This window comes from Streptomyces sp. NPDC001381 (assembly GCF_042895685.1).
Lineage (GTDB): Bacteria > Actinomycetota > Actinomycetes > Streptomycetales > Streptomycetaceae > Streptomyces.
In genome coordinates, this window is the sequence record NZ_JBIAWO010000006.1 from 195,934 (window position 1) to 252,021 (window position 56,088).

At 72.2% G+C, this 56,088-nt stretch carries 48 protein-coding genes and 7 pseudogenes (1 of these 55 only partly in view); 24 read left to right on the forward strand and 31 right to left on the reverse strand.

Annotated elements, in window-relative coordinates; all coding sequences use genetic code 11:
* Window positions 1-262: 262 nt before the first annotated feature.
* The 4 genes from ACFY2L_RS26790 to ACFY2L_RS26805 all read right to left on the reverse strand — a co-directional run bounded on the left by ACFY2L_RS26790 (window position 263) and on the right by ACFY2L_RS26805 (window position 4,462).
* A complete protein-coding gene (locus ACFY2L_RS26790) occupies window positions 263-1,198 on the reverse strand; it encodes an alpha/beta hydrolase family protein (RefSeq protein ID WP_390823640.1) in 936 nt (311 codons plus the stop codon).
* A gap of 293 nt (window positions 1,199-1,491) precedes the next feature.
* Complete coding sequence (locus ACFY2L_RS26795; RefSeq protein ID WP_390823641.1) at window positions 1,492-2,103, reverse strand: acetoacetate decarboxylase family protein; 612 nt, start codon at window positions 2,101-2,103, stop codon at window positions 1,492-1,494.
* A complete protein-coding gene (locus tag ACFY2L_RS26800) occupies window positions 2,100-3,812 on the reverse strand; it encodes a GMC oxidoreductase (protein WP_390823642.1) in 1,713 nt (570 codons plus the stop codon). Before ACFY2L_RS26800 ends, ACFY2L_RS26795 begins: the two co-directional genes overlap by 4 nt.
* Window positions 3,809-4,462 (reverse strand): TetR/AcrR family transcriptional regulator, encoded by a 654-nt coding sequence (locus tag ACFY2L_RS26805; protein ID WP_390823643.1) that lies wholly within the window; start codon window positions 4,460-4,462, stop codon window positions 3,809-3,811. Before ACFY2L_RS26805 ends, ACFY2L_RS26800 begins: the two co-directional genes overlap by 4 nt.
* A gap of 191 nt (window positions 4,463-4,653) precedes the next feature.
* Between ACFY2L_RS26805 and ACFY2L_RS26810 the strand changes: the two genes are divergently transcribed.
* Together ACFY2L_RS26810 and ACFY2L_RS26815 are read left to right on the forward strand one after the other, a co-directional pair.
* On the forward strand, window positions 4,654-6,012 hold the full coding sequence (locus tag ACFY2L_RS26810; protein ID WP_390662659.1) for an NAD(P)-binding domain-containing protein: 1,359 nt from the start codon (window positions 4,654-4,656) through the stop codon (window positions 6,010-6,012).
* Window positions 6,013-6,389: 377 nt separating this feature from the next.
* Window positions 6,390-7,013 carry a hypothetical protein gene (locus ACFY2L_RS26815; protein WP_390823644.1) on the forward strand — a complete coding sequence of 208 codons (624 nt, stop codon included), beginning with the start codon at window positions 6,390-6,392 and terminating at the stop codon, window positions 7,011-7,013.
* 27 nt (window positions 7,014-7,040) lie between these two features.
* Here the strand turns inward: ACFY2L_RS26815 and ACFY2L_RS26820 are convergent, their stop codons facing one another.
* From ACFY2L_RS26820 to ACFY2L_RS26830, 3 genes are all read right to left on the reverse strand, one after another.
* Window positions 7,041-7,250, reverse strand: a complete 210-nt coding sequence (locus tag ACFY2L_RS26820; RefSeq protein WP_390823645.1) for a hypothetical protein — start codon at window positions 7,248-7,250, stop codon at window positions 7,041-7,043.
* Between the two features lie 190 nt (window positions 7,251-7,440).
* A complete protein-coding gene (locus ACFY2L_RS26825; RefSeq protein ID WP_390823646.1) occupies window positions 7,441-8,418 on the reverse strand; it encodes a polysaccharide deacetylase family protein in 978 nt (325 codons plus the stop codon).
* 26 nt (window positions 8,419-8,444) lie between these two features.
* Entirely contained in the window at window positions 8,445-9,425 is a 981-nt protein-coding gene (locus tag ACFY2L_RS26830; protein WP_390661630.1) for a glycoside hydrolase family 11 protein, read from the reverse strand.
* Between the two features lie 457 nt (window positions 9,426-9,882).
* Between ACFY2L_RS26830 and ACFY2L_RS26835 the strand changes: the two genes are divergently transcribed.
* The 3 genes from ACFY2L_RS26835 to ACFY2L_RS26845 all read left to right on the forward strand — a co-directional run bounded on the left by ACFY2L_RS26835 (window position 9,883) and on the right by ACFY2L_RS26845 (window position 13,469).
* Window positions 9,883-10,431 carry a DUF1062 domain-containing protein gene (locus ACFY2L_RS26835; protein WP_390823647.1) on the forward strand — a complete coding sequence of 183 codons (549 nt, stop codon included), beginning with the start codon at window positions 9,883-9,885 and terminating at the stop codon, window positions 10,429-10,431.
* A 132-nt stretch (window positions 10,432-10,563) separates the two neighbouring features.
* Entirely contained in the window at window positions 10,564-10,983 is a 420-nt protein-coding gene (locus ACFY2L_RS26840) for a pyridoxamine 5'-phosphate oxidase family protein (RefSeq protein ID WP_390823750.1), read from the forward strand.
* A gap of 323 nt (window positions 10,984-11,306) precedes the next feature.
* Entirely contained in the window at window positions 11,307-13,469 is a 2,163-nt protein-coding gene (locus ACFY2L_RS26845; RefSeq protein WP_390823648.1) for a SpoIIE family protein phosphatase, read from the forward strand.
* A 201-nt stretch (window positions 13,470-13,670) separates the two neighbouring features.
* Here the strand turns inward: ACFY2L_RS26845 and ACFY2L_RS26850 are convergent, their stop codons facing one another.
* The 4 genes from ACFY2L_RS26850 to ACFY2L_RS26865 form a co-directional block, all read right to left on the reverse strand.
* Complete coding sequence (locus tag ACFY2L_RS26850; RefSeq protein WP_390661626.1) at window positions 13,671-14,855, reverse strand: type III polyketide synthase; 1,185 nt, start codon at window positions 14,853-14,855, stop codon at window positions 13,671-13,673.
* Window positions 14,856-15,366: 511 nt separating this feature from the next.
* Window positions 15,367-15,759, reverse strand: coding sequence for a GntR family transcriptional regulator (locus ACFY2L_RS26855; protein WP_390661625.1), 393 nt, complete (start codon window positions 15,757-15,759; stop codon window positions 15,367-15,369).
* A 2-nt stretch (window positions 15,760-15,761) separates the two neighbouring features.
* On the reverse strand, window positions 15,762-16,709 hold the full coding sequence (locus ACFY2L_RS26860) for a DUF1648 domain-containing protein (RefSeq protein ID WP_390823649.1): 948 nt from the start codon (window positions 16,707-16,709) through the stop codon (window positions 15,762-15,764).
* 47 nt (window positions 16,710-16,756) lie between these two features.
* Complete coding sequence (locus ACFY2L_RS26865; protein WP_390823650.1) at window positions 16,757-17,089, reverse strand: hypothetical protein; 333 nt, start codon at window positions 17,087-17,089, stop codon at window positions 16,757-16,759.
* 319 nt (window positions 17,090-17,408) lie between these two features.
* Between ACFY2L_RS26865 and ACFY2L_RS26870 the strand changes: the two genes are divergently transcribed.
* The 4 genes and pseudogenes from ACFY2L_RS26870 (at window position 17,409) to ACFY2L_RS26885 (ending at window position 20,012) form a co-directional block, all read left to right on the forward strand.
* Window positions 17,409-18,590, forward strand: coding sequence for a serine hydrolase domain-containing protein (locus tag ACFY2L_RS26870; protein WP_390823651.1), 1,182 nt, complete (start codon window positions 17,409-17,411; stop codon window positions 18,588-18,590).
* Window positions 18,591-18,683: 93 nt separating this feature from the next.
* Entirely contained in the window at window positions 18,684-19,253 is a 570-nt protein-coding gene (locus ACFY2L_RS26875) for a GNAT family N-acetyltransferase (protein ID WP_390823652.1), read from the forward strand.
* Window positions 19,254-19,311: 58 nt separating this feature from the next.
* Window positions 19,312-19,650 (forward strand): annotated as a pseudogene (locus ACFY2L_RS26880) (transcriptional regulator); the annotation flags it as partial.
* 203 nt (window positions 19,651-19,853) lie between these two features.
* A complete protein-coding gene (locus ACFY2L_RS26885) occupies window positions 19,854-20,012 on the forward strand; it encodes a hypothetical protein (RefSeq protein ID WP_390823758.1) in 159 nt (52 codons plus the stop codon).
* On the opposite strand, the pseudogene ACFY2L_RS26890 reads toward ACFY2L_RS26885, so the two are convergent.
* Both ACFY2L_RS26890 and ACFY2L_RS26895 read right to left on the reverse strand, forming a co-directional pair.
* Window positions 19,981-20,756 (reverse strand): annotated as a pseudogene (locus ACFY2L_RS26890) (aldehyde dehydrogenase family protein). The gene ACFY2L_RS26885 and the pseudogene ACFY2L_RS26890 sit on opposite strands and share 32 nt — an antisense overlap.
* A 38-nt stretch (window positions 20,757-20,794) precedes the next feature.
* Entirely contained in the window at window positions 20,795-22,444 is a 1,650-nt protein-coding gene (locus tag ACFY2L_RS26895) for an MFS transporter (protein ID WP_390823653.1), read from the reverse strand.
* Window positions 22,445-22,661: 217 nt separating this feature from the next.
* Here ACFY2L_RS26895 and ACFY2L_RS26900 point away from each other — a divergent pair, with 217 nt between their 5' ends.
* From ACFY2L_RS26900 to ACFY2L_RS26930, 7 genes and pseudogenes are all read left to right on the forward strand, one after another.
* Window positions 22,662-23,156: a VOC family protein gene (locus ACFY2L_RS26900; protein ID WP_390661620.1), complete on the forward strand. Its 495-nt coding sequence runs from the start codon at window positions 22,662-22,664 to the stop codon at window positions 23,154-23,156.
* 26 nt (window positions 23,157-23,182) lie between these two features.
* A pseudogene (locus tag ACFY2L_RS26905) lies at window positions 23,183-23,404 on the forward strand (FAD-dependent monooxygenase); the annotation flags it as partial.
* An 82-nt stretch (window positions 23,405-23,486) separates the two neighbouring features.
* Window positions 23,487-23,989 (forward strand): annotated as a pseudogene (locus ACFY2L_RS26910) (FAD-dependent monooxygenase); the annotation flags it as partial.
* Window positions 23,990-24,185: 196 nt separating this feature from the next.
* Window positions 24,186-24,695, forward strand: a complete 510-nt coding sequence (locus ACFY2L_RS26915; protein ID WP_390823759.1) for a hypothetical protein — start codon at window positions 24,186-24,188, stop codon at window positions 24,693-24,695.
* Window positions 24,692-25,000, forward strand: a complete 309-nt coding sequence (locus ACFY2L_RS26920) for a hypothetical protein (RefSeq protein ID WP_390823760.1) — start codon at window positions 24,692-24,694, stop codon at window positions 24,998-25,000. The genes ACFY2L_RS26915 and ACFY2L_RS26920 overlap by 4 nt, the downstream gene beginning before the upstream one ends.
* Window positions 25,000-25,533, forward strand: a complete 534-nt coding sequence (locus ACFY2L_RS26925; protein ID WP_390823751.1) for a fumarylacetoacetate hydrolase family protein — start codon at window positions 25,000-25,002, stop codon at window positions 25,531-25,533. The genes ACFY2L_RS26920 and ACFY2L_RS26925 overlap by 1 nt, the downstream gene beginning before the upstream one ends.
* 55 nt (window positions 25,534-25,588) lie before the next feature.
* The gene (locus ACFY2L_RS26930; RefSeq protein WP_390823654.1) at window positions 25,589-26,377 is read left to right on the forward strand and encodes an IclR family transcriptional regulator; all 789 of its coding nucleotides are present in this window, start codon (window positions 25,589-25,591) and stop codon (window positions 26,375-26,377) included.
* Window positions 26,378-26,459: 82 nt separating this feature from the next.
* On the opposite strand, the gene ACFY2L_RS26935 is transcribed toward ACFY2L_RS26930, so the two are convergent.
* From ACFY2L_RS26935 to ACFY2L_RS26950, 4 genes are read right to left on the reverse strand one after another with little or no spacing between them, the layout of a single operon-like run.
* Window positions 26,460-27,962: a sensor histidine kinase gene (locus tag ACFY2L_RS26935; RefSeq protein ID WP_390823655.1), complete on the reverse strand. Its 1,503-nt coding sequence runs from the start codon at window positions 27,960-27,962 to the stop codon at window positions 26,460-26,462.
* Entirely contained in the window at window positions 27,959-28,699 is a 741-nt protein-coding gene (locus ACFY2L_RS26940; RefSeq protein WP_390823656.1) for a response regulator transcription factor, read from the reverse strand. Before ACFY2L_RS26940 ends, ACFY2L_RS26935 begins: the two co-directional genes overlap by 4 nt.
* Before the next feature lie 45 nt (window positions 28,700-28,744).
* Window positions 28,745-30,991, reverse strand: a complete 2,247-nt coding sequence (locus ACFY2L_RS26945) for a glycosyltransferase family 39 protein (protein ID WP_390823657.1) — start codon at window positions 30,989-30,991, stop codon at window positions 28,745-28,747.
* Between the two features lie 29 nt (window positions 30,992-31,020).
* On the reverse strand, window positions 31,021-31,152 hold the full coding sequence (locus tag ACFY2L_RS26950; RefSeq protein ID WP_390661615.1) for a hypothetical protein: 132 nt from the start codon (window positions 31,150-31,152) through the stop codon (window positions 31,021-31,023).
* A 987-nt stretch (window positions 31,153-32,139) separates the two neighbouring features.
* Here ACFY2L_RS26950 and ACFY2L_RS26955 point away from each other — a divergent pair.
* Window positions 32,140-32,821: pseudogene (locus ACFY2L_RS26955) on the forward strand (MFS transporter); the annotation flags it as partial.
* 286 nt (window positions 32,822-33,107) lie between these two features.
* Window positions 33,108-33,164: pseudogene (locus ACFY2L_RS26960) on the forward strand (hypothetical protein); the annotation flags it as partial.
* 69 nt (window positions 33,165-33,233) lie between these two features.
* Here ACFY2L_RS26960 and ACFY2L_RS26965 read toward each other — a convergent pair.
* From ACFY2L_RS26965 to ACFY2L_RS26980, 4 genes are all read right to left on the reverse strand, one after another.
* Window positions 33,234-33,887, reverse strand: coding sequence for a DUF6338 family protein (locus ACFY2L_RS26965; protein ID WP_390823658.1), 654 nt, complete (start codon window positions 33,885-33,887; stop codon window positions 33,234-33,236).
* Between the two features lie 6 nt (window positions 33,888-33,893).
* Entirely contained in the window at window positions 33,894-34,103 is a 210-nt protein-coding gene (locus ACFY2L_RS26970; RefSeq protein ID WP_390661613.1) for a hypothetical protein, read from the reverse strand.
* A gap of 55 nt (window positions 34,104-34,158) precedes the next feature.
* Window positions 34,159-36,873: a CHAT domain-containing protein gene (locus tag ACFY2L_RS26975; protein ID WP_390823659.1), complete on the reverse strand. Its 2,715-nt coding sequence runs from the start codon at window positions 36,871-36,873 to the stop codon at window positions 34,159-34,161.
* 330 nt (window positions 36,874-37,203) lie between these two features.
* Window positions 37,204-38,595: a pyridoxal phosphate-dependent decarboxylase family protein gene (locus ACFY2L_RS26980; RefSeq protein ID WP_390823660.1), complete on the reverse strand. Its 1,392-nt coding sequence runs from the start codon at window positions 38,593-38,595 to the stop codon at window positions 37,204-37,206.
* Between the two features lie 101 nt (window positions 38,596-38,696).
* Here ACFY2L_RS26980 and ACFY2L_RS26985 point away from each other — a divergent pair, with 101 nt between their 5' ends.
* Complete coding sequence (locus ACFY2L_RS26985; RefSeq protein WP_390823661.1) at window positions 38,697-39,167, forward strand: Lrp/AsnC family transcriptional regulator; 471 nt, start codon at window positions 38,697-38,699, stop codon at window positions 39,165-39,167.
* 55 nt (window positions 39,168-39,222) lie between these two features.
* Here the strand turns inward: ACFY2L_RS26985 and ACFY2L_RS26990 are convergent, their stop codons facing one another.
* The 4 genes from ACFY2L_RS26990 to ACFY2L_RS27005 all read right to left on the reverse strand — a co-directional run bounded on the left by ACFY2L_RS26990 (window position 39,223) and on the right by ACFY2L_RS27005 (window position 44,007).
* On the reverse strand, window positions 39,223-39,399 hold the full coding sequence (locus ACFY2L_RS26990) for a hypothetical protein (protein ID WP_390661609.1): 177 nt from the start codon (window positions 39,397-39,399) through the stop codon (window positions 39,223-39,225).
* A gap of 124 nt (window positions 39,400-39,523) precedes the next feature.
* The gene (locus ACFY2L_RS26995) at window positions 39,524-40,777 is read right to left on the reverse strand and encodes a family 1 glycosylhydrolase (RefSeq protein ID WP_390823662.1); all 1,254 of its coding nucleotides are present in this window, start codon (window positions 40,775-40,777) and stop codon (window positions 39,524-39,526) included.
* Between the two features lie 76 nt (window positions 40,778-40,853).
* Window positions 40,854-43,151: a family 78 glycoside hydrolase catalytic domain gene (locus tag ACFY2L_RS27000; protein ID WP_390823663.1), complete on the reverse strand. Its 2,298-nt coding sequence runs from the start codon at window positions 43,149-43,151 to the stop codon at window positions 40,854-40,856.
* 232 nt (window positions 43,152-43,383) lie between these two features.
* Complete coding sequence (locus ACFY2L_RS27005) at window positions 43,384-44,007, reverse strand: TetR/AcrR family transcriptional regulator (RefSeq protein ID WP_390661606.1); 624 nt, start codon at window positions 44,005-44,007, stop codon at window positions 43,384-43,386.
* Window positions 44,008-44,252: 245 nt separating this feature from the next.
* Between ACFY2L_RS27005 and ACFY2L_RS27010 the strand changes: the two genes are divergently transcribed.
* The 3 genes from ACFY2L_RS27010 (at window position 44,253) to ACFY2L_RS27020 (ending at window position 47,009) form a co-directional block, all read left to right on the forward strand.
* Entirely contained in the window at window positions 44,253-45,734 is a 1,482-nt protein-coding gene (locus tag ACFY2L_RS27010) for an MFS transporter (protein WP_390823664.1), read from the forward strand.
* A gap of 233 nt (window positions 45,735-45,967) precedes the next feature.
* Window positions 45,968-46,303, forward strand: coding sequence for a hypothetical protein (locus tag ACFY2L_RS27015; protein WP_390823665.1), 336 nt, complete (start codon window positions 45,968-45,970; stop codon window positions 46,301-46,303).
* 343 nt (window positions 46,304-46,646) lie between these two features.
* On the forward strand, window positions 46,647-47,009 hold the full coding sequence (locus ACFY2L_RS27020) for a MazG-like family protein (RefSeq protein WP_390661603.1): 363 nt from the start codon (window positions 46,647-46,649) through the stop codon (window positions 47,007-47,009).
* A gap of 125 nt (window positions 47,010-47,134) precedes the next feature.
* Here ACFY2L_RS27020 and ACFY2L_RS27025 read toward each other — a convergent pair whose 3' ends face one another.
* The 6 genes from ACFY2L_RS27025 to ACFY2L_RS27050 all read right to left on the reverse strand — a co-directional run bounded on the left by ACFY2L_RS27025 (window position 47,135) and on the right by ACFY2L_RS27050 (window position 55,132).
* Window positions 47,135-48,277 carry an FAD-dependent oxidoreductase gene (locus ACFY2L_RS27025; protein WP_390823666.1) on the reverse strand — a complete coding sequence of 381 codons (1,143 nt, stop codon included), beginning with the start codon at window positions 48,275-48,277 and terminating at the stop codon, window positions 47,135-47,137.
* Between the two features lie 141 nt (window positions 48,278-48,418).
* Window positions 48,419-49,237: a class I SAM-dependent methyltransferase gene (locus ACFY2L_RS27030; RefSeq protein WP_390823667.1), complete on the reverse strand. Its 819-nt coding sequence runs from the start codon at window positions 49,235-49,237 to the stop codon at window positions 48,419-48,421.
* A 320-nt stretch (window positions 49,238-49,557) separates the two neighbouring features.
* Entirely contained in the window at window positions 49,558-50,019 is a 462-nt protein-coding gene (locus tag ACFY2L_RS27035) for an SsgA family sporulation/cell division regulator (protein ID WP_390661600.1), read from the reverse strand.
* A 235-nt stretch (window positions 50,020-50,254) separates the two neighbouring features.
* Window positions 50,255-53,227, reverse strand: a complete 2,973-nt coding sequence (locus ACFY2L_RS27040; RefSeq protein ID WP_390823668.1) for a carbohydrate binding domain-containing protein — start codon at window positions 53,225-53,227, stop codon at window positions 50,255-50,257.
* A gap of 392 nt (window positions 53,228-53,619) precedes the next feature.
* A complete protein-coding gene (locus tag ACFY2L_RS27045; protein ID WP_390823669.1) occupies window positions 53,620-54,321 on the reverse strand; it encodes a YqjF family protein in 702 nt (233 codons plus the stop codon).
* A gap of 109 nt (window positions 54,322-54,430) precedes the next feature.
* Window positions 54,431-55,132 carry an SDR family NAD(P)-dependent oxidoreductase gene (locus ACFY2L_RS27050; protein ID WP_390661597.1) on the reverse strand — a complete coding sequence of 234 codons (702 nt, stop codon included), beginning with the start codon at window positions 55,130-55,132 and terminating at the stop codon, window positions 54,431-54,433.
* Window positions 55,133-55,418: 286 nt separating this feature from the next.
* Here ACFY2L_RS27050 and ACFY2L_RS27055 point away from each other — a divergent pair.
* Together ACFY2L_RS27055 and ACFY2L_RS27060 are read left to right on the forward strand one after the other, a co-directional pair.
* Window positions 55,419-55,733: pseudogene (locus ACFY2L_RS27055) on the forward strand (SRPBCC family protein); the annotation flags it as partial.
* Window positions 55,734-55,937: 204 nt separating this feature from the next.
* Window positions 55,938-56,088, forward strand: the 5' end (the start) of a protein-coding gene (locus ACFY2L_RS27060) for a MerR family transcriptional regulator (protein WP_390823752.1). The gene runs 950 nt beyond the window's last position; the window shows 151 of its 1,101 coding nt (coding positions 1-151); it begins with the start codon at window positions 55,938-55,940; the stop codon falls past the right edge of the window.

Genomic DNA, 56,088 nt, shown 5'->3' on the forward strand with positions numbered 1-56,088 from the left:
GTGGGGGGGGGGGGGGGGGGGGGGGCCCCCCCGGGGGGGGGGGGGGGGGGGGGGGGGCGCGCCCCGCCCCCCGCGCCCCCCCCCCCCCCCCCCCCCCCCCCAAGACCGGTGACCGGGCGGGCGGCCGCGAGGCTTTCCACGGCCGCCCGCCCGGCGAAGACCACTTCGTCCTCAGACCGCCGGTGCGGTCGGAGCAGCCACAGCCTCCCTCCTCCGAGCGGGCGCGGTCATCGCCGGCCCGCCGCCGGCCCGCGTCGGGTGCTCAGGGCTTGGCGGAGTACACGACACCGGCCAGGTTCTGGGCCGCGGAGCCCCACACCTGGTCGTACAGGGAGGTGTCGACACCGAGCGTGTACAGCAGCCAGGCGGTCGTGACGCCGTAGGTGAGTTTGAGCTGGGCGGCGCGGGTGATGGTTCCGCTGTCGCAGCCGAAGCCGGAGCTGTCCTCGAATCCGCAGTGGAACCCGCCGGTGATGACCCGCAGTTGCGTTGCGGAGGGCTTGGCGTCGTACATCTTCTGCTGGTTGTCGGCGACTCCGGCGATGCTGTCGGCGCTGCCGCCGACGTACTGGACGGGGATGCTCAGCGAGCCGGAGGCGCTGACGGCCGAGGGGTTGGTCTCCGCCGCCGCGAGGGTGGTGACGGACTTGACGGCCGGGTTCCGGCCGGCGGCGACCAGAGCCGCGCCACCGCCCATGGAGTGCCCCGAGACGGCGAGCCGGCTGGTGCTGACGGCACCGGCGAACCGTGAACCGGCGGTGCTGTTCTGGGTGGTGAGCCAGGTGAGAGCCGCGTTCAGGTCGTCGGCGAACGCCGAGTGGCTGGGGAAGAGACCGCCCTGGGACTTGGGCGCGACGGTGATGACGCCCCAGGAGGCGTAGTGCTTGAGCAGGCTCTCGTACTGGGTGATGGCCTGGAAGAAGCCGTGCCCGAAGGCGAGACCGGGGTGGGTGCCGGCGGCGACCGGCGCGTTCGCCCCGGCCGTCGTACCGGGGTACCAGACACGTGCGCTGTACGAACGCCCGGAGGCCGAGACCGTGAGATCGGTGTAGGCGACGGGGAACGACCCCGTGGTGGAGGGGTCCACCGCCCGGACCGAGGGCGCCGCCTCCGACGCCTGGGCGGATGGTGCGAGGGCCAGAGCGGCTGCCGCGCTCAGCAGCAGCGCGGTCAGGGACCGCAGGAGTGTACGGAACACGAGATCACCTTTTCTCGGGGATGAAACAGTGATGTCCGGTGGTACGTCTCCGTGTTGTCCGGGTGTTTCTCCGACTGAGGTGTCGGAGGTCCACGCCGCCGCGGGCACACCCGTGGGCCCAGGCGGTGTACCAGGGAGAGTTCGCTGGGCCGGAGGGCGCCGAACCGGACCGGACGCGAACCCGGGTGTGCGCACCCGGCGCCTGGTGCGCGGAGCGGCAGAAGGTCAGGAGCCGGTGCAGCGAGGGAACTCGGCGGGGTCCCGCGACCGGCGGCAACCGGTCGCGGGGACGCTCATCCGCCGAAGCGCAGGGTGAAGTCGCGCAGTATCAGGCTGACCAGGGGGGCACGGTCGCCGAGCGCGCCGAGCCGGCTGTCGGCCGGCACCGTCCACTCGGCATGCGCCGACCGCAGGGCGACGCGGCTGCGGACCGCGCTGGTCTTGATCCGGCCGTTCAGCGTCTGAACCAGCTTGTAGGCCAGGGGCCAGCGGCCCGGCAGGCGCCTCCGCTCCGTGTACCGGGCGGCCGCGAGCGCCCCCCGGTCGGTCTTCGCGGCGAACGACGTGGCGTCCGTGCGCCGGACCTCGAAGGTCGCCATCTCCTTGGGGATGCCCCACAGGGCGCGACCGCCGGCCATGGAGACCTCGCTGTCGACCCAGATGTCGGTGATGCAGACACGGGGCCGCGCTCCGTCCCGCACCGCGACCGCCCGCAGCAGTTCGTTGTAGTGCAGGACGCTGTCGTTCTCGTAGACGACCCAGGCCGCGCCGACCAGGCCGCGGCCGGCGACGGTGAGGGGCCGGGTGCCGGGCACGAGGGCCGGGAGCTCTGCGCGCGGCACGAGCCACAGGGACAGGTACATCTGTCCGGCCAGGTGCCATGGTTCATCGGGGTAGGGAGTCATTCCGCGTCCATCCCGTGGGGAGACTTCAGGCGCCATGCGCCCGGGGCGGTGGCCGGAACGGTCGGCCGACGTGGTGGGACGGGTGTGACGGGGCGGTACGGCAGACCGGGCGCGGGCCGGGGGTCGGTCTCGCCCTTGTTGGGCCACAGGGCGGTCGCCCGCTCGGCGAGGGCCGTGATGGTGAGCGAGGGGTTGACCCCGAGGTTGGCGGAGATGGTGGAGCCGTCGATGACGTGCAGTCCGGGATGGCCGTGGAGACGGTGGTACGGGTCGACCACGCCGGTGTCCCGGCTCTCCCCCATGGTGCATCCGCCGATGAGATGGCCGGTGGCCGGTATGTCGAAGAGGTCTGCCCAGGTGCCGCAGGGCTGGCCGCCGATCCGGTCGGCGGCCGCGCGAGCGACGCGGTGTCCGGCGGGGATCCAGGTCGGGTTGGGCGCGCCCTCGCCCGGCCGGCTGCTGAGACGGCGCCGTCCTGTCCGGGTCCGCCGCAGGTAGGTGGTCACCGAGTTGTCGACCGTCTGCATGACCAGCAGCACCACGGACTGCTGCGACCAGCGCCGGGGGTTGTGCAGCGCGGGGAGTCCGCGGGCGTTGCGTGCCATGGCGGCGAGTCCGACCCGGAGGCGGGAGCGTCCCGGCACGGGGTCGACGAGCATCGCGCCCAGCAGTGCCAGCAGATTGCTGCCGCGGCCGTAGCGCACCGGCTCGACGTGGGTGGTCGCGTCGAGGTGGACGGACGAGGTGATGGCGACGCCGCGGGTGTAGTCCGCGTCGCGTTCCCGGGCGCGGACGCCGAGGATGGCCTCGGAGTTGGTGCGGGTCAGCCGTCCCAGCCGCGGCGAGATGTCCTTGAGCGAGCCGTTGTCCCTCAGGGCGTGCAGCAGTCGCTGGGTGCCCAACGCGCCTGCCGCGAAGACCACGTGCCGTGCCGTGAGGGTCAGCCCTCGCCGCCATGGGACGGCACCCGTGCGGACCGAGGTGACGGCCCACCGGTCGCCGGTCCGCCGGACGTCCGTCACCGTGCGGCGCTCCAGCACACGCGCGCCGGCCCGCTCGGCCAGGCCGAGATAGTTCTTGGGCAGGGTGTTCTTCGCGTTGTGCCGGCAACCGGTCATGCAGGCACCGCAGTTGAGGCAGGCGTTGCGGGCCGGTCCCGCCCCGCCGAAGTACGGGTCGGGTACCGCGGCGCCGGGGTCGGTGCCGGCCGGCCCGAAGTGGACTCCGACGGGGGTGGGCCGGAAGGTGTCGGCGCAGCCGAGCTGGCTCGCGGTGTCCTTCAGCAGGAGGTCCGCCTCGGTGAACAGCGGGTTGGGCGTGACACCGAGCATCCGGCGAGCCTGCGAGAAGTAGGGGGCCAGCTCGCGGCGCCAGTCGGTGAGGGCGGCCCAGTGCGAGCCTTCGTAGAAGGCGTCCGGGGGCTCGTACAGCGTGTTGGCGTAGCCGAGGGATCCGCCGCCGACGCCCGCGCCGCTCAGCACCAGGATGTCGCCGAGCAGGGACGCACGGAGGATGCCCATGCATCCGAGGCGGGGCGCGAACAGGTAGGTGCGCAGGTTCCAGGACGTGCGCGGGAAGTCGGCGTCGGTGAAGCGCCGGCCGGCTTCCAGGACGGCCACGCGGTAGCCCTTCTCGGTGAGGCGCAGTGCGCTGACGCTGCCGCCGAAGCCGGAGCCGATGACGACGACGTCGTAGTCGGGTTCCCTCATCGGTCGTCTCGCGTTCTGAAGTCGGCCAGCAGCGGCATGACGAGACGTTCGAGGTTCTCGCGCCTGACCTGGGGGTGGACCCCGGTGAGCGGCACGGGACTGTTCGGTCCGGAAAGGTGCGAGACGAGCGCGAGGTGGGGCAGGAGCACCAGGAGGAGCGACAGCAGCGCGTCCAGGTCGGCGTCCTTGCGCAGGTCCCCGGCGTCGGCGGCCCGTTCCAGGAGGGGGCGCAGGCCGGCCAGGTAGATGGCGTTCACGGGCTCGCTGACCGCCTCTCGGACCGCCGGGTCCATCTCCAGGTTGGTGGCGGCGGTCACCCCGCGCTCCAGCGCGTGCCCGGCGAAGTACTCGAGCCAGGCCTCCAGCGCGTCGACGAGGTGGGTGGCGAAGTCGCTCGTCCCGTCGTAGCCGTCGAGCCACGGCTGCATACGGGTGTAGATGCGCAGCGAGGTCTGCTCGGCGACGTAGGCGAAGAGGTCCAGCTTGCCCGAGAAGTACTGGAACAGTGAGCCCTTGGCTACGCCGGCTTCGCGGGCGATGACGTTCAGGCTGCCCGTGGAGTAGCCGTGGGCGCCGAACTCGTCCATCGCGGCGACCAGGACCCGCTCGCGGCGGGCCGGGGACAGCCGGGTCCAGGTGGGAGTGGGCATGGACACTCCTTCGTATGACCGGACGGTCATGTGACCGCCCGGTCATGGTGAGGGTGTCCCCCGTCGGAAGTCAACGCCTCTGACACACATGGCTGTTGGGTGAAGGCGGAGCGGCCCATTGACAGGCGGTGGCGGACCCTCCAGCCTGTGATCGGCCAGTGATATGACCACCTGGTCACAAGGAGGTCGCCATGCAGAAGGTGTGTGTGATCGGGGCCGGTTCGTCCGGGATAGCCGCCTGCCAGGTGCTCGCGGAACGGGACATCGCCTACGACTGCTTCGAACTGGGATCGGACGTCGGCGGCAACTGGCGCTACATGAACGACAACGGGCAGTCGTCGGCCTATCGTTCGCTCCACATCAACACCTCCCGTCAGATCATGGAGTACGCGTGTTTTCCCATGTCGGACGAGTATCCGGTGTACCCGGGCCACGCCCAGATAGCGCGCTACTTCGACGCGTTCGTCGACCACTTCGGGCTGCGCCCGTCGATCAGATTCCGCACCGAGGTGACCGAGGTCGTCCCGGCCGGCGGCAAGTGGGCGGTGACCTGGCGGCACCGCGATACGAACGAACGCGCCACTGAGACGTACGACGCCGTACTCGTCGCCAACGGCCACCACTGGAAACCGCGTTGGCCGCAGCCCGGCATCCCCGGGGCGCAGGAGTTCCAGGGTGCCCAGATCCACTCGCACGACTACCGTCGGCCCGAGCCCTTCACCGACCGCAGGGTCCTCGTGCTGGGCCTCGGCAACTCGGCGTGCGACATCGCCGTGGAGACCTCGCGCGTCTCCCGGCGGACGGTTCTCGCCATGCGCCGGGGCGCGCACATTCTGCCGAAGCACCTGTTCGGCACGCCCACCGACCATCTGACCCACTCGTGGCTGGCGCGGGCGCCCTTCGCCGTTCAGGACCGCGGCCTGCAACTCCTGCTGCGCCTGAGCCGCGGCCGTCTGGCGGACTACGGGCTGCCCACCCCCACGCACCGCGTCCTGGCCGCCCATCCGACCATCTCGGACGACCTGCTGTCCCGCCTCAGCCACGGCGACATCACCGTCAGACCCGTGCCGCGGAAGGCCGACGCCGGCCATGTCTTCTTCGAGGACGGAAGCGTCGAGGAGATCGACACGATCATCTACTGCACGGGGTACGACATCGCGTTCCCCTTCCTGTCGGACGGGTTGATCGACTCGGACGACAACGATCCGCGGCTGTATCACCGGGTGGCAGCGCCGGACCACCCCGGCCTGTACTTCATCGGTCTGGTGCAGCCGCTCGGCGCCATCATGCCGTTGGCGGAGGCCCAGTCGCACTGGGTCGCCGACCTGCTGCAGAACAGGTGCACCCTGCCCGGTCGAGAGGAGATGCACGAGGAGATCCGTACCTACCGCGCCCGGATCGCCCGGCGGTACGTCGCCTCGACCCGGCACACCATTCAGGTGGACGCGCAGGCGTATCTGCGGGAACTGGCCAAGGAGCGCAAGCGGAGGGCCGTGCGGCGGCGGGACGGCCGCAGGGGGTTGCGGCGTCCGGGTGACGGGGTGGCGTGAGGGGGTGCGATGACGGCGCTCGATCGGTCAGGGCAGCGACCGGCGCCGGGCGCTCATGACACTCCCCCGTCGCCGACCGGGCGGGTGGCCCATCCCGGCCGGTGACACCTGTGAACCCCGCGTTGCGCCGGCCGCCGCGGATCCGCGCACGGCCCGCACCCCGACTCGCCACCCTGCCGGGACTCCGTCATCGACTGTCAGCCATACGGCAGAGGAACAACACGGCTGTCTTCCGTACTATCGCTACTCAACAGATGTGCGCCAGTTAACTGCCGCTGCTCCCAAGGCAGCAGGCAGGACAGCATGAACCTTCGACTTCGCGTACGCCATGGGCCCGCCGCTCATGCGCTGCGACACACAGGAAGGGTGTGAGCATCGTGTCCGAAACCGCTGCCCGGACAACCGAGTTGACCTCCCAGTACAGCGCCCAGGTGGCAGGCGACCTGGAGCGCAACCTCAAGGAGCAGAAGCGCCTCAGCGGTGAGATCGAAGCCCTGCAGGAGCAACTCGCCGCCGTACGGCACGATCACACCGTCCTGCTGAACCTCCAGCAGGCCCTCGGCATCCCGGCGGCGCCCGACGTGCCCGCGGCCGAGCCTGTCACGGCGGTGCCCGCTCCCCGCAAGAAGACCGCGGCAGCATCCGGTGCGGACCCGCAGGCGAAGGCCAAGAGGCCCGCCCCGGCGAAGAAGCGAACCAGCAAGAAGCCCGCCGCCGCGGCATCGACCCCGCAGCCCGCTGCGCCCACGCTGGTGGAACTGGTGCGCGAACACCTGGCCGGCCAGGACGAGCCCCGTTCGGCTGCCGAGATCGCCACCGCGCTGGGGCAGCAGCATCCCGGGCGCGCGGTCAAGACAACCGTGGTGCGTACGACGCTGGAAGGGCTCGTGGCCAAGAACCAGGCCCAGCGCACCAAGCAGGGCACATCCGTCTTCTACACCACCCCCGACACGGCCGAGCGGGCAGCGGCCGGCGATCAGGCCGGGCAGCAGTCCGCCTGATGCCCCGAGCTCACCCGGCCGACCGCCTCATGCGCGGCCGCAGCGGCCCAGCATGATCCGGTGTCCCCCGCGCGAGCTACACGCGATTGTCCACGGCAGCCAGAGGAGGAGCACGGCCAGGACGCCCGGCACGTCGTACGGACGCTTCGTCAGATCGCCGAATTCCGCGCCGAGAGGGGCCGTGACGGGCGCGAACGCCACCGGCGCCAGCGCGACCGTGAACACCCCGTCCCGCACCAGCACACCCTGCGCGTTCCAGCGCGCCCTGACACCTCGAACACCCTTCGGTAACCCTGGCGTCGTCGCTCCGAACACCCGCAGAGCCCAGCCTGAGGACGACGTGGACGAGTGGGGCGGGAAGTCCGGCTCGATGGGCGATGGTGCTCACGGTGCGGCGCGGCGGCTGTGGGCCGCCGCGCCGTCCGGGTCAGCTCGCGGTGCAGGAGACGGTCGGCCAGGTCCAGTTGCCGTTGTGCTGGATGGTGACGCCCCAATTGTTGCCGCTGCCGTTGGGTTTGGCGGTCAGTACCTGGGCGCTGGGATAGGTGGCGTTGACGTTCCAGGTCGACAGGACCTTGGCGGGCGACGGCACGTTCATGGTCACGGTCCAGTTGCTGGAGCCGGTGACCGCCACGTTCAGGTTGTACCGGTCGCTCCACTGCTGACCGGCGGACAGGGCCGCAGTGCAGCTGCCCCCGCCCCCGCCGCCACCGCCACCGCCACCGCTGTCGTCCGGGGCCACCGCGCGCCCGGTCTGCGGGGAGATCTTGCCCGCGCACAGTCCGCGGGCCGAGAGTCCCTGCGCGATGCGCGGAATCGCGGCGAGCGTGTTGGCGGGCCAGTCGTGCATGAGAATCACCTGGCCGTTGGTGAGCCGGCCGGCGGCGGCGACGATCGCGTCGGTGCTGGCGTTGTTCCAGTCCTGCGAGTCGACGTCCCAAATGATCTCGGTCAGGCCGTACTTGGCCTCCACGGCCTTCAGTGTCGCGTTCGTCTCGCCGTACGGCGGCCGGAACAGCGCCGGAGTGCCGCCGCCCGCGTTGGCGATGGCTTGCTGGGTGCGGGAGATCTCCGAGTCGATCGTCGTCTGGCTCTGCTGGGTCAGATGGGGGTGCGTGTAGCTGTGGTTGCCGACCCACATCCCGGCGTTCACCTGGGCCCGTACGAGGGCGGGGTTGGCGGCGGCGTACTGGCCCTGGTTGAACATGGTGGCCCGCAGCCCGTTCTGTGTGAGGGCGTTGAGCAGGGCCGTGGTGGTGCCGCCCGGGCCGTCGTCGAAGGTGAGCCCGACGTACCCGTTGCAGGCGGCGGCCTGAGCCGGGGCGGGGGTGGTGAGGGTCAGAGTGCCCGCGGCGGCTGTGGCGAGAGCGGCGGCCAGGATCGTGAGGCGTGGTCTGGATGTCATGGGGGGCTCCAGCCTGGGGGGTGGGGTCAGCTCGCGGTGCAGGAGACGGTCGGCCAGGTCCAGTTGCCGTTGTGCTGGATGGTGACGCCCCAACTGTTGCCGCTGCCGTTGGGTTTGGCGGTCAGTACCTGGGCGCTGGGATAGGTGGCGTTGACGTTCCAGGTCGACAGGACCTTGGCGGGCGACGGCACGTTCATGGTCACGGTCCAGTTGCTGGACCCGGTGACCGCAACGTTCAGGTTGTACCGGTCGCTCCACTGCTGACCGGCGGACAGCGTCGCGGTGCAGCTGCCCCCGCCGCCACCGCCACCGCCACCGCCCGAACCGGTGCCGTCGACCGTGATGTTGGAGCTTCCGCTGCTCTGGTATCCCTCGGTGGCGAGGATCATGTAGTAGCTGAAGCTGCCCAGGTTCAGCCCGGCGCGGGCCCAGGCGTCGAAGTGGTTGCCGGTGGTGATGGTGCCGCCCGTGCGCTTCGACTGCCGCACGCTCCAGTACTGGTCGAAGGTCTTGGTGCCCTCGACGGACGGCGCGTTGTACCGCGTCGTCTTGTAGATGTCGTACGTGCCGCCGTCGCTGGTGACGGTGCCCATGAACGTACCCGTGGGCCGGAAGGTGCCCCAGTTGTCGACGATGTAGTACTCGACGAGCGGGTTGGACGTCCAGCCGTAGAGCGCCAGGTAGGCGTTGCCGGAGGGGTTGAAGCTGCCCGAGTAGGTCACGGTCCGGCGGGCACCGGTGCTCCAGCCCTTGCCGGCCACGAAGTTGCCCGTGTTGCTCCACGAGGTGCTGTAGTTGCCTCCGGAGCCCAGGTTCATGCTCACCGTGCCCTGACTGTCCGTCCAGAACGAGTAGTAGTAGCCGTTGTCGGTGCCGGTCTGGTTCGTGGTGACGACGGTGTCGGCACGCGCGGTGCCGGGCAGGGTCAGTGCGGCCACGGCGACCAGCAGCATGGTGCAGAGGCCGCTGATGAGCAGCCTGAGCCGGTGTGCGGGTGCGTCGGTCATGTGCGTGTTGCCTCCTTCCTCGTGGGCCGATTTCCGGCGACAGTGTTGGGCGGGGCGCTACGACTGTCAATAGTTTCGATATCGACTCCGAAACATTCGAAACCCCCTCAGAGGCATTGCCACTGTTCAAAAGTGTTTACGCATAAGAAAATCAGAGTGAATACGGAGCGCGTCAGATTCTAGATCGTTTACCCGGCTGGAAAATCTCGAATGTTTCGAAGCTCCGTCCGGTAGGCGCGCGCCGGCCGGCCGGCCGGCACCTGACGATGGGGCGCTCGGAAAATCAGTGGTACGGCGCCGCTGTGCGCCCCTACCGTGCTGCCGGACCAAGTCGCCCAGTCAAGGACCCGCCGTTGTACACCCTGTGAGACCTCCCGAGCGCTGATTCGTCGCGCGTCGCACATGTGCGCCGCGCTGCTTCTTGCTGCGGACTTCTCACTGAAACCGGTGTACTTCTGTGCTCAACAACTGGGTGGTCACGCCCACCTGCCTGCCGATCGTTCTCCGCCGTTGCCACGCGTGCGCGTCCGAACGCTTCCGGGCGAGCGGCAGGTTTCGCGTCAACGCCAACCACAAGGTCATCGACGCCTGGCTCCTCGTCCTCTGCACCGCTTGCGGGGAAACCGCCAAACTCACGGTCCTGGAGCGGATGAACGTGCGCTCCGTACGGCCTGAGCTGCTGGACCGGCTGCATGACAACGACCCCGGCCTGACAGCTCAGCTGCTCCAGGATCCGGCCCTGCGCCGCCGTAACCGCATAGCCCTCGACTGGGACAACGCCTGGCGCCTCGACACCGGCGGATCGGATCACCTCGACCGAGAGGTGATCGACGTCGCGGTCCGCTTCGCGGCGCGGATCCCTGTGCGGCCGGTACGCCTGATCGCTGAAGAGTGCGGTCTCTCGCGGGCCGAGGTCGAGCGACTGATCGCCGAGGGGAATCTCGTTTCGGCAGTCCGGCTGAGCGGCAGGCTCTCCGGCGACTTCACCTTCACGCTCAAACGCTGAGCCGTCCTCGGAACCAGGGGCCTGTCCGGCAGGAACCGCCGGACAGGCCCCGTGGATCTCCAGCAGCGCTTGCTGGCTGGGGTCGGTCGTCATGAACCCACGGAAATCGTTCGCCGCCAGACGGCGGAGCGTATGCGCGACACTCTGGAGCGGCTCGATACCGAGCGGGATGTATGGGTGTCGACGGCTCACCCCGATCACGGGCCGCACCAGGTGCCACTGTGGTTCTTGTGGGATGGGCGAGCACTGTGGATGTGCACCAGCGCCACTTCCGTGACTGCGCGCAACGTCCGCAAAGAGCCGCGCGTGCGCTTGGCGCTACCGGACACCTTCGACGTGGTGCTCCTCCATGGTGAGGCGGAGTGCTTCCCGGACCGAGAGGTGCCCGCAGACGCAGCGGAAGCCTTCGCCGACAAGTTCGGATGGGATCCACGCGGGGAAGAGGGTTCCTTTCTGTATGTACGAGTGGTCCCGAGGACCGTGCGCGCCTGGCGCGGCGAGCCGGAACTACGCGGGAGAGTCATCATGCGCGACGGGACGTGGCTGGAATAGCGGCCTTCGGTCAGTCCAGCAATCCGCCCCCTGCTTCTTCGAGTGGATCGAGGGCCGGCACCACGTGCGCCGACCGCACAGCTGTCCCTGCGGCCGCCTTCCCGCCGACTGCAAAGAGTCGCGCCGTACTCGGCCGAGGCGTCGTGACCGACCGTCGCGGGCCCTCACCTTCCGTGTTCGCTGCGCGGTCCGCTGGTGTGGGCGAAGCTGCCCCGGGTGGTATTGAATGAGGTGTGCGGTCAGGAATCTCGGGACCCCGCAGGAAGGGTTCCGGTACTGCCCCGGCGCTGTGCCGGGGTTGGCGAGCGAGCTGAGAGAGCCGCATGGACGCCACATCCTCCCCTTCGTCTTCGTCGCCGTTCGACATGGTCAGCAGCGCGTTGGGGCAGTACATCCCGCGCGGCGGAGCGGCTGCGCCCGCCGGTTCCGCCGACTCTCAGGACGACCGCACCGCCCGCCAGCGCGTACCCGCCGACCCGGCATCCCGCCCTCAGGAGCAGATCCTCGGCGCGGTCAACCTCGACCGGGATCTGCGGATCACCCGCTGCAATCTGGACGCCCCCGTTTTCGCCGGGCTGGACGTCGTGACCGGGAGCCCTTTCGTCGACCTTCTGCCTTCCGGGGACGTACCGACGGTCACACGGCGGCTGCGCCAGGTCCTCGAGACCGGGGAGCCGCACGTCGCTCGGGTCCAGCGCCTGCGGCGCAGCGACGGGTCGGAGCTGGTGGTCTCGATGAGCATCCTGGCCGCCGCGGCGCCTCAGGAGGGTCTGACCGTCACGCTGATCGCCATGGCCAGGAGGCTGCACCTGTACGCCGCCGAGACCGCGATCGGCACCTCGCTGGACATCGGCGAGACCGCGCAGTCACTGGCGGAGTCCCTGCTGGCCTGGGGAGACGTCGCCGCCATCGACCTCGACTTCGCCGTGTGGACGGGCGAGGGCGTCACCGAGCAGCCGCAGGTGCGCATCCGGCTGCGGCGGGCGGCCCTGGTGCCGGACCGGGCCTGGCCCGACGGCTACGTGACTCCGGGCGACGATCTTCCCAGCGATGCGAGCCGCTTGCTGTCGCAAGCGATACAGCGTGACGACGCCGCGCAGGCCATCGTCATACCCGACCGGGAGGCGATCGAGCGGACACTCGGCAGTCCGCAGCTGGTACGTGCCCTGGTCCCCGGTGACCGGGCGGCCGCCGTGGCGTGCATCCCGCTGGTGCTCGACGGCACGCCGCCCGTCGTTCTGGGCGTGGCGGAGGTGTGGCGCCGTGCGGACCGCCCCTTCGACGACAACGAGCTGCTCGACCTGCAGGAACTGGTGGCCAGGACCTCTCATCACGTCGACCTGGCCCGTCAGCACCAGCGCGAGCACATGCAGGTGCTGGCGTTGCAGCGCCGGCTGCTGCCACGGACCGGCGGCGACACCATCGAGACCGCCAGTGTCTACCAGCCCGCCACGCCCGACAGCGCGGGCGTCGGCGGTGACTGGGTGAACAGCTTTCCGCTGCCGGACGGCCGTACGGCTCTGGTGGTCGGCGACGTCGTCGGGCACGGCCTGGGAGCCGCGGCCACCATGGGACAGCTGAGCATGGAGGCCCGTGCGCTACTGTCCGCGGGACTGGCGCCCGACGAGGTGCTGGAGCACCTGGACGAGACCGTGGCGCTGCTGGACGACGCGGAGTCCGGGCTGACGGCCGGCTACAGCGCCCTCGGGTCGACCTGCTGCATCGCCGTGTACGACCCGGTCAGCCACCAGGTGACGCTGTCCAGCGCCGGCCACCTCCCGCCGGTCCTGGTCACACCGGACGGGCCCGCCGGTCCGCTCGAAGTCCGCCCGCACCCCAGCCTGGGCGCCGAGTTCGCGCTACGGGAACCGTTCGACGTGCACGCGTTCGCCGCGCCCCCGGGCTCGCTGCTCGCCCTGTACACCGACGGTCTGGTGGAGGATCCCGCCGTATCGATCGACGAGGGCATCGGCAGGCTGACGGACGCCGTGTCCACGGTGCACCCCTGGGACGCCCTGCAGCAGGCCGCGCGGCGCGTGGTGGCCGTGGTGGCGCCTGGGCACCCGCGCGACGACGTGACCCTGCTGCTCGCGCGCATGATCGGCTACCGCAAGGGGGACACCGTGACCTGGCGCCTGGCCGCCCGCGACGACGCGGCCGCCCGGGCCCGCACGCTGGTCTCCGCGATGCTGGAGCAATGGCGCATCAGGGAGGACACCCGGGACAGCGTGCTGCTGGTGGCCAGCGAGCTGGTCGCCAATGCGGCCCGCTTCGCCCGTGGACCCATCACGGTACGGCTGATCAGGGCCGGTCACGGTCTGCTGTGCGAGGTCGGTGACACCGGCAACGGCAGGCCGCGGCTGAGCCGCAACGCGCTCCTCGACGACGGCGGTCGTGGTTTGCACGTCGTGCACAGACTCACCACGCGGTGGGGGGTGCGGTGGACGGACACCGGCAAGGTGGTCTGGGCGGCCGTCGCGCGGTAGCGCGGCTGCGGGGGGGGGAGAGAGGAGGCGGCGGCGGGCGCCGTGCGCTGCGCTCGTCAGGCGGTGCCACCGGCGGTGCGGGCGGCTCGGCCGGTCGTGGGGCGGCCTGCCCGCAGGTACGGGGCGCCCGTCCGCCAATACCCGGCGCCTGTCCGCACGTACGCGTCGCCCGTCCGCCGGTACGGGTGGCGCGAGTTGGCGCTACAGCCACTGCCCTTCCAAGGCGGTGGCCGTGAGGCCCGGGGCCGCCGCGTACAGGACGGCGCGGCTGCCCGGTTCCTGCCCGGCGTCGTGTGCCCTCCGCATGATGTCGAACACGGCGGCGCCTCCGCGGTTGCCGCTGGTGTAGCTGTCCCGGCTGTGGTCCAGCAGCCCCGACGGCCACCCGTCGGGCATCGTCTGCTCCATGTACTCCAGCACCCGGGTCCCGCCGGGGTGCGCGAGCAGGACGTCGGGGTGCCAGGAGTCGGGGTGGTCCTGGTAACGGGCCCGCAACCACTCCCACATCGCGGTGACCGTCTCCTGCACGGCGCGCGGCCCGCGCCGGTCCATCACGAAGTGGGTGCCGTCCGCCCGTGTCTCCAGGCGGTGCAGGTCCTGGGTGCCGGGCAGCGTGTGGTGCCAGGCGGCGTCCAGCCGCAGTACCGACTCGGGCCTGGGGCGGCCCGTGACCACCGCGGCGACCGCGGTGTCCGCGAACAGCAACCGGACGATCAACGACTCCAGCGTGTCGTCCGCGGGCTGGTAGGTCGTGCTCAGGGCCTCCGCGATCACGACCAGGACCACCCGGTCGGGGTCCGCGGCCACGAGATCCGCCGCCAGCGCCAGGGACCGGGTCCCGGCGATGCAGGCCCACTGCGTGGCCGGCAGCAGCATCACGTCGTCGCGGAGCGGGAGCCTGTTGCTCAGGGCGAGGTCCAGCCCGGGCAGCGCCGGGGTGGTGGAGTGACTGGTGATCAAGCAGTCGACGTCGGCGGCGTCCAGCCCGGCGATCTGCAGTGCTCCGCGCGCCGCACGCTCCCCGTAGGACTGTACGGCCGCCCAGGCCGGCGCGGTGCGCTCCTGGACGGTCTGCGGCGCGGGTATCGCCTCGAGGGCGGCGATCGCGCGATCCACGTCCTGCTCGGCGAACCCGTCTCTGGCCAGGGCCTCCCGGGCCGGCCCGGTGCCCGCGGCCGGCAGTCCGCCCCCCTTGCCGGGCGCGACGACGGTCTCCAGCGGCAGCATCCACCCACGGGTTTCGATGCCCGTGCTGGCCGCGATGCCGTCGATCCGCGGCGCCCACGCCGCGTGCGGGTGCCGGCCGCGCACTTCCTCGACGATCTGGCTGGTCTTTACGGTGTGCTCGCCGTGTATCACGGCAGGAGGGCACAGGTAAGCGGCCATGAGGTGCACCTTTCCAAGGAACATGGGGTGGGGGAACGTCACGAGTGATGTGCCGTGGATCACTTCGGCACCACGCATCCAAGTCGGCGCCACCGCGCTCCACTTCGGGCGGTGACGTCCGGTTCGAGCATGGACGCCAAAGGGACATTTCCGCTGTGACCTAGGCAACTTGGGCAGCATGTGGAGCACGTGACACGGCACACACTGCTGGGGGGAGCTGCCGGCCCAGCGCCGCGTTCCTGCCTGACATGCCGTCAGCGGAGGTCCCCCCCCCACCGCGCGGGCCGGCACGCGCGTGTGGACGGTGGTGCGCGCCATGCGACCCAGGGCCTCTGAGCAGGGGCTCATCCGGGTGTGTGCCCGTACGCGAGGCAGGTGGAGGGGTGCCTGAGCTCTCTGATTCCGGGACTGCGCTCCCCTGCTGGACCGTGCTGGACCATGCCGGGACGCGGCGGACGGGGCCTCACCCGCGCGAGCGCCGTCGGGTGACGGAAACCCGCGCCCGTGACCTTCAGCGTCCGGGAGCGGGTGGCGTGGCGACGGGTGCGTCGGCCAGGCTGTCGTGCACCATGGCCAGCAACTCCTGGTCTGTCAGACCGAGCTCGCGCGCCTGGCTGACGAGGCGGTGCACGGCCTCGTTGAGGCGGGCCTGGTCCGCGACGCCGGGCGCCGCGGTGACCACCGCGCCCCGGCCACGGCGCAGCTCGATCAGGCCTTCGTCACGCAGTCTCTGGTAACCGCGCAGAACTGTGTGCACGTTGACGCCCAGCGACTCGGCGACCTGGCGGGCAGGCGGCAGCCGTTCACCGGGGGCCGCCGTGCCGTCGGCGATCGCCCCGCGTACACAGGCGGCGATCTGCTCACCCAGCGGTACCGGAGAGCCGGGATGCACCCGAAACAGCATCCCTACGCTCGCTCCCCCGCGTGACGGTTCACCAGGCCGTTGAGCAGCGCGGCCGCGGTGGTCGAGTCGTCGACGGTGACCACGTACTCACGTCCTCCCACCGTACGGACCGAGAGGGACTCCCCCGAACGCAGCACCACGCCCCGCCGCTTGGGGCGGATCCGGTATCCCCAGCCGCCGAAGTCCCCCATGGCGTCGACCTGGACGCCGGCGGCACTGACGATGCTGCCGAGCGGCAGGGCCAGCCGGGGTCTGGGGAGGACCGTGGAGGCGACCGTGAGTCCGCGCCGGTCGACGGTCACCCGCACGCAGGCGAACGGTGCGCACGCCAGGCCGAGGACGAGCGGCGGCAGTCCCGCCTGCCAGGGGCCGAACGCCACGGCGAACAGCCCGCCGAGCGTAACGGCGCCGGCCGGGAACAGCAGTGCGTGGGAGACGACGGTGCGGCTCCAGGCCGCGACCTCGCCGTCGGCCAGCGCCAGCGAAGGGGCCGGCGGCGTGGGCGCCGGGCGCGGCCCGGCACTCATCAGCCACCAGGCAACCGCTCCGGTGGCCGCTCCCGCGAGCAGCAGCACTGCCACATGCCATATCGGCAGGTGCGCCTCAGCGGGGTCGTGGGCCTCCGTGTTGACAAGGACGGTGAAGACCAGCGGATATCCGAGCGTGACAGCCGTGCCGGCGCCGACCGCGGTGGTCAGCCTCGACCCCGGGCTCTCCTTGGACACCAGGGTCAGGACGGTGAACAGCAGCCCGAGCCCGACGAGCAGGCCACCGCCGAACCACAGCGCGGCGGGCCGGCTCATGAAGCCGTCAGCCCTGCCGTCGCCCGAGAAGTGGGTGGCGATCCGCCCGGGCAGCCGGTCGTAGCTCGCCAGGAAGACACCGACGTACGCGGCGGTGGCGATGCCGAACGGAACGGCCGTCAGGACCCATCTGCGGACGACGGTCATCTGTCCCCCTCACCTCATTGTTCTCATTGAAGTAGAACAATGACACCCTACGTCAGGACCGCCCGCCCGCACGACCCTCGTGAGCGTCCCGACGACGGCGGCCTCGGGACCAGAGCCCCCATGCCGTACGGTCGTTGCGCCCACATCCGCCTGCTTGTCGTGGGGGCCGGCAGGTCGCAGCGCCGGTACGCCGCGAGCCACAGGCCCAGAGCGGTCGTCAGGACCGTTGCGGCGGCGCCGCGGGAGCCCACATCGCCGGAGGACAGGCCGACCACCACGGCGATCATCGTGATCGTCGCGCAGATGCGCTCCTTGAGGCGGGCTGCCAGCACACCGGCCGTCGTGCCGGGCGGCACATCCGCCCGTCGGTCGTCCGCCACCTGACCCCCCTCGTCTGTCACGGGACGCAGGTCGCACGTCCCCGCCCGGCCATCGCGGCACGCGCGGTGTGCGGTACCCCGGTCACGGACACCAGCATGCCTCGGGCCGTGGCCCCAACCCGGCAACCACGAGCGCGCGGTCGGAGCTGTTTCGGGCGCGGGCCGTCCGGGCTGGGAGCGGCCGTGTCCGGCATGGACGGCCACAGCACCCCTCCACCTCTTGGCGGCACCGGTGACAGGCCGCGCCGGGGGATATCCCCCTTCCGGTCCTGGGGCGCACCCGATCGCGCCCCGGCGGCGGCGAAAATAGCGTTCGGCCATGACTTCGACTCTGCGAAAGCACCTCGCGACGGCGCTCGGCGTCGCCACGCTGCTCGCCGCCGATGTGGGTGCCGCTGTCGCCCAGCCCGCTGGTCCGTCCCCTGTGGAGCAGTTACGCCAGGACACCGCGGCGATCCACGCCCTCGGCATCAGCGGTGTGCAGGCCCGCGTGATCGCGCCCGACGGTCGGCAGTCGGTCGCCACCAGCGGCACCGCCGACCTGACCACCGGCCGCCCGGTCCCCTCCGACGGCTACTTCCGCATGGCCAGCACGTCCAAGACGCTGGTCGCCACCGTGGTCCTCCAACTGGAGGCCGAGAGCAGGCTGTCCCTGGACGACACGGTCGACCACTGGCTGCCCGGAGTGGTGCGGGACAACGGCAACGACGGCAGCCGCATCACCGTGCGCCAACTCCTCCAGCACACCAGCGGCATCCACGACGACCTGCCCGGATACACCACGCCGGAGGAGTACTACCAACAGCGCCACGACGTCTACGACCCCGGGCAACTGGTCGCCCGCGCCATGGCCCACGCGCCCGACTTCCCGCCGGGCGAGGGCTGGACGTACTCCAACACCGGTTACGTCCTGCTCGGCATGATCATCCAGAAGGCCACCGGGCACCCCGCCCACCAGGAGATCGAAGACCGCATCCTGCGCCCGCTCGGCCTGGACCACACCCGGTGGGCCGGCACCTCGCCCGCCCTCCCCCGGCCGCATGCCCAGGCCTATCAACTCTTCGGCCCAGGCTCCCGGGTGGACGTCACCGAGCAGATACCGGTGGACTACGAGAACCTGTCGTTCGTGACGACCACGCGGGACGAGAACGGCTTCCTCCGCGCGCTGCTCGCGGGCCGCCTGCTGCCTGCGCGTCAGCTGGCCGAGATGAAGCGGACCGTCCCCGTGAGCGCGGAGGTCCAACAGCTCTGGCCCGGTGGCCGGTACGGGCTCGGCCTGGTCGAACGACCCCTGAGCTGCGCGGGAACCTACTGGAGCCACGAGGGCGGTGACGGCGGCTACATCACCCTCAACGGCGTCACCGACGACGGCCGGCGAAGCGCCGTGGTCTCCATGTCCGAGGCGCGCGGCGACACCCTGGAGCACATCGTGGACCAGGAGAACGCGGCCAGCGCCCTGATTGATCACGCCCTGTGCGCCCCGGGGCTCCAGCACCGGTGAGCTCACCGCGACACTCGCACCGCTCAGGAGCGTAAGCGCCTGACGGGGCCCATGAATGGCTCGGCCCGACACTCCGGAGATCACCGCGCGAAGGTGGCGGCGCTGTACTGGGAGGCGTTCGGCCGCAAGTTGGCCCCGGCTCTCGACCCACCCGACGTGGGGCGCGCGTTCATCGCGGCCCATCTGCACCACGACCGCGGTGTCACCGCCGTCCTCGCCGGCCGGGTGGTCGGTGTGGCCGGCCACCGGCTCGGCGGCCGCGCGCTGACCGGCGGGAACGTGAAGGACGTGCTGTCCGCCTACGGCCTGTTCCGGGGCCTGCCCAGACTGGCGGTCCTCGCTCTCTTCGAACGCACCCCCGCCGCAGGTGAACTCGTGATGGACGGCATCGCCGTCGAGGCAGCGCACCGGGGCCCCGGCATCGGCAGCCTTCTCCTGCGGGAGATCACAGCCGTCGCCGCCGACCACGGCTGCCACCGGATCCGCCTGGACGTCATCGACGTCAACCCCCGCGCCAGGGCGCTGTACGAACGGCACGGCTTCACCGCCCACCGCACCGAGCAAACCCCTTACCTGCGCCGCCTGATGGGTTTCGGCGCGGTCACCACCATGCACCGCCCGGTCACCGCGGCGGAGACGACGAGCGAGCGGAAGGCGCCATGAACAACACCACCCCCGCCCCCGCCGAGGGACGGACAGGGGGCCGGACATCCCCACCCGGCTGCTCGTGCACGCCCTGGTCCGCGAGGACGGCACCGTCGACGCCGGCGAGCTCTACACCATCGCCCACCTCCTCGGCATGACCGACCAGCAGATCAGGCTGTGCGTCAAACACCTCGTCGCCGAAGGCCGGTTCACCCAGGAAGGCCGTGGCCGCAAGGCCACCCTCCGCGCCGTGGCCGACGTCACCGGATCCCTGGCACCCGACGCCGCCCACGTCCGCCACGCCTACCGGCAGGACGCAGGCCTCGCGTCCCGGGACGGCACCTGGCACCTCTTCGCCTTCGCCATCCCCAAATCCCGCCGCACCGCCCGCGACTCCCTGCGCGAGCAGCTCCTTCCTCGGAGGCCGGCGACGACCCCGCAGACCGTCTGCCGATCCGGGTGTTCGACTGGGGTCGTCCGCTGGACCGCGCCGAGCCCTTCATCGCCGCTCTGGGGCCGGATCCCGCCGCTGTCCGGTGGGATCCGGACGCATGGCCCGCGGTTCCCGGAGCGGGACTGGACGCGATCTCGCAGAAGTACGCGTACCTCACGCTGACCGTGAATTCCCGGGACCTCTACCAGGACGAGCGCTCGCAGGACCACACCGTCCACGTGCACGTCCGGGACCGGGACGGCGACCAGTCGGCCCGCGTCCACCGGCTCGCCGATCAAGTGGGGGGCCGGTTCACGGGCAGAGTGGAGCCGGCGCCTCTGTAGCCCCTCGGCTGATGCCTACGCCGGCCGCGGCGAGGGCATCAGCGAGTCGCTTACGGCAGCAGGAGTCTTCCGAAAGGAACAGGCGTCCGGCGACTTCGGCCACGTCCCGTGGATCAGCTCGAGCCGGGGGCAGACCCGCCTCCTCGAAGACGCGGGCGAAGACCACGCCTGCGCTGACCGCGGTGCGGGGGTCCGGCTTGAGGACGACCGCGTTGCCGAGCGCGAGCGCCGGGGCGACCGCCCGCACGGCCAGGACGATCGGCACGTTGAACGGGGCGATGACACCGACCACCCGACGGGAACGCGGCGGGCGAACGACAGCCGCTGCTGCCCGGAACGCAGCAGCTCACCGTAGGGCGCCCCGGCCAGGGCGGCGGCCTCGTGACACTCCTCCGCGCCACCGCTGCCGACCTGCATGGCCGCGAACGGCCGGATCGCACCGGACTCCCGTACCAGCCAGGTCTCGATCTCCTGCTGGTGTTCCTCGAACAGGCGCGCGGCGCGGCGCAGGACCGCGGCGCGGTCGGAGTAGGGGCGGGCGGCCCACTCCCGCTGGGCGCGTACCGCTCGCTTCACCGCGTCGTCCACGTCGGCCGGTGTGGCGGTGCCGACGCTGCCGAGGGTCTTGCCGGTGGCGGGCTCGACGGCGTCGTACGCCTCGCCCGAGCCGTTGATCCACTCACCGGAGAAGATCCGGCCTTCCCAGGTGCTGTTGTCCAGAAGAGTCATGGTGTCCCGTTCCATGTCGGAAGGTGGTGCGGCGAGGTCCTCGGGGCCGGCGCTCAGGCGCTGGAGAGCGGCTTGACGGAGGACGAGGTACTGGTGGTGGGGGTGGCGGGGGCCGCCTCCGGGGCGGACGTGCCGAGGGCCATGGCGTCGGAGGCCGCGGTGTGCCGCAGGGCGAGCGCGGCGATCACCGCGCCTGCCAGCGCGGCGCCGGCGCAGAGGTACATACCGAGGTCCAGACCCGATTCGAGGGCCTCGCGGGCGAGCGGGGCGACCGTGCGTGACAGGCTGCCCAGGTCGGCGTTGGCGGCGGCGAGTGCGCCTCCTTCGGAGTTGACGGCCTGGGCGGCGCCCAGGGCCTGTGGGGGGAGGCCGGAGGAGTCGAGCTTGTCGGCCAGGGCGCCGCTCGCCATGCCGAGTGCGACGGCGCCGGTGACCGCGGGGCCGAGGGCCTGCCCGGTCTCGCGGACGAGGCTGGTGACGGCGCTGGCCATGCCGGCGTACCGGATGTCGACCGTGCCGACGGCGACGGCCGTCAGCGAGGAGAACATCGTGATGAAGCCGACTCCCATCAGCAGGATCGGTCCGGTCATCGACGCGAGGCTCGTCGCGTCGCCCGGCAGCAGCGCCATCCAGAGCTCTCCGGCGGCGAGCGAGAGCAGTCCGCCGACCAGCAGGGTGCGGGGGTGCACGCGCTGGAGCAGCTTCGGCAGGACGGGGGTGAGCAGCAGCGGGACGGCCTGGATGAGAGCGAGGGGCAGGGCGGCCCGCAGCGGGGAGACGTGGTGGACGTTCTCCAGCTTGATGCTGAGCGCGTAGGCGGTGCCGATGAAGCCGAACAGGGCGAGCAGTCCGATGGCGGCGGCCGCGGCGAAGGCCGGCGTCCGGAACAGGTCCAGGCGCAGCATCGGCGCCCGTGACCTGCGCTCCACCACGAGGAACGCCGTGAAGGAGGCGGCGGCGAGGACGAAGGCGAGCACGATGCGGGGCTCGGAGTAGCCGTCGCCCGCGCCCTCGATGACGGCGTAGAGCAGGGCCAGCAGGGACACGGCGATGGTGATCTGGCCGGGCCGGTCGAGGCCGCGGTCGGCGGTGGCCTGGCGGGAGTCGACGATGTGGCGACCGCTGACGGCCGAGGTGACCAGGCCGAGCACCGCGAGCGGGACGAAGGCCCAGCCCCAGTGGGCGTGTTCGGCGATGAAGCCGCTGATCAGCGGGGCGATCATGGCGCCGAAGGCGAGGCTGAGCGCCCAGTACGACAGGGACCTGGCGCGGGCGGCGGGCTCCCGGGTGCCCGTGACGATCACCGCCAGCGAGGAGGGGAAGATCGCCGCGGCGCCCAGGCCGGCGACCGCCTGGCCGGCGATCAGCTGGGTCATCGAGCCCGCGGTGGCGACGACCAGGCAGCCGGCCGTGATGAACAGCCCGCCGAGGACGAGCAGGCGCTTGCGTCCGAACAGGTCGCCGAGGACGCCGAAGTTCAGCTCCAGGATGGCCGTCGGGAGGATGAACGCGGCCGGGATCCAGGCCAGGGCGGCGGCCGACGCCCCGAGGTCCCGCTGGATCTCACCGATGAGCGGGGAGGCCAGGGGGATGCCGATCTGAGCCACGCAGATGGCGAGGCAGGCCGCCATCAGCGTGCCGCGGCTCAGCGGAGCGGGGGTGTTCTGGGAGTGCGTGCGGCTCTCGGCACCGGGATCGGTCATGAGGGATGCCTCCTGTGGTGCTCGGTGGACGCCGTCGGCTGAGCGACGCCCGGACTCATGTCCCGCATAGTCGGACGATGAGTTCACTGAGCAGGACCGTGCACCGCACACTTCCCCCGAGTCAAGAGGCTTGACGGTAGAAATTCGGCGATCGACGCGCCATCCACCGCTGGGTAGTCCTGATTAGCATTTATCCAGTCCTGAATATGGAGACACCATGAGTATCACTGGTCTCGGACACACCGGCTTCTGGGTCGACGACCTCGAGAAGATGCGCGACTTCTACAGCCGGGTCCTCGGGCTGACCGTGACCGACGAGGACGAGGAACGGCGCATCGTGTTCTTCTCGTCCCGCCCGGACGAGGAACACCACGAATTCGTGCTCCAGGAGGGCCGGACCGCGCCCGCCGGGAGCAGGCTCACGCACCAGGTGTCCTGGCGGGTGGACTCGCTGGAGTCGATCATCGACTTCCACCACCGGTTCCGCGCCGAGGGCATCGAGGTCCAGCAGGAGGTCACCCACGGCAACGCGATCGGGATCTACTTCTTCGACCCCGAGGGCAACCGCAACGAGGTCTACCTGCGCATCGAGCGCGACGTGCGCCAGCCGTTCCGCAAGACGCTGAACCTCGACCAGTCCCCCGAGGAGGTCCTCGCCGAGGCCGAGCGGCTGCTGACCGAGGGCGGCCCCGCCCACCAGCCCGTCCAGTGATCCACGGCCCGCGACGGAGCACCCTTATGCCAGAACCACAACCGGCCCCGCGGCCGGGTTCCCCGTCCCACCACCGGCCCGCGGTCCTGGTCGTCGGCGCCGGCCCGACCGGTCTGACCGCCGCCCACCTGCTCGGCTCCCGGGGGGTCCGGGTGCTGCTGGTCGAACGCAACGCCCAGCCCGACCTCGAACGGGTGCTGTGCGAGCAGCTGCGCCGCCTCCCCGGCGTCGACGTCCGCTTCGGCACCCGGCTGACGAACCTCACCCAACATCCCGACGGGGTGCGGGTCACCCTCCGGAGCGGCGGCGAGGACGGGCCCCGTCGAGGAGGTGGACGTCTCCTACGTCCTCGGCTGCGACGGCGGCCGCAGCACCGTACGCGACCTGCTGTCCGTCCCCATGCAGGGGCGCAGCTTCCCCGAGGTGTGGCTGGTGGCCGACACCCTGGACGACACCCACGACCAGCGCTACGGCATGCACCACGGAGACCCCGGGCGGCCCGTCGTCGTCGTGCCGGGCCAGGGCGGCCGCTGCCGCTACGAGTTCCGGCTCAAGCCGGGCGAGTGCGAGGCGGGCACCCCGCCCCCGTTCGAGCTGGTGCGTCAACTCCTGCTCCCCTATCGGGAGATCACTCCCGAGCAGGTCGAGCGCGCGGTCGCCTACAGCTTCCACGCGCTCCTGGCCGACCGGCTGCGCGACGGCCGCTGCTTCCTGCTCGGCGACGCCGCCCACATGATGCCCCGTTCGCCGGGCAGGGCCTCAACTCCGGTGTCCGGGACGCGGCCAACCTCTGCTGGACGATCGCCGAGGTCCTGACGGGGAGGGCCGGCGACGCCCTGCTCGACACGTACGACACCGAGCGCCGCCCGCACGCCCGGGCCGTGATCGACCTCTCCGTCCGGCTCGGCCGGATCGTCATGACCACCAGCCGCCGCCGCGCCCGGGTGCGCGACCTGCTGGTGCGCACCGCCATGCGCACCCCGCCCGGACGCCGGTACCTCACCGAGATGCGCTACCGCCGAGACCCGCGTGCGCTCAGGAGCCGTCGTACGCCTCGACGGCCCGCACCGGTCACTCGTCGGCGCGCCGCTGCCCCAGCCCCGTGTGCTGCGCGCACCCGGGCACGAGGTCTCCCGGCTCGACGACGTCCTCGGCCGGGGCTGGAGTCTGCTGGGGACCGGCGTGACCGACGCCGACTGGGCGACCGTCACCACCGTCCGGCCCGGCCTTCCGGATGCCACCCGGGTGGACGTCTGTCTCGACGACCGTGCTCCGCGGGACCACGTCGGCCGCACGGGGATCGCCGACGCCGACGGCCGCCTCGACGCCCACTTCGCCGGGCTGGCCGGCCGCTTCGTCCTCGTGCGCCCGGACCGGCTGGTGGCCGCCGTGTTCACCCCCGACCGAGCAGGGGACGTGGCCGCGCGGTTGCGGCGCTCGACCGGCGGCGCCGGGGACGGCACCTCCGCGGAGCCGGCTGCCCGTCCTTCCCGTCCCGAACCCCAAGTCAAGCCCCACATCCAGGGAGTACGCCCATGAGGCTCAGCACCGTCCGTCCCGAGGACGGAGACGGCGCCACCACCGCCGCCCTGCAGGACGGCGACGAGTTCGTCCTGCTGCCGTACAGCGACGTCGGCGCCCTGCTCGCCACCGGCGAGGACTGGCAGGAACGGGCTGCCCGGAGCGGCGACCGCGTCCCGCTCGACCGGGTGACGCTCGCCCCCGTCGTCCCGCACCCCAACAAGATCGTCTGTCTCGGCCTCAACTACGCCACCCACATCAAGGAGATGGGCCGCCCGACGCCCACCCATCCACCCTGTTCGCCAAGTACGACGGCTCCCTGATCGGCGCCCACGACGACATCCACATGCCGCCGGTCAGCGACGACCTCGACTGGGAGGCCGAACTCGGCGTCGTCGTCGGCCGCCCCGGCCGGCACATCCCCCGCCGCCGGGCCCTCGACCACGTCGCCGGCTACACCGTCGCCAACGACGTCACCGTCCGCGACTGGCAGCACCGCACCCGCGAGTTCCTCTCCGGCAAGACCTTCGAGGCCACCACCCCCGTCGGGCCCACGCTCGTCACCTCCGACGAACTCCCGTCCGGCGCCTCCGGGTTGACCATCTCCGGCAGCGTCGACGGCCACACCATGCAGAAGTCCAACACCGCCGACCTGCTCTTCGGCGTCGCGGACGTCATCGCCTACGTCAGCACCGTCATCACCCTCGGGCCCGGCGACCTGATCCTCACCGGAACCCCCGGCGGCGTCGGTGCCGGACGCGATCCCAAGGTCTTCCTGCGACCGGGCCAGGAACTCCTCACCTCCGTCGAAGGCATCGGTGAACTGCGCAACGCCGTCGTCAAAGACAGCCTGTGACCGCGTGAAGGGCACCCGTTCCGGGAACCCACGCCGAGCGGCTACAGTGTCCGGCATGTCAGGAACAGCGTCCCCCAGCTATCGCGAGCGCAACTCCACCGCCGATCGGGCGCTGGACATCCTGACCATGTTCGACGACACGCATCTCGTCGTCTCCGGCACCGCGGTGGCGGAGCGGCTCGGCGTCGCACGGTCCACCGCGTACCGCTATCTCCAGAGCCTGGTGGCCGGGCGCTTCCTCGAGGAGGCTCCCGGCGGCGGGTTCCGGCTCGGCCTGCGGGTCCTGGAGATCGCGCGACTGGCGCGCCGCAGTTACGGCCTGTCCGAGGTCGCCCTGCCGTCGATGCAGGAACTCGCGGAGGAGGTGCGCGAGACCGTCCTGCTCACCCGCCGCACCGGGGACCTGATCGTCTGCGTCGACCGGGCCGAGAGCGGAACCCGCGCGGTGCGGATCTCCTACGAACGCGGCAGCACCCTGCCGCTCAACGCCGGCGCCTCCGCCCTGGTCCTGCTCGCCTGGAGCCCCGAGGACGAGGCGCGCCGCCTGCTGGAGACGGCGGAACTGCGCCGCTTCACCCCGGCCACCCTCACCGACGTCGACGCCCTGATGGAGCGCCTCGCCCGGATCCGCCGCCTCGGCTACTCGGTCACCCGCGGCGAACTCGACCCCGATGTCGTGGGCATCGCCGCCCCCATCAAGGCCCCGAACGGCCAGGTCACCGCGGCGGTGAGCGTGGCGGCCCTCGCTTCCCGCGTCTACCCCGAGGCGGAGGCGGAGTTCGCCCAGAAAGTCCGGGCCACGGCGAGCGAGATCAGCGAACGCCTGGCCCTCACCACCGACTGAGGCGCTCGCCGTGCCGCACGTGTCCCGCGCCGCGGGCCCCATGGCGCCCGCGTGGGGCCGGGACGTCCGAGCGGGGCCCCGGTCAGTTCCCGGCCGGAAGCACCAGGCGGAACGTGCACCCGGGACCCGCTCCGGTGTCGACTTCGAGGCGGCCGCCGTGGCCCTGGGCGATCGCCGTGGCGATGGCGAGACCGAGGCCGCTGCCGCCGTGGTCACGGGAGCGGGAGGGGTCGACGCGGTAGAAGCGTTCGAAGACCCGCTCGGCCTCCTCCGGCGGCAGTCCCGGCCCCTGGTCGGCGACTTCGATCACACGGATCGGCGTGCCCGTGGTCAGCGGCGGTGAGCCGCCGGCCCGGCCGGGCCGGTCGGTACCTCCTGCCGTCGCTCCCGCGTGGGCCGTACCCACGCGTACGTCGACCGGAGTGCCCGGCGGGGTGTGGACCAGCGCGTTGGACACCAGGTTGTTCACCACCTGGAGCAGCCGGTCGGGATCCCCCACCGTCTCCACGACCTCGAATTCGGAGTCCCCGGCTTTCGCGCCGAGCGGGCTGAGGGTCACCCGGTGCCCGCCCCCGCTCCGTACGGCCGCCGCGCTCACCGCGTCGGCCGCGAGGGACAGCAGGTCGACGGGGACGCTGCGGTAGGCGGGCTCCTGGTCGAGCCTGGCCAGCAGGAGCAGGTCGTCGACGAGGTGGTTCATGCGCTCCGCGTTCCGGGCGACCTGTTCGTCGGCTTCCCGGCGCTGTGCGGCGGGGCGGTCCGGGTGGCGCAGGGCCAGCTGGGCGAAGCCCTGGACGGAGGTGAGGGGCGTGCGCAGCTCGTGTCCGGCGTCGGCGACGAAGCGACGCAGCCGGGCCTCCGAGAACTCACGTTGGCGCAGGGCCTGTTGGAGGCGGTCGAGCATGTCGTTCAGTACGGTTCCGAGGCGGCCGGTCTCGGTGCGCGGGTCGGTGTCGGGCAGCCGCAGGCTCAGATCCCCCGCGGTGATGTCCTGGGCCGTGTGCTCCATCCGGGTCAGCGGAAGGAGGCCGAGGCGGACGACCCACCGGCCGACGGCGATCAGCCCGACCACGGTCACGCCGAAGACGACCACGTTGAGGGCGAGCAGCTTCGACATGGCCCCCTCCACGGTGTCGAGCGGCAGGGCGACCACGAAGGTGGTGCCGCCGAACCGGGTGTCCTTCCACAGCACGCGCCAGTGGCCGTCGCCGGACTCGGCCGGGACGGTGGCCTCACGCCCCTTTTCCAGGGGGAGTTCGCTGGTGCCCGACGGGAGCGCCGGACCCGGTTTCGTCCCGCCGCCGAGGGTTCCCCACGCCCGGCCCGTGGCGTCGTAGAACGTGATCCGGAAGTCGGAGGGCAGGGTGACGGAGTCCGGGGGCGTCCTGGTGGGCAGCCCGGCCTCGTCGGCGAGGGCGCGGTCCGGGAGGGCGAACTCGGTCAGCTGCTGGTCGACCCGGTTGAGCAGCCAGGAATGCAGCACGAAGAAGCCGATGGCCTGGGCGGTGAGCACCGCGGTCGCGGCGAGCAGGGTGACGCCCCACACCAGCCGCCCGCGCAGCGACCGGGGGCGGCCGCGGATCACCGGTCCGTCCCCGCGCGAGGCAGACGCAGACAGTAGCCGACGCCGCGCACGGTGTGCAGCAGGGGCGGGTCGAAGCGGTCGATCTTGCGGCGCAGGTACTTGACGTACGTCTCCACGATGCGGCTGTCGCCCGCGAAGTCGTAGCCCCAGACATGGTTGAGGATCTTGGTCTTGCTCAGGACCCGGTTGGTGTTCTCCATGAGGTAGGTGAGCAGGTTGAACTCGGTCGGTGACAGCGGGATGTACTCACCGGCCCGGTGGACCTCGTGGGCGTTCTCGTCCAGTTCCAGGTCGGCGAAGCGCAGGATCCCGCTGTCGGCGCTCTCCCCGTCGACGAGGCGTGCGGGGTCCGTCCGCCGCAGGATGGCGCGGATGCGCAGCAGCACCTCCTCGATGCTGAACGGCTTGGTCACGTAGTCGTCGCCGCCCGCGGCGAGGCCCGCGATGCGGTCGGCGACCTCACCGCGGGCCGTGAGGAACAGCACCGGCGTCCGCACACCCGCGGCGCGCAGGCTGCGGGTGACCTCGTAGCCGTCCAGGTCGGGCAGCATCACGTCCAGCAGGACCAGGTCGGGGCGCAGCCCCTCGATGTCCCGCAGGGCGTCCCGTCCGGTGGCGGCGGCGGCGACCGCGTAGCCGGACAGCCGCAGCGCCGATTCCAGCAGCATCCGGATACCGGGATCGTCCTCGACCACCAGAAGCCGGTACGGGGCCGGGGCGGCGGGTGGTTCGGGCATGGTGCGGTGTCGTCCGTTCTGCCGTTGGGGCTGCTTGGCGTGCCGCTACTTGGCGGCGCAGTCGTACAGGGTCGTGCCGGTGAGGCCCATGATGCCGCCCGCGGCCGCGCCGCCGCCGCCGGAGCCGTCGGAACTGCCTGTGCCGCCGTACTTCTCGGCGGGCACCTCGGCGCAGTGCTCGCCGATCCATGCCGACCGCTGGGAGGCCGCGCCGCCCTTGCCGCCCATCAGGGCGCCCATGCCGCCGGAGGCGCCGGAGCCGAGGACGTACCGCAGTTCGCCGTTCTTGGTCCACTTCCGCAACTGCTGGACGGAGGGTGCGTTGTCGGAGCCGGTGAAGCCGCCCATCCCGATGACCGTGCTGTCGCTGTTCAGGATGAAGGTGGCCGCGCCCTGGGCTCCCCCTTCGACCGCGAGGGTGATGCGGGCGCCGTCGGAGTGCTCGGCGGCGTAATCGAGGATCTTGCGCTGGTCGGAGGTGAGCGTCGTGGCACCGCCCGGTCCGCCGAAGCCGCCTCGGCCGCCCGAGCCGCTGCCGCCGCCGGTGCCCGGGAAGGAGGGCATGGCGCCCCCTGCGGAGCCCGAGCCGCCGCCGCTCCCGCCGGGCATCCCGGGCAGGTCGGTGGGCATCCCCGAAGGCATTCCTGAGGGCATTCCTGAGGGCATCCCCTCGGGCAGCTCGCCCGAGGATCCGCCGGGCATGCCGGACCCGCCACCGCCGAAGCCCTCGGGCAGCTCGAACCCCTCGGGCAACGCGCCGCCGTCGCTTCCGCCGAACGGCGTCGTCGCCGGCCCGGCCGTGGGGTTGGCTCCGCCCATCGCCGTCCCGGAGCCGCCGGTCACGCCCACCGCCCACGCGGCGGGCGCGAGCAGCACCGCCACCAGCGCACCGCCCAGGGCGACCGGGACCAGCCGCGCCACCCGCCCCGCGGCCGTCAGCAGTCCGACGGCGATCAGCCCCAGCACCAGCACCAGCCAGGCCAGCCACCCGTGCCAGGACGGCACCCGGCGGATCACGACCACGGCCCAGACGACGGTCACCAGTACGGTCCCGGCGCCGACGGGCAGCGCCCAGCGCGCCCCGGCCCGGTGCGCCCTTACCAGCGCGGTCGCCAGTCCTGCGGTCAACGCGGCCACGGCGGGGGCGAGTTGGGTCGTGTAGTACGGGTGGAAGATGCCCTCCTGGGTGGAGAACACCAGCCCGCACACCACCAGCCAGGTCCCCCACAGCACCCATCCCGAACCCGCCAGGGCCTCACCCGCCGAGCCGCTGCCGCGCCGGCGCAGCACCGCTGCGGCCACGGCGACGGCCAGGGCCACGGCGCTCGCCGGCAGCAACCAGCTGATCTGTCCCGCCACCTGGTCGTTGAACATCCGCAGCAGCCCGGCCTCACCGCCGAAGCCGCCGGCGAAGTTGCCCATGCCGCCACTGCCCGCGCTCTCGCCGAAGATCCGGCCGAGCCCGTTGTAGCCGGTCACCAGGTCCCAGGCGCCGCCGTCGGTGCTGCCGCCGATGTACGGCTTCTCACCGGGCCACCAGGCGACCGTCACCACCCACCACAGCGAGGACACCGCGCACACGGCGCCGGCGGTCAGCAGCCGCCCGGCCCGCGCGAGCCAGGTCCCCCGCGCACCCACCAGCCAGGCCGCCGCGAGGGCCGGCAGCACCATCCAGGCCGCCATCATCTTCGTGAGGAACCCGCAGCCGACGAGGAACCCGCCGGCGCACAGCCACCAGGTGGAGCGCCGGGCCGTGCCGGACTGCAGGGCGCGGGTCACGGCGTAGGCGGCGGCCACCAGGAACAGCACCAGCAGGGTGTCGGGGTTGTTGTCCCGGTTGATGGCGACGGTGATCGGGGTCAGCGTCATCACCAGGGCGGCGAGCAGTGCCGCGCCCTCGCCCGCCCACCGCCGGACCGTACGGTGCAGCACGAGGACGGCGGCGACGCCCTCCACCGTCTGGGGCAGGATCAGCGCCCATCCGTGCATCCCGAAGATCTTGCTGCTGACGACCTGCGGCCAGAGTGCCGCGGGCGGTTTGTCGACCGTGACGACTCCGGCCGGGTCGAAGGAGCCGAACAGGAAGTTCGTCCCGTCGCGGCCCATCGACTTCACCGCGGCCGAGTAGTAGCTGTTGCCCCAGCCGAGGGAGCCGAGGGCCCAGCCGTAGAGCAGCGCGGCGAGGAGCAGGATGCCGCCCAGGGCGGCGGGGGCCGCCCAGCGTGGCAGGGCACGGCTCGTGACGGGGAGACGCAGGACGGGGGCCCCGTGCGCCTCGGTGGTGGAGGTCATGGTGAGTTTCGCTCTCGGGGAGTAGGAGGTCAGGAGGCGCTGCGGCGGAAGACGGCCCGGCGCAGCACCGGGAAGCGCAGGGCGGTCACCAGGACCGCGGAGGCGGCGAGGACGCGTGCCTCCGCGGCCGCCGGGTCGTCCGGCACGGCGTCGCGGAACACCGGGACCGCGGCCGAGGTGACGAGGCACCGACCACGAACACGCCGTCGGCCTCGGTGTTCAGCGGGGTGAGCACGAGGAGCGTGCCGAAGTCGGCCGCGGCCGGCTGCCACCAGCCGCGCGGGAACCCGTACGGGAGGGCACGCCCGGCGGGCAAGGCGATGCCGATGAGCACGGGTCGGCCGGTCTGGCGGCCGGGTGGGGAGCGGCCGACGTCTGGGGCCAGGACGGCGTCCGGGTGTCCGGCGGCGGGTACGGGGCGGCGGGGCACCGGGACGCGGGCACGATCGCGCCCTCGCCGTGGGCCGCGAACGGTCCGGGGAACTGCCCGGCCTCGGCGTCCTCCACCTGGAGCGCGAGGGCCGGGGCCTCGCACCGCGCACCGCCCGGGGCATGAGCGACGCCGGCATCGTCGTCCACATGGGCGTCGGCCCGTCCACCGGCCCGGACGGACCGCTCCCGCTGGTCGCCCCGCCGGCCGGCGGTCACCGCGACCTCGCCGTCGGCAGCCGCCTCGCCCCCGGCGCCCGCACCGTGCGCGGCCCGCGTCGCGAGCTGATCTCCGGCTGCGACGACGGCCTGCGCACGCACGACGCCGGTGTCGTCCGCCACGGTGATCCGCCAGGGGTACGGCACCTGGTCACGCGGTCGGGCGTGGGGGGCGCGGATGCAGCCGGGCGGAGCCCGTTCCTCGTCATGACGGGGATGACGATCTCGACGGTCGGCGTGTACGTGGCGGTCGAGCCAGGGACGTCGGCCCGCGACGCCGGCGGTGAACGCCGGGCCGTGGACGGACTGCTGCTGGTGTGCGTCATGGAGTCCTCGAGCGGTGGGGGTCGGTGGGGCGGCGCCCGGTCGCGCCCACGCCCTCGTGGTGCGCCGGGGTCGACTCTGACCGGCGCGCCAGGGGAAACGCGGGGAGAAAGCTGGGAATTGACGGGGAGTCCGCTGTCAGTCCGCCCGCCGGCAGGCGGCGGTGGACATCGCCGATCCTGCTCGCCGTGTTCACCTGGTGGCAGACCCGCTCCACCCACCCCCTGCTGCCGCTGCGGGTCCTGCTCGACCGCAACCGCGGCGCCTCCTTCGTCTCCGTCCTGATCATCGGCGCCGGCATGTTGGACCGGCCTGGCCTTCCTGCCCATGGCCGCCGGGCTCATGATCGCCTCCACCCTCGCCTCCACCGTGCTCGTCCCGCGGTTCGGCCCCAAGCCGGTGGTGCCACTCGGCATGGGCATCGCGGCCGCCGGCATGTTCTGGCTCACCGGCCTGGACCTGACCAGCGGCTACGTCACCGACATCCTGCCGCCGCTGATCGTGGCGGGCCTCGGTCTCGGCCTGGTGATGTCCCCGGCGATGAGCCTGGCCACGGCCGGCGTGGGCGCCGAGGACTCCGGCGTCGCCTCCGCCGCCGTCAACACCATGCAGCAGGTCGGCGGCTCCCTGGGCACCGCCCTCCTCAACACCCTCTCCACCACCGCCGTCACCAACTACCTCGACGGCAGGAACCCCGAGGACCCGATGGTCCTCGCCCAGGCCGGCCTGGAGGGCTACTCCACCGCCTACTGGTGGTCCGCCGCCTTCTTCGCCGCCGGCCTGGTCATCAGCGTCCTGCTCTGCCGCCGCGGCGTCCCGGCCACCGACCCCGACGCGGCGCCCGTCGTCCACATGTGACCCCTGACGGGCCCGCGACGGCCCCGACCGGGCCGGCACAGGTGCGGCCCGAGTGGTACCGCGGTGCCCGAGGCGAAAGGGTCCCGCCCGTGATCGAAACCCATGAGGCCGGCGGCCATGTACGGCGGTGACGTCACCGCCGTACCCCGCGACGCCGGGCCCGGCTGGATCGTGGACGTCGTGCTCGACGTCCCCTTTGCGCCACCTTGCCGGCATCGGGAGAGCCTCTGCCATGACCACCGTGCTGATCGCCGACGACCAGCCCCTCCAACGCATGGGGTGCCGCATGCTCCTGGAAGGCACCCCCGGCCTGACGCCGGTCGGCGAGGCCGGGCACGGGGCCGAGGCGGTCCGGATGGCCGCCGAACTCCGCCCCGACGTCGTCCTCAAGGACATCCGCATTGCGGTCCACTCAGTCCCCCGGGAGGGGATCCACGAAGACCGCGGTGATCTCGATGAGGCGTATGAGTCCTCCGGGGACGATGACGTAGTCCGCGTCCGAGGGCTGCGGGCGGTCCTCGCCGGGGCCGCGGATCGAGATGGGGTGGTGCAGTGCGATGTCGCGGTCGTCCGTGCCCCGCTCGTCGGAGACCATGTGTCCGCGGCCGTACACCAGTGTGCCGTCGTCCATCAGCACCCGCACCTCGGGATCGGCCTCGCTGCGCCGGGGCTTGAGGAGTTCGGCCCACACGGTACCGGGCGCGGTGGACCAGCTGCTCGCGCCACTGCGGCGGCCGCGCAGCTCCCCCAGCACGATGCAGGTGAGCGTGCTGAGGGTGAGGACGAGCAGGCCGGACCGCACGAGGTCCCAGGCATGGGAGCGGGCGTAGGCCGTTCCGGACAGGGCGCCGTCGAGCGGGGCGAGGCCCGGCAGGTGCTCGGCGAGGGCCAGGACGCCCGCCGCCGAGGCCAGTGTCGCGAAAGTGCCGACCGTGAACAGTTCGGCGATCTCCCGTGCGGCGCCCGGGCGTTCGCGCAGGCCGTGCCGCTCGTAGCGGACGAGGTAGAGATAGCCGGGGACGGCCGCGTACAGCAGGGCCACGACTCCGGCGAGGCTGGAGGGCATGGACGGTCACCCGGCGGGTGGGGGTGTGGGCGGGGCCGGCGGGGAGGGTGGGGCGGGGCGGCGGCGGTCGACGGGCTGGTACCGGCCTTTGACGACGCCCAGGGGGCGGTCCTCGCCCGGTTCCGTGTCCTCGCCCAGCAGGTCCGCCAGCGCCTCGGCGTCCTCTTCGGCCGGGAGCGCCGGTGATGGCGGCCGCGGCTCCGTCTCGTCCGTCATCGTCGTCCTTCCCGCTCGTCGTCGAGCGTCCTCGTCGTACTCCGGGGGGTGGTGGTCACCTTGCTCCATAGGCCGTCAGGCCGGCCCACTTGTCGGTCTGCTCAGGTGAGTCGTCCGTGTCCAGCAGTTCCACTGCGGCCCCTCGGGCGGCTTCGAGCGGGGCGCTGCCCCGGCAGCGGTGGTAGATCCACCGGGAGCTGTGGTGGATCGCCGCCCTCGACCACATCGGGAAGGGGCTGGCCAGGACGAAGCCCGCGCCCGCCTCGTGGAAGGCGTGGACCAGTGCGTTGGCGACGTCACCCGCCAGTTCGAGGGGGTGCGGCGTCCGGGGTGCCGGACCGGCGAGCGCCCCGTGCCCGCCGCTGCGGTCCGCCGTGGCGCGCAGTCCGGTGCCGCACGCGATGAGCAGCACCTCCTGGAAGCACATCCGGCTCATGAGGACTTCGCCTGTTTCGAGCAGGTCGTCGGCCATCTGCACGCCGGCGCCGAAGGGCGCGTCGGGGGCGGGCAGACCGTGGGTGATGATCTGGAGCACGTCCGTACGGCCGTGGACGGGCGGCCCGGAGTTCAGCAGGCCCCGCAGCGTCGCGGCTGTGGCGTGGCGGCCGGTGACCGGTTCCTGGCGCAGCCGGTGCTCTCCCAGGAACCGGGACAGGCGGTGCACCGCCCGCGACACCTCTGGGAGCGGCTCTCCGTCGGGCTGCTGGTCGACGCCCAGCAGTGTGGCACGGACCGGTCCGTCGGGGCGGTGGTCCAGAAGCGGTACGCAGGACAGGTTGGGGACGATGCCGAGGGCCGTTCCCCGGATCACATGGCGGTCGTGGTGGCGGACGACCGTCCAGGGCAGGGCGTGCAGGCGTCCGTGCGGGGACAGCAGACACGTGCCGCTGTCCGCGATCTCGTCGGCGAAGGCCGGGGGGATCAGGTCGGCGAGACCGATGCCGTGGCGACCCCAGAAGTCCAGGCGGGCGCCGTTCTCGTGGAGTGCGCGCCGGTGTGCCTCCAGCGCGTCGAGGGTGCCCTTCTCCAGCCGGCGGACGCCCGTGTCGAGCGTGCCGTCCGGCCTGGCCAGCAGGGCCAGGATGCCGTCGGGGCGTTCGTACAGGCTCAGGGCCACGCAGCGGCCGGGATTGCTGCCCGGGGCCGCGGTGCCGTAGGAGGCCAGGAAGCGGGTGAGCCGGTCCGGGTCGAAGGGCGGGTCGTCCCTGATGAGGTGCCAGCGGGGATCGGTCGCACGGATTCGGGTGAGCAGCTCGGCTCGCTCGACGCGTATCCGGTCGGCTTCCTTCGGAGAGCCGTGTCGCTCGGTGTCCGCGATCCGTTCGGTCAGTTCGGCGAACGCGGCGTGGTCCGCTCCGGTCCGTGCGTCCTGTCCGGTGATGTCGGACGAGGCGTCCGATCCGCTCCGCGCGTCCGAGCGGGCCAGGGAGAGCCGAGCCGCGAAGGCGCGGGCCTTGAGCAGATCGGTGACGACGGCGCCCAGCCGTGCGTCGCCGGTCTCCACGGCGAAGGCCAGCGCCTCGTCGAGCAACGGCCGGCGAAAGCGCAGGTGCAGCGTGTCGAAGCGGTGGCCGAGCGGCACGCGCAGCACCCGGTCGAGGGCGAGGGCCATCTCGTGATAGGCGCGCGCCGCACCGGCGCGGTCCGCACGGTGGCGGTGGGTCCGCGCACGCTCGGCGTGCAGGCCGGCCGCGAGGGAGTCGTCGGGATGGCCGGCCGTGTGGCGCGCCCCGCGGTCGCACCAGTGCAGCGCCTGTTCCCACCACCCGTCCGCCTTCGACAGCCGGGCCGCCTCGGCACGCATACGGCAGTATGCGGCGCCGCGCACCGACCGCAGCTGGGCCCGCATCGAGCTCCGGTCTGCGGCGTGGGCGTCCTCGTCCTCGAACAGCGGGGCGGCCAGATCCAGCCGCCGGTGTGCCTCCGCCACCGCGCCGCGGTCGAGCGCGCAGCGGGCCAGCTGCAGCAGTCCCGCTTCCGGCAGACCGGACGCCGTGTACAGCGGCATGCCCCTCAGATACGCCTGCTCGGCCTCCTCCGGCCGGCCGGTGTCCCGCAGCGCGCCGGCTTTCACATCCAGCAGCCGGAAATAGACGGTGGACGCCTGGAGCAGCCGGGCGGCCGTCGCCGGTCCGGTACCGCCGCGCGCGAGGTGGGCCGCGAGGGGGCGCATCGCCACGGGGTCGCCCGCGTCGATCGGCCCGTCCGGGAGGACAGCCGCGAGTTCTCTCTCCAGCGGTGCCAGCACCTCCAGGGCGGTCTCGGCGTCGTACAGCCGGTACAGCGCCTCGGCCCGCAGCACCCGCAGGTCGCCGTACGGGGCGGGCGGGGTACCGGGCTGTGGCCGGGAAGGCCCCTCCGGCAGGCGCGTGGCCTGGTCCACGAGCGCCAGGGCCTCGCTGACCCGGCCCTCCTGAAGCTCGTACTGGGCCCTGTCCGCCAGGAAGTTGCGCAGGTGGTCCGGGGCGGCGTGGGGCGTGACCTCCTCGGCCTGCGCCCAGTGCTCCTTCACCTGCCGGTAGGTAAGGGCTCGGCCCTGGTGGGTGGTCGGCTCACGGCCGTAGGCGTCCAGAAGGACGCCCGCGATGTCGCTCGTCCGCACCGGGCCGGGTGCGCCGCCGCCGGGCCGGTCCAGCACCGCCAGGAGCCGTCGTCCCAGGGCGGTCAGCTCCTGGAAGAGCCGGCCGGTCGGCTGTCCCGCGTCAGCCGCCTGCCAGTACTGCGCCCGCAGTTCGAAGAAGCGCGTGGCGAGGTCGTGGAGTTCCACCATGTGCCCCCGAAGTCCCCCCGGTGTTCCCGGCATCCGGCGCCGACGGTCCACCGGATGTCCCCCCGTGCCTGCCAGGTCCCCTGGAGGATCCGTCTGTTCAGCTCTGCAGGACCGAACCGGGCGACCACCGTACGACCGCCGTGCCCGTGAGGGGAACCGTCGCCGGGAGCCGCCGGAGCGCACGGCGCGGCAGCGCGCGCTCCCCTCCTGGCGCCGTGTGCCCCGCGGAGCGCGGTGCTGCGCACGGCATCCCTCGCACGCACGGCGAGTGCCCGTGCGCAACCGGCGGCGGTCCCCGTCGGATGCCCGGCGCCTCACGCGGTCACGGCGCTAGCGAAGGGTCTGCAGCACCTCGATCACCTCCTGCGCACGGGTTTCGGGGTTGACGAAGGCCATGCGCAGGACCGTCGCGCCGTTCCACCGGGTGGGCACGCACAGGATGGTTCCTGTCGCGGCGGCTCGCGCGGACCATTGCGCGTAGTCCTGCGCGTTCCATCCCGGCCGTTCGAACAGGACGACGGACAGCTCGGGTTCGGTCACCAGGCGGAGGTGGTCGGCGGCTCGTACGGCGTCGGCGACCTGCCGGCTGGTCGTCAGGGTCTGTTCGACGGCGGTCGCGTACCGGTCGGTGCCGTGGACGGCCAGGCTGAACCAGAACGGCAGGCCGCGGGCGCGGCGGCTGAGGTGGAGGGCCAGGTCCGCGGGGTTGTGGACGTCGCGGTCGATGGCGTCGAGGTAGTGCGCCGACTGGCTGTGCGCGGCGCGTGCCGGTGCGGGGTCCCGGTAGAGCAGGGCGCAGCAGTCGTACGGTGCGAACAGCCATTTGTGGGGATCGACCACGAAGCTGTCGGCGCGTTCGATGCCGTGGTAGCGGTGCCGCACGCTGGCGGCGGCCAGGCCGGCCCCGCCGTAGGCGCCGTCGACGTGCAGCCACACGCCGTGGCGTCGACAGGCGTCGGCGATGGAGTCGAGGTCGTCGACCAGGCCGGCGTTCGTGGTCCCCGCGGTCGCCACCACGGCGAAGACTCCGTCGGTGGCGTCGAGGACGGCGTGCACGGCGGCTCCGGTGAGGTGCCCGTGCCGGTCCAGCGGCGCGGTGACCACCTCGGCGTCCATGGCGCGCGCGGCGGAGCTGATCGAGGAGTGCGCGCTCTCGGCGCACACGACCTTCCAGCCGTCCACCGGGCGGGGCCGCGAGGCGGCGGCAGCGGCACGGGCCGTGACGAGGGCCGAGAGGTTGCCCGTGGTGCCGCCGCTGACGAAGCATCCGGCGGCGGTGGCGGGCCATCCGAGCAGCCGGGTGAGCCATGCGAGCGCCTCGTTCTCCGCGTGGATGGCGCCCGCTCCGGCCTCCCAGGTGCCCGCGAAGATGTTGGCCGCCCCGGTGACCGCTTCGAAGGCGAGTGCGGCACGGGTCGGGGCCGCCGGGATGTAGGCGAGGTTCATCGGGCCACTCTGGGCGCGGGTGGCGGGCGCCAGGACCTGGTCGAACAGTTCGAGGGCGGCGGTGGCGCCGATGCCCCGGGCGGTGACGGCCGTGCCGGCCGCCCGGGCCAGGTCGGCGGCCGGCCGGGCTGCCGACACCGGGTCGGGAGCCTCCTTCAGCCGCTGCCAGGCGTAGTGCACGGCCGCCGCCACGACCTCGTCCTCGTCGCCCCACACCCGGCCGTCGGCGAGGGGGACGCCGTTCACTGCGATGTCATCGCGTTGCGCTTTCTGCATGGTCGGAACCTAGAAAGACCGATCAGGATGCGCAATATCCAGCTATTTTCTTGCGCATAATGCTCAATACCATTCTCCGGATCGATGGCATACTGAGCATCATGCGAAACGTGGACCCCGTCGACGCCCGTATCCTCCTGGCGCTCGACGCCGACCCGCAGGCCACCACGGTGGCTCTGGCCGACCGGCTCGGCCTCGCCCGCAACACCGTGCAGAGCCGGCTGAAGCGACTCGAGGAGAGCGGCCGGCTGGGGGAACCCAGCCGGCGCCTCAGCCCCGCCGCCGTGGGTTATCCGCTGCTGGCCCTGATCACGCTGTCGATCAGTCAGCGCGTGGGGCAGCCCACCCACGAGGGGATCTCCCGCATCCCCGAGGTCGTCGAGCTGCTCGTGACCACCGGCGACGCGGACCTGCTCGCCCGCGTCGTCGCCCGGGACACCGACGACCTGCACCGCATCACCAACAGCCTGCTGGAAGTGCCCGGAGTGGTCCGGTCCAACACCGCCATCGTCCTGCAGGAGGTCCAGCCGCTCAGCGTCCGGCGACTGCTGGAACGGCACGCCGGCCAGTGAGACCGACCGCACCGTCCCGTCACCTCACCACCACGTCCGCTCCATGGACCGGACGTCACCGCCTGCGGCCGCGCATCGACCATCCGCTGCCGACGCCCGCCCCGTGCAGGGCCAGCACCATGAGACCGAGCAGCATCACGTTGGTCGAGGTGAACGTGTCGTTCGTGGAGATCTCGGCCGCGTTGATCAGAAAGGCGAAGAAGAACAGAATCGCAGAGATGATCGCCAGCATGGAGTGTGTCCGTCCCTTCGGCAGGTGCGGCCCTCGCACCGTGTGGAGTCCGGTTGCCCCGGCTCCTCGGCCCGTACGCCTCCGAGCACGGCTGCAGGGCCCGGACCAAGGGGGCGGACCTGCCTCAGGCCGTCCGTGAGAGGGCCCCCCGGTAGCTCTTCACCGCGTCCGCGTACGCTCGGGCGCTCGGCTTCGGGCGGCGTCGGAACGTCGCGCGGTCGACCTCGTGGAGGCCGAGCTGAGCGCCGTAGCCGAAGATCCACTCGAAGTTGTCCATGAGGGTCCAGTGGCAGTAGCCGAGGACGGGCGTGCCGGAGTGGACCTGGGCCGCGAGGCCGCGCAGGGCCGCGGGGATGAAGGCGGCGCGCTGTGCGTCGTGCGGGGTCTGGATGCCGTGTTCGGTCACCAGGACCGGTACCCGCGCCACCTCGTGGGCGTAGCGCACCGCGCCGGCGAGGGAGTCGGGTTCGATGACGGTGCCCATGCCGTTGAGCTCACCGTCGACATGCACCTCGCCGTCGGGGCCGTGGACGATGCGCTCGTAGTTCTGCACGCCGATGAAGTCGTCGTCGCGCGCCTCGCGCAGCCAGTGGTCGTACACGGCCGCGCGCTTGGCGTCGCGGCGTTCCTCGCCGCCCGGGACCGCCACTTCGTCGGCGATGGCGATGGAGACGCCGACGGGCAGGTCGCCGCGGCGGGCCTTGATCGCGTCGCGGGCGGCGCGGTGGGCTCGGGTGAACGCCGCCTGGAACTCATCCTGCCGGTGGGCGGGGATGACGTTCGCGCTGGCGTAGGTGTCGCTCCCCGCGGCGGCCGCGGCGGCGGCGAGCATCCGCGCCTTGAGCGTCTCCGCCTCGGGCGGCAGCTTCGCGCCCGCCTGCAGGAGCTGTTCGAGGTTGGGTTCGTTGAGGGTGACGGCGTAGGCGATGCGGTCGCCGAAGCGTGCCATGACGCGGTCGCACTGTTCGGCGAACCGTGCCGGGGCGTCGGCGGCGGTCCAGGACCCGGCTGCCGCGAACCAGTGGGGTGCGGTGAAGTGATTGAACGTCACGAGGGGCGCGAGTCCGCGCTCGAGGCAGCCGTCGACCTTGCGTTCGTAGTGGTCGAGTGCCTCGGCGGAGACGACACCGCGCTCGGGTTCGACGCGGGCCCATTCGACGGAGAAGCGGAAGGCGTTGAGTCCGAGTCCGGCGGCCAGGTCCAGATCGGTCTCCCACTGCTGGTAGCCCCGGCACGCCGGTCCGCTCGGCTCGCGGAACAGGGAGGGGGTGGTGTGCTCCAGGAACCAGGTGTCGCTGGCGCTGTTGTCGCCCTCGTTCTGGTGCCCCGCGGTCGCGACGCCCCACAGGAAGGTGTCGGGCAGGCCGAGGTGGGTCATGGGTGCTCCTTGACTGAGCCGGTGAGGGGTGGGCGGTGCGTGGGGTCGCCGGGGGTACGGGCCCGGCGAGCGGTCGTCAGCGGGTGGGTGCGGGATACGGGACGCGGAAGGAGTGCCGGCCGGGTCCGGCCTCGACGGGCTCGGTGCCCGGCAGGTCGACGAGTGCGGTGACCTGGGGCGGCACGAGGAGGTCGACGTGCAGCGTGCCTCCCTCACGGCTCCAGCCGCACTCGGCCCGCCCGAAGGGGGTGTCGTGCCCTGCCCGGGCCCAGGTGAGTCCGCCACCGGGGCGGGGGCGCACGAGCAGGCGCCGGTAGCCCGGTTCGGCCGGCGCCAGACCGGCGACGGTGCGATGGATCCAGTCGGCGACCGCCCCGAGCGCGTAGTGGTTGAAGGAGGTCATCTCGCCGGGGTTGACGCTCCCGTCGGGCAGCATGCTGTCCCAGCGTTCCCACACGGTGGTGGCGCCCATGTCGACCTGGTAGAGCCAGGAGGGGCAGGAGCGCTGCATCAGCAGCCGGTAGGCGGCGTCGACGTGACCGGTGTCGGTCAGCGCGTCGCACACCAGGGGCGTGCCGAGGAAGCCGGTGCCGATGCGGTGGCCGCGGCCGGCCACCAGGCCGGCCAGGTGGCGTCCGGCTCCGGCCCGCTCGGCGGGGTCCTCCAGCAGCCGGAAGGACAGCGCGAGCGCGTAGGCGGTCTGCGTCTGCTCGGTGAGACGTCCGCCGCCGCTGTGGAAGCGGTCGCGGAAGGCGTCGCGGACGGAGTCGGCCAGGGCGTGGTAACGACGGGCGTCCGTCGCTTCGTCCAGGACTTCGGCGGTCCTGGCCAGCAGCCGTGCGGAGCGGGCGAAGTACGCCGTGGCGACCAGGGCGGACGACGTCATGGCGCGGCCGGGGTCGTCCGCCGGGGCGCTCGGGTCCAGCCAGTCGCCGAACTGGAAGCCCTCGCCCCAGATCCGGGCCGGGCCGGCGAGGCCGTCGACCGCGTCGACCCAGCCACGCATCGAGGGGTACTGCTCGCGCAGCACCTCGGTGTCGCCGTACCGCTCGTACAGGACCCAGGGCACGATGACGGCGGCGTCGCACCAGCCGGCCATCGGCGGGTTGCCGGGCGGGATGGGCACCGGGGTGATCACCGGGATGTCGGGGCTGAACACCGGGGGCACGCGCCGCTCGTCGTCGCCCTGGTCCGCGGCGAGGTCGCGCAGCCAGGAGCGCAGGAAGCCACGGACGTCGTAGAGGAAGGCGGCGGTGGGGGCGAAGACCTGGACGTCCCCGGTCCACCCGAGGCGCTCGTCGCGTTGCGGACAGTCGGTGGGTACGTCCACGAAGTTGCCGCGCATCCCCCACACCACGTTCTCGTGCATGCGGTCGAGGGAGTCGTCGGAGCAGGAGAACCAGCCCGTGCGGCGCAGGTCGCTGTGCAGGACGACGGCGGTGACGTCGGCGGGGTCCAGCCGGCCGGGCCAGTTCCCGACCTCGGCGTAGCGGAAGCCGTGGAAGGTGAAGCGGGGTTCCCACTCCTCACCTGCCGGGTCGCCGCTCAGGACGTAGCGGTCGGTCGCGGTGGCGTGGCGCAGCGGGCGGGTGCACAGCTCGCCGTCTTCCAGGACCTCGGCGTGGCGCAGGGTGAGGGTGTGGCCGGCCTCGCCCCGGACGCGGACGCGCAGCCGGCCGACGAGGTTCTGGCCGAAGTCGAGGATCGTCCGGCCGGTCGGTGAGGTGGTCACCGCGACGGGCGCGATGTGCTCGACACGGCGCACCGGCGGGCTGTCGGCCGGGAAGAGGACGGCGGTGTCGAAGTCCAGGACGGCGACCGGCTGCCATGCCGAGTCGTCGAAGCCCGGCCGGGTGAAGCCGGCCCGTTCCTGACGGGCGTCGTACTCCTCGCCCTCGTACAGTCCGGTCGCCAGGATCGGGCCCGGGCTCCAGCGCCAGCCGTCGTCGGTGGTGACGACCTCGGTGGAGCCGTCGGCGTAGTCGATGTGCAGCTCGGCGAGGAGTCCGGTGCGCTCGCCGTAGATGTCGCGGGTGCCGCCGTTGAATCCGAGCAGGCCGCGGTACCAGCCGTCGGCGAGGTGGGCGCCCCATGCGTTGCGGCCTTCGCGGACCAGGGTGGTGACGTCGAAGGTCTGGTAGCGGTGGCGGTGGCGGTAGCTCGTCCAGCCGGGAGCGAGGACGTGGTCGCCGGCCACGGTGCCGTTGACCTCCATCTCGTAGACGCCCAGGGCGGTCACCAGGAGACGGGCAGAGCGCACGGTGGCGCGGGCGGTGAACTCGCCGCGCAGCAGTGTGGCCGGGCGAGCTCCCGCGGTGGGAGCGGGGGCGGCGGGGTGGGGGGTGACGACATGTGCGGTCCACGGGTGGTGCATGGCGGCCTTTCTCAGCGCCGGGGGTGGGCAGCCACGATCATGCGGCCAATGCCTAGTGAATACTAGGTGTTCGTGTGTGTGACGTGTGACACGCGGGCGCGCCCGACCGCGGCAATGATGTTATGCACATGACAATCACGGGCGGTTGAAGACCGGCCGGGCTCGGCACCGGCCACCCGCCCCCAAGGGCACCTCGACCTCGCCTCCGGCGCCGGCCGGAGACATCCGCGGACTAAAGCCCCTGCCCGTCGGCGGAAACGGCCCGCATGAGGCGGTCGAGGTGGCCGCGCATCACGGCGACGAGATCGAAGCAACGCCCACCGGCCAGCCACTGATGCATCAGACCCGCGTCCATGGCGACACACTCACGGGCCAGGGCCTCGCAGTCGAGACCGTCCCGCAGTTCACCCTTGAGGCTGCCGGCCCGCAACCGGTCGGCGAGCTCCTTGACGCCCTTCTCCTGCCAGGCGGTGAAGTGACCGTGGGCCGGATGGTCGGGCGCGGTGGCCTCGGCGCCGAGGACCACGGCCAGCTCGACCATGCCGGGCATCGCGAGGGTCTCGGCCGTGTCCTCCAGGTGGCAGCGGAAGGCGTCGCGCACCGAGTCCGAGACCCGCTCCCACCGGACGTCCATACGTTCGTGCCAGTACTCGACCACCGCCAGGAGCAGCTGCTGCTTGTCGCGGAAGTGGTGCAGCAGCCCGGCATCGGTGATCTCGGCGTCGCGCGCGATGCGGGCGAGGGAGGTCTTGCGGTAGCCGTCCCGGCCGAAGCGCAGCAGCGCCGCCTCCAGGATCTGCGTACGCCGCGCCAGTCCTGCCGTGTAGTGGCCGCGCGGCCCCCTGGGTGTCGCCATGCCAGAACAGTACCGGTGGGACCGGCGGCGGCGAGCGGCCCCGACCACCCGGCAGAAGTCCGTGTGAGGTGGGTCACCTTTCCGAAACCTAGCGGGCACTAGGTGTTCGGGTCATCATCGACGTCACGCGATGACGGGTTGCCGCGCCGTCACGTCCACGTGAGCGACGTGTTACGCCGGCCCTCTCCTGCGTGCCACCCCCCGGCTCCCATCTCTCTCGGCACCTCCGTGAAAGGAGGGCTGGCATGACGCCGATGTCATCAAGCCCCTCAGTCGACCTCGCAGCCCGCACCCGGACGGACGGGCGGTGGACGCCCCGCCTCGTCCTGCTGCTCATCGCGCTCGCCTGGCCGACCCAGTTGCTGGCCGCGGGCGGCATCCTCGGCGCCAACGCCACGGCAGGCGTCGCACAGGCCTTCCACACCACCCAGGTCGTGTGGTTCGGCCTCACCCTGACCCTGGTCTCCACGCTCCTCACCCCGTTCGTGATCAAGGCGGGCGACCTGTACGGCAAGAGGCGCGTCATGCTCGCCATGACGGCCCTGGGCGCACTCGGCGAGATGCTGGCAGCCCTGGCCGGCAGCTTCTGGCTCGTGCTGGCGGGCCGGGCGATCGCCGGCTGCTACGGCCCGTTCGGCGCCCTGTCCTTCGCAGCGGTACGGGACCTCTTCCCGCCCCGGCTGGTCAAGCAGGCCAGCGGCATCATGGGCAGCAGCGTCGGCCTGGTCGCCCTCGTCTCCCCGTTCCTGGCGGGCTGGCTGGTCGACAACTGGGGCTACCGCGGAGCCCTCTGGTTCCTCGCCGCCGCCACCGCCGTCGCCTGCGCGCTCATCGCCCTGCTGGTCCCCGAGACGCCCCGGCACGCCTTCGGCTCCCGCTTCGACTGGCCCGGCGGACTGGTCCTCGGCGGCGGTCTGACGGCCGTGGTCTACGCGGTCGGCCAGGGGCAGAGCTGGGGCTGGGCGGACCTGCGCACACTCGGCTGGCTGGGCGCGGGAGCCGTCGCCCTGATCGCCTTCCTGTTCATCGAGCGCTCCAGCCCGAACCCCATCCTGGACCTCGAGGTCCTGCGCCGCCGCCCCGTGGCCCTCGCCCTGACCGCCGGCGGCCTCGCCCAGACGGTCGCCTTCACCATGCCCGGCCTCGCCATCCTGCTGGCCCTCTACCCGCACATCCCGGGCGTCTCGGCCGGGCTGGGCTGGACGGCCCACCACAACGCGGTCGTCAGTGTCAGCTGGAACCTGGTCATGTTCGGCACCGGCCTGCTCGTCAGCCGCTACCTGCGGCACTTCGACGCCCGCCGGATCTGGTGCGCGGGCCTGGTGGTGATGGCTCTCGGCTACGCGCTCGTCGGCTTCTACCACAGCAACGAGATCGAGCTCATCGTCACCTCCTGCATCGCCAACGTCGGTGCCGGCGTCGTCGTCGCCGGGGCTCCGGCGCTCGTGGTCGGCGTGGTCTCACGCGACGAGCAGGGCCTGGGCAGCGGCATGCTGAACATGCTCATCAGCCTGTTCGGCGCCATCGTCACCGCCGGCGCCTACGCCGTCCTGGCCGCGGACAGCACCGTCCTCGACGGCACCGCCTTCTACCTCGACACCGGCTACTCCTGGATCTTCTGGCTCGGCGCCCTCGTCACCCTCGCGGCCCTGGTGCTCTCCCTGTTGATCCCCCCGCTGCACGACCCTTCGGACGACGACGTCCCGGCCGACGTACAGCCCGCCTGACCCCGGCCGCGCATCCCCTGCCCGCGGAGGCCCGCCCGCCTCCGCGGGCAGGCCTCCACCCGTCTCGGCATCGCCGCTCGGTCCTTGCCCGCTCATCGCCTCGCGGTACGGAGCGGTACGGAGTCGTCGTCGCCCGGGCGGGGCGCCCCATGGCCCCCGGCGCGGCCCGTCGAGCCTCTGAGCTTCCTCAAGTCGCTTGGCCGGCCGCGTACTTCGCGGTCACGATGATCCGCATGATGGGTATCGGCAAACCGAGCAGCAGGCACAGCGTCGTGCTGACGATCCGGGACGCGGACGTGATGGGGGCGGCGCTGCGGGAGGCCTTGGCCGAGGCCACGCCCGAGGAGCGCCCGGGCCTGGAACGCGCCGCGGCCCTGATCGCTTCCACGGCCACCGACACCGACGCCCGGCTGCGCGCCCGCTGGGTCCGTGGCCGGCTCGCCGCCGTCGGCTTCACGGGAGATGTGGCCTCGGTCGCGGCGGTCAAGGCACTACGCCAGGCGGAGCCCACACTGAGCCTGCTGGCGGCGGTGGAGCTGCAGAAGACAGCGGCGGCCCATCCGCACTGACCGGACGCCCTGCGCGGCATCCGGCACCCCGAGCGCCCGGCCACCACGCGGGCGCAGGTGCACACCACCTCGGCGGCGACGAGGAACCCGGCGCCGACCACCTCACCGTCGGCCGAGCAGATCCGCGCCTGCGACCGCGAACGACGCCTGGGCGGGGCCTCGATCCGGGCAATCCCGGCCGGACATGCCGCGCGTGAGCCATAGTTGGGGATCCGGGGTCGGGTCGTCCAGGCGAGGGGGAACGGAGTGCCTGACGAGCGCGGGAGGCACCTGGTGACCTGCGGATCGCCCTGGCCCGCCTCGCCCGCAGGCAACCTCTGGCCCCTGAAGGAGACACCACCCCGTGCCCGACATCCCCTGGGACACCATCACCCGGCTCGCCCGGCGCTTCGACGCTCACGACACCGCTCTCGGCCTGGCTCCGGAGGAGCAGTGGAGCCTGCAGGTCCTCAAGATCGCCGAGGAGACCGGGGAAGCGTCCCAAGCGGTCATCGGAGCCCGTGGGACCAACCCCCGGAAGGGGACCTCGCCGTGGGACGACGCGCATGCGGAAGTCGCGGACGTGGCCATCACGGCACTGGTGGCACTGGCCCGCATGCGCCCCGACGACGCCGCGGAGTACCTCGACCGGCACCTGACCGCCAAGTCGGCGAAGTTCCTTCCCGCGGGTCCCACGGCACTCCCTGACCCGGCGGAACCGGCGTGAGCGGCTGCCGCCCGTCCCCCACCGAGGCTCATGCCGGACCACCGGACCAGTGACCGGCAGCGCGCGGCGAGGCCGAGCTCGCGGGCGGGGAACGGACCCCCGGGCCCGCGCCCGCGAGCACCACGTCACGCGCGGGAGGTCCGCTCCCCGAATCCCTTGAACACGGTGATCAGGCCGTGGGGGGCGTCGTCGCCGTAGAGGAATTCATGGAGCCGGGTGCCTTCCGCGGCGGCCACGGCACCGCGGGGGAACATGGCCCGCTCGTACGCGCCGAGGGCGGCTTCGAGGTCGCCGGGGTGCGCGGCGACGGCCTTGCCGAGTTCGGCGCCGTCGTACATGGCCAGGTTGGCGCCTTCGCCGTTCGGCACCGAGAGGTGGGCGGCGTCGCCCACCAGGGTCACCCCGGGAACCCGATCCCACCGGTGGCCGACCGGCAGGGTGTGGAGGGGGCGCCAGACCGGCGGGGTGTCGCTGTCGGTGATCAGCGCGGTGAGCTCCGGCGCCCAGCCGTCGAACTCCCGCGCGATGCGGGCGGTGGCCGCGGCGGCATCGGTGAAGTCGATGGCGGTGAACCAGTCCAGCGGCTCGGTGAGCGCCACGTAGGTGTGCAGCGTGCCGCCCCTCTCGCGGTGCGCCTGGATCCCCTTGCCCGGCGCGAGCGCGAGCAGCGACCCGCCGCCGACCGCCTTCGCCGCGGCCGGGTGGCGGGCGTCGCCGTCGGACAGACAGGTCTCGACGAACGACCGGCCCGCGTACTCGGGGGTCGCGGTGGAGAGCAGCGGCCGGACCCGTGACCACGCGCCGTCCGCGCCGACCAGCAGACTGGTGACGGCGGTGGTGCCGTCGGCGAACGTCACCTCGTGGCGGCCCTCACCGACGGCACGGGTACGGCTGACCTTGTGGCCCCACCGGACGGTGCCGGGCGGGAGCGAGTCGAGCAGGATCTGTCGCAGCTCGCCGCGCTGCACCTCGGGGCGACCGCCCGTGCCGTCGTCGGGTCGGTCGAACAGGACGGTCCCCTCCCGGTCGAGGACCCGTATCGCCTGGCGGCCCTCCAGGACGAGGCCGCGGAACTCGTCCGCCAGGTCCGCCGCCTCCAGGGCCGGCCGGCCGGTGTCGTCGTGGATGTCGAGCATCCCGCCCTGCCCGCGCGCCGTCGGGGAGTCCTCCGCCTCGTAGACCGTGGCCGGGATGCCGTGGACGTGGAGAACGCGGGCGAGAGTGAGTCCTCCGAGCCCGGCGCCGATGATCGTGACGTGAGTGGTCATGGTGATTCCTTGCCTGGGGCACGTCTGCCGGATGGGCACCCGGCAGGATCCGTGGCAAGGTTCCAGGCCCTCGCCGACAAGGAGCCGACATCCGCCCGACAGCCCCGACAGGTGACCGACAGCGCGGCTGCGCGGGACCTCCTACGGCTTCGGCTTCCAGCCCCAGGCCGTGAGCATTCCGGCCGACAGGGCGGCGCACTCGTCGGACCGCAGGTAGCCGATCGCTTCGTCGACGCCGGCGTCGTCGATCAGGCCGGTGGCGAGCATCGCCGCTCTGCTCCGCTCCCAGGTGTCCGCCCAGAAGCTGCTGAGGGGACTTCCCGGCAGCAGCGGTGGCACATGGATCTCGGCGGCGACGGGCATGAGCCCCGCCCCGCGCAGCAGGTGCGGGTAGGCCGGCACCCACGAGACATCGGTGCCGATGCTCGACCGCAGCCCCTGCCACATCGCGCGCATCGCCCCGGTGTACGGCGTGCCGGGCGTGCGGTCGTTGGTGAGGTCGACCGCGTCGCTGAGCACCAGGACACCACCGGGCGCGACGAGTGCGGCCAGCGTCGCGATCAGACGGTCGCGTTCGGGCAGGTGCATCAGCACGAAGCGCGCGTGGACCAGCCGGAACCGGCCGGGGGCGAAGTCGGGGGCGGCGATGTCGGCCTCCAGCACGTCGAGCCCGGGTGCCGGCCGCTCGGCGAGAAAACGCACGTCGCGGTCCACGGCGAGGACGCTCGCCACCCCGGCCTCCTGCAGCAGCCGGCGGGAGATGGTGCCCGTTCCGGCGCCCACGTCGAGGCAGCGCCATCCCGGGCCGGCGCCTAGGGCCCGCAGCCGCGCCATGGTGATGTCGTCGTAGGCGAGGGCGCCGAAGTCGATGCGCTCGCTCTCGCCGGCCTGTTCGGGACGGAAGACGGCCTCGCCGTAGCGGCCGCCGGCCGGCGCGTCCCCGCGCGGGGCGTCGGTCACGTCACGCTCGTCGGATGGTTCATGGCCGGACCTCTTCACGCGGTGGAGTGGTACGGGGCGACCGGCCCGGGGCGGGCCGCCGCCCGACCCGATTCTCCGTCGGCGGCAGCCCGCACGGCCGAGGCGCGCCCGCGCGTGAGCCGTTCGGGCCCGGGGGCTGTCGCTTCGGGTGGGCTCGGTCTCCGGAGGTGCCGACGTTCCGGTGGTGCCGACGTTCCGGTGGTGCCGACGTTCCGGTGGTGCCGACGTTCCGGTGGTGCCGACGTGAGGGATGCCGGGAGCGCGGGTTGTGGGCGGGCCCGGGGGTCCGCCGGCGTCTCTCACCGTGACCGTCGTATCCGGTCGAGGACGTCGTCCCAGCGCAGGTGGGTGCCCTCCGTGCCGGCGGGTACGGCGGTGAAGGTCGCGTCCAGCCAGTCGCGGAGCTCGGCGGCCGGCACGTAGAGGACGGCGGTGGCGTGCCTGCCGCGCAGCAGGATGCGGACGGTGGTGGTGCCGTGGCAGCGGCACGGCGGCCACACGCGGACGCCTCCCTCACCGGACGGTGCGCGCAGGCCCGCGTACAGCACGTCGCGGGAGAGCGCCCAGGGCGGGGAGGGTTCGGGGGTGCCGGGGAACTCCATGTGCACGGCGAGGGGGTCGGCGGGGTCGTAGTGGAAACGGGCGCCGGTGGTCAGGGCCTCGGCGGTGCTGACGAGCACGAGGACGGTCAGATCGAGGCGGAGCCGTTCGTGCCGGCCGTCGGGCGGTCCGCCTCTCGGCTGGTGGGACGGTCGGTGCACGGGTGCCTCCCGGGACAGGTGACCGCGGGCTCCGCCAGGTGGCGTAAGCCCCCGTGCCACTTCCGGGCGGGGACGCCGGGCGGATGCGTTCCGGTCCGCCGGGACCGGCGCCGCGAGGAGCGTGCGGGTCCGGGAGCGTCGGCCCCGTGCGGTGCCGGGCCGGGCAGAGCCGGCAGGGCCCCGCCCGGCGCGCCGGGCGACGCGGGCGCGTGCTCTCCCGCTGCGCTCAGATCTGCTACTTCAGGTAAGGGCCGTCCGCCCCGATCTTTCCGGGACCGTCGAGGACGTACACCCGCAGGTTGCCCTTGCCCGGCGCCGCGACGCTCAGGGAACCGTTCGAGACGGTCTTCACGTCTCCGGTCACCGCGTCCCGGTAGGTGCCGTCGGGGATGCCGGAGTAGGTCGCCGCGCCGGTGACGGTGACGAGCGCGAAACTGTCGGTGCCACCGCTGGTGTAGCGCCGCTTGAAGGCCATGCCGCCCGAGATGCCCTCCGTGGAGTACTGGCCCGTCTGGAGGGCCGGGACCGCCCGACGGATCTGGTTCAGCCGCTGCAGGTGCTTCACCAGGGGCTGGGCGAGCGTCGTGGCGACCTGGCCGCCGGCGGAGGCCACCGTGCCGAAGTCGGACGCCGTGACCGAGCCGGCCAGGTGGTCGCCGTAGTAGGCACGACCGGTCGTGGCGAGCGGGCAGGTCGGGCCGCAGTCGATCTGCTTGCCCTTCTGGAACTCGATCTCCGAGCCGTAGAAGAGGGTCGGGATGCCGCGGAAGGTCCACATCAGCGACATGTTCTCGGCCCAGGCGTCGGTGCCTCCGCTGTAGCGGGTGCTCGACTTGTTGGGGCCGTAGTCGTGGCTGTCGACGTAGACGACGTTGTAGGTGGCGTCGTTGACGCTGTCGTCGGAGTCCTTGCCGTTGTTGTAGGCGTTCTGCGCGTCACTGAAGTTCATGTGCATGCGCATGTCGATGATGTTCATCCCGGAGAACCTGCTGTGGTCCGGGATGTGGTAGGTGTTGCCGTCGAGGAAGGCGTTGGTGGACGTCGGCTGGTTGCCGGTGCCGAGGTTGTTCTCGTAGGTGTACTGCTCGATGGCGGCCGTCTCGTCGTCGGTGCTGTACTCCTTGCGTTCCTTCCATGTGTAGAACTGGGCGGAGTGGTTGACCGAGCCGCGGTTCCACTTGTCGTTGACGAACGCGGCGACCTCGCCGAAGACGAAGAAGTTGCTCGCTGCCCCGGCCCCGAACTTCTGGGTGACGCGTTCCTGGATCGCGGGCAGGAAGCGGCGGTTCCAGGTCACCCGCGGGATGTGGACGGCCGTGTCGACCCGGAAGCCGTCGACACCCATGTCGATGTACTTGTCGTAGGCCCCGATGAGGTAGTTCTGCACCTGGGTGTTCTCGGTGTTGAAGTCGGCCAGGTCCTCGTGCAGCCAGCACGAACGGGCGTCCTCGCCTTCCCAGTTGCCGATCCAGCACTGGTGGTAGTAGCTCCTGGGGAACATGCCGGAGGTGGGGCTGGGCCACTGGCAGTTGTAGAGGGTGTAGCCCTCGGCGCTCTTCCCGCCCGTGGGCTTGCCCCAGTTGAGGCAGGTGTTGCCGGACGGCTCGGCGGTGGACCAGAGGTCGCCGTTGTAGTACGACTTGCCGGACTTGGTCTCGACGGTGAGGCCGTCGTACTCGAAGGCTTCGTTCTTCTCGTCGTAGTACCAGCTCCACTGGCTGTCCCTCACGCCGTAGACGGTCGGGGTGAACAGGCCCTTGGCGCCCCAGCGGGAACTGTGGTTGTAGACGACGTCCTGGTAGATCTTCATGCCCTTGGCGTGGGCGGCGTTGATCAGATCCTGGTAGGTGGCGCCGGCGGACTCCAGCCGTGGGTCGACCTTGTAGAAGTCGTAGCCGTGGTAGCCGTGGTAGTCGTAGTCCGAGCGGTTGAGGACGACCGGGGTGATCCAGACGGCCGAGAAGCCGAGGGCCTTGATGTAGTCGAGGCGTTCGACCAGGCCCTTGAAGTCGCCGCGGAACATGGGGTCGTTGTTCGCCGCGTTGCCGGATTTGGTGTGCTGGCTGCCGCCGCGGTCGTTGCCGCTGTCGCCGTCGTGGAAGCGGGCGGTCATGACGAAGTAGATCGGGTCCTTGCGCGGGTCCGTGCCCAGCGGGGTGCCGGCGGCGGGGGTGGCCGGCTTCTTCCCGGTCGTCGCCGTGGCCGCGGCGGAGGCGGCCGAGGTGTTGCCCGCCGCGTCCACGGCCTTGACCGTGTAGCTGTAGGCGGTGTCCTCCTCCAGACCCGTGTCGGACCAGACGGTGGAACCGACGCCGACGACCGACGTGCCCTGGGTGCCGCCGGTGCGGGTCACCTGGTACCTGGTGACGCCGGTGTCGTCGGTGGCGGCGTCCCAGGACAGCACCACGGAGGTGCCGGCCGCGCTCGCCCGGACGTTGGCCGGGACGCTGGGCGCCTCGGTGTCGGGTTCCGCGGCGGCGCACGGGTCCTTCGCGTTCGCGGTCACGGTGTTGTTCTTCACCGTGCTCGTCCCGGTCCCGATGGTGTAGTCCGAGCTGTTGTTGTTGTCCCAGACCCCGTTGCCGTTGTTGAAGGCGGCCTTCAGCGAGGTCGCGGCGCCGAGGTCGACGGACTTCTTCCACCAGCCGGTGCAGGCGGCCGCCATGCCCACGCCGGGCACGGTGGTCCAGGAGCCTCCGGCGGGGGCGTAGTGGAGGTTCACGGTGGTCCAGCCGAGGGTCTCGGCCGAGTAGTAGACGGTCGCCTCGTTGCCGGTGCCGCTCTCGCCGGAGCCGGCGCACGGGTCGCTGTGCGCCACGACGCCGTCCTTGACGGTGATGTCCCCGGTGCCGAGGGCGTAGTTCTGGCCTCCGTTGTTGTCCCAGGCTCCGCTTCCGTCGGTGAAGGTGGCCTGGAGCCCGGCGGCGGAGCCCAGATCGACCGTCAGTTTCACCCAGTCGGTGCACGCGGTCTCCATGCGCGTGCCGGGCACGGTGGTCCACGACCCGCCGTCGGGGGCGTAGTGGAGGTAGTGGTCCGACCAGTTCTTCGTCCTCGTGTAGTAGAAGACGGTGGCCGAGTTGGCGGTGGCCGACGCCGAGTCGGCGGCGGCCGCGGGCGCGGTGGGGAGGGTGAGGGGCAGGACGAGTGTCGCTGCGGCGAGGGCTCCGGCCGCCCAGGGCTGGGCGAGGGAGCGGCGGCGTCTCATGCGCGGCTCCAGATGGGGTGGGGAGGGTGCCATGTGGGGGGGTGCCATGTGGGGGGGCATGTGGGGGGTGCCATGCGGGGGTTCCGTGCGGGGTGGCAGTCGGGGGGTGCGGGGCAGTCGGGGGGTGCCATGCGGGGGGAAGGTGCTTTGCCGGGGGGCGGTGCCATGGGAGCGGGGCCGGCGGAGACCTCCACCCGCCTCGGGTCCTCCGTGCCCGCGCCTGCGCTGCATCACCTTTCTGAAAGTTTTAGCAACTCCTTGCAGGCGTCGGGAGATTACCCGTACATGACAGTGGCGTAAAGAGTCCGCGCAGGGATCCGCCTCCGGCCAGGTGCCGACGGGCTCCCGTCACACCGTGGGCGACGCGCGTCGGACGGGGGACCCGTGGCGGGTCACGCGAAGCGCGTGGCGGAGGCGGGCAGCGGTACGGGCGGGCCGAACCGCACCGGAAGCCCGGGAGAGTAGAGGACGCTGACGGGCTCCCCGGCCGGCTTCGACAGCCCCGCGGCCGGGACCAGGCCGTCGTCCCACCCCAGCAGGGTGCACCTGCGGAAGGACCACGCGGGGTGAGCGTTCGGCAGGTAGTAGGACCTTCCGAGGGCCTGCTCGTGCAGTCCCCATCGGTTGGTGAGGAACTCCCCCAGCGGCCCGGGAGCCGCAGGCTCGTCCTCCACGTCGATCCACACGCGTGCCCCCGGGCGCGCGCCGTCCCGCCGCCTCGTGCTGTACAGCAACCGGCTGTCGAACCACTGACGGCTGACACGGGACCAGCGGTAGGGCAGCCCGAGACCGAAACGCGCCGCCAGCACGGGCAGCAGCCTGTCGCAGTCGAGTGAGCGGAACACCACGCCGCGCCGGCCCAGGGCGTCGCGGCTGTACAGACGGACATTGACCTCGCCGAAGCTCCCCAGATACGGCAGCGCCGGGGTCCGGCCGAAGGCCAGGTCGTGCATGCGGAAGAAGACCAGGCCCACGTATGTCCGGCCCTCGTGGAGATCGGGCACCGTGCCGGCCGGCAGCAGCCCGGACACCTCGAACGGGTCCGCGGGCCAGTGCAGGAACACCAGGTCCTGCCAGTGCTGCCGGAACAGCACGCGCCGCAGCGGCCTGGGAGCCAGCGGGGTCAGGGATTCCGCAGGCCGATGCGGCCGGGCCCGGTCGGGCGGCGAGCCGTGCAAGGGGTGTCCGGTCGGCATACCGGTCCTACCGGACCACTTCGAGCGCCGTGCCGGTACCGGGGCGAATCAGCCCGGCCCCCGAGCGCAGCGCCTGGACGACGGCGGCCACGGCCACGCCGACCCGCAGCCCCCGCGGCAGCGGCGGCGCCTCACCCACCACGGCTCTTCCCGCGAAGCCCGTGTCCATGTGGGGCAGGTTGATCTCCAGCACGGACACACCATGGCGCCGCTGCTCCCGCCGGACCGCCGTCAGCCACGTGGCCAGCGCCGCCTTGGCAGCGGCGTAGTCCGCCATCCGCCCCGGTGCCGCCTGGGCCACGACCCCGGTGACGGCCGCGAGGACACCGCCCTCGGAGACATGCGCGGAGGCGGCGCGCAGGAACGCCATGGGGGCCAGCGCGTTGACCGCCGCCAGGTGTTCGGACACCGCGTCGCCCACCTCCCGGGCCGGGCCGAAGGCGGCGACGCCGACGCACACGACGACCGCGTCCAGGCCGTCCAGCTCCGCCGCCGCCCAGTCGACCGTCTGGGCGCAGGAGTCGAGGTCCCAGGCGTCGAAGGTGCGGGCGGGAGCGTCCGCGCACGCCGCCGAGACAAGCGCGAGCGCATCCTGGTCGCGCCCGGCGAGTGCCAGGCGGGCGCCCAGGGTGTGCAGGCGGGCGGCGAGCGCCCCTCCGATCTCCCCGGTGGCGCCGGGCACCAGGATGCGCGAACCTCGGATGTCCATCCCGCAGCCTCCCGACTCGTCCCCGACCGGTCGACCCATCGCCCCGCGTCTGGTCGTCCATGACCGCTCTCCGACCGGTCTCCCCTGTCTGGTTCCGCAGTCGATCGCCGACCGGATGCAGTCGAGGAACGGGCGCCCCGGACGGCCGCACCGACCCGCACGGCGCGGTCCCGGTCCCTGCATCCGTGGGGCGTACTGGCGCGGAACAGAAGATGCCGGAATCAGCAGGGCGACCGGCGGACGAATGACGGAAACGGAGACCGTTGTGATCGAAGTCGAGCGAGTGATGACAGTGGACCAGCCGTTGGCCGAGGTCGTGGGCTTTCTTGCCGACTTCTCGAACACCGAGATGTGGGACCCGGGCACCGTGACGTGTGACCGGGTCGGCGGCGGAGCCCTGTCCGTGGGATCGGAATGGCGCAACGTGTCGGAGTTCCGGGGCCGCCGCACCGAGCTGCGCTACCGGCTGGTCCGCTTCGATCCCGACCATCTGACCTTCGTGGGCGAGAACAAGACGGCCACCTCCACCGACGACCTGCGCTTCGAGGACGACGGCGGACGCACACGGCTGACCTACCGGGCGCGCGTGGAATTCAACGGACTGGCCCGCCTGGCCACTCCCCTGCTCAAGCGGGAGTTCGAGCGGCTCGGCGACGAGGTGTCCGAACGTCTGCCCGAGGCCTCGACCGCGCCCTGGGCACCCCGCCGCCCGGAGGAGGCCGCCCCCAGTGACCAGGAGGGACAGACCCGGCTCACCCCGGGCGGTCGGCAGGGCCCGCCTCCCCGGGGTCGTCTCCCCGTGGACGTGAGCGAGCCGGACGAGGAGGTGTCCCCGGAGGCCGGCGTGACCACCGGTTCCCTCGCCAGACGTCTGGGCGTCTCGCCCACGACCCTGCGTTCCTGGGACCGCAGGTACGGCCTGGGCCCGGCGGCCAGGGCGAAGGGGCGGCATCGCC

What these genes read in the sequence shown, in the direction of transcription:
- ACFY2L_RS26940 (WP_390823656.1), bottom strand. Translation starts at nt 28,699, where the DNA reads ATGCCCGAACCACCCGCCGCCCCGGCCCCGTACCGGCTTCTGGTGGTC.
- ACFY2L_RS26855 (WP_390661625.1), bottom strand. Translation starts at nt 15,759, where the DNA reads ATGCTGTTTCGGGTGCATCCCGGCTCTCCGGTACCGCTGGGTGAGCAG.
- ACFY2L_RS27005 (WP_390661606.1), bottom strand. Translation starts at nt 44,007, where the DNA reads ATGGCGACACCCAGGGGGCCGCGCGGCCACTACACGGCAGGACTGGCG.
- ACFY2L_RS26795 (WP_390823641.1), bottom strand. Translation starts at nt 2,103, where the DNA reads ATGACTCCCTACCCCGATGAACCATGGCACCTGGCCGGACAGATGTAC.
- ACFY2L_RS26845 (WP_390823648.1), top strand. Translation starts at nt 11,307, where the DNA reads ATGGACGCCACATCCTCCCCTTCGTCTTCGTCGCCGTTCGACATGGTC.
- ACFY2L_RS26995 (WP_390823662.1), bottom strand. Translation starts at nt 40,777, where the DNA reads ATGACCCACCTCGGCCTGCCCGACACCTTCCTGTGGGGCGTCGCGACC.
- ACFY2L_RS26895 (WP_390823653.1), bottom strand. Translation starts at nt 22,444, where the DNA reads ATGACCGATCCCGGTGCCGAGAGCCGCACGCACTCCCAGAACACCCCC.
- ACFY2L_RS26860 (WP_390823649.1), bottom strand. Translation starts at nt 16,709, where the DNA reads ATGACCGTCGTCCGCAGATGGGTCCTGACGGCCGTTCCGTTCGGCATC.
- ACFY2L_RS26805 (WP_390823643.1), bottom strand. Translation starts at nt 4,462, where the DNA reads ATGCCCACTCCCACCTGGACCCGGCTGTCCCCGGCCCGCCGCGAGCGG.
- ACFY2L_RS26945 (WP_390823657.1), bottom strand. Translation starts at nt 30,991, where the DNA reads ATGACCTCCACCACCGAGGCGCACGGGGCCCCCGTCCTGCGTCTCCCC.
- ACFY2L_RS27015 (WP_390823665.1), top strand. Translation starts at nt 45,968, where the DNA reads ATGATGGGTATCGGCAAACCGAGCAGCAGGCACAGCGTCGTGCTGACG.
- ACFY2L_RS26870 (WP_390823651.1), top strand. Translation starts at nt 17,409, where the DNA reads ATGACTTCGACTCTGCGAAAGCACCTCGCGACGGCGCTCGGCGTCGCC.
- ACFY2L_RS26825 (WP_390823646.1), bottom strand. Translation starts at nt 8,418, where the DNA reads ATGACATCCAGACCACGCCTCACGATCCTGGCCGCCGCTCTCGCCACA.
- ACFY2L_RS26830 (WP_390661630.1), bottom strand. Translation starts at nt 9,425, where the DNA reads ATGACCGACGCACCCGCACACCGGCTCAGGCTGCTCATCAGCGGCCTC.
- ACFY2L_RS26970 (WP_390661613.1), bottom strand. Translation starts at nt 34,103, where the DNA reads ATGACGGACGAGACGGAGCCGCGGCCGCCATCACCGGCGCTCCCGGCC.
- ACFY2L_RS26800 (WP_390823642.1), bottom strand. Translation starts at nt 3,812, where the DNA reads ATGAGGGAACCCGACTACGACGTCGTCGTCATCGGCTCCGGCTTCGGC.
- ACFY2L_RS27040 (WP_390823668.1), bottom strand. Translation starts at nt 53,227, where the DNA reads ATGAGACGCCGCCGCTCCCTCGCCCAGCCCTGGGCGGCCGGAGCCCTC.
- ACFY2L_RS26975 (WP_390823659.1), bottom strand. Translation starts at nt 36,873, where the DNA reads ATGGTGGAACTCCACGACCTCGCCACGCGCTTCTTCGAACTGCGGGCG.
- ACFY2L_RS27010 (WP_390823664.1), top strand. Translation starts at nt 44,253, where the DNA reads ATGACGCCGATGTCATCAAGCCCCTCAGTCGACCTCGCAGCCCGCACC.
- ACFY2L_RS26990 (WP_390661609.1), bottom strand. Translation starts at nt 39,399, where the DNA reads ATGCTGGCGATCATCTCTGCGATTCTGTTCTTCTTCGCCTTTCTGATC.
- ACFY2L_RS27025 (WP_390823666.1), bottom strand. Translation starts at nt 48,277, where the DNA reads ATGACCACTCACGTCACGATCATCGGCGCCGGGCTCGGAGGACTCACT.
- ACFY2L_RS27050 (WP_390661597.1), bottom strand. Translation starts at nt 55,132, where the DNA reads ATGGACATCCGAGGTTCGCGCATCCTGGTGCCCGGCGCCACCGGGGAG.
- ACFY2L_RS26930 (WP_390823654.1), top strand. Translation starts at nt 25,589, where the DNA reads ATGTCAGGAACAGCGTCCCCCAGCTATCGCGAGCGCAACTCCACCGCC.
- ACFY2L_RS26965 (WP_390823658.1), bottom strand. Translation starts at nt 33,887, where the DNA reads ATGCCCTCCAGCCTCGCCGGAGTCGTGGCCCTGCTGTACGCGGCCGTC.
- ACFY2L_RS26920 (WP_390823760.1), top strand. Translation starts at nt 24,692, where the DNA reads ATGAGGCTCAGCACCGTCCGTCCCGAGGACGGAGACGGCGCCACCACC.
- ACFY2L_RS26980 (WP_390823660.1), bottom strand. Translation starts at nt 38,595, where the DNA reads ATGCAGAAAGCGCAACGCGATGACATCGCAGTGAACGGCGTCCCCCTC.
- ACFY2L_RS26985 (WP_390823661.1), top strand. Translation starts at nt 38,697, where the DNA reads ATGCGAAACGTGGACCCCGTCGACGCCCGTATCCTCCTGGCGCTCGAC.
- ACFY2L_RS26840 (WP_390823750.1), top strand. Translation starts at nt 10,564, where the DNA reads ATGCGCGACACTCTGGAGCGGCTCGATACCGAGCGGGATGTATGGGTG.
- ACFY2L_RS26850 (WP_390661626.1), bottom strand. Translation starts at nt 14,855, where the DNA reads ATGGCCGCTTACCTGTGCCCTCCTGCCGTGATACACGGCGAGCACACC.
- ACFY2L_RS26810 (WP_390662659.1), top strand. Translation starts at nt 4,654, where the DNA reads ATGCAGAAGGTGTGTGTGATCGGGGCCGGTTCGTCCGGGATAGCCGCC.
- ACFY2L_RS27000 (WP_390823663.1), bottom strand. Translation starts at nt 43,151, where the DNA reads ATGCACCACCCGTGGACCGCACATGTCGTCACCCCCCACCCCGCCGCC.
- ACFY2L_RS26900 (WP_390661620.1), top strand. Translation starts at nt 22,662, where the DNA reads ATGAGTATCACTGGTCTCGGACACACCGGCTTCTGGGTCGACGACCTC.